This window comes from Acinetobacter sp. LoGeW2-3 (assembly GCF_002688565.1).
Lineage (GTDB): Bacteria > Pseudomonadota > Gammaproteobacteria > Pseudomonadales > Moraxellaceae > Acinetobacter.
Window position 1 is genome coordinate 1,845,487 of record NZ_CP024011.1, and the last position, 57,671, is coordinate 1,903,157.

Genomic DNA, 57,671 nt, shown 5'->3' on the forward strand with positions numbered 1-57,671 from the left:
TTCACACAGCTCAGCAATGGCTTTAGAGGCTGTATGAATTGGATTCACTGCCAGATGTGGATAAGCAACATGACCTTGTTTACCCTTAACCGTTAGGTTGGCATTCAATGAACCACGACGACCATTTTTGACAATATCACCAAGTGTATTGGTACTTGAAGGTTCGCCCACCAGACACCAGGTGATTTTCTCATCACGTGCTTCCAAGGTCTCGATAACTTTCACTGTGCCATTAATTGATGGGCCTTCTTCGTCAGAAGTAATCAGGTAAGCAATTGAACCTTTGTGATCTGGATATTTCTCAATAAAACGCTCAGTCGCCACTACCATCGCTGCCAAAGCAGTTTTCATATCTGCACTGCCACGACCATACAGCTTGCCATCACGAATTTCTGGCAGGAAAGGATCAGAATTCCACGCATCCAGATTGCCTGTAGGCACGACATCAGTATGCCCCGCAAAACAGAACACTGGACCTTCTGTACCTTTACGTGCCCAGATATTGTCCACATCTTCAAAGCGCATAGATTCGATGTTAAAACCTACCTTTTTCAAGCGTTCTGCCATAATGTTCTGGCAATCATGATCGACTGGAGTAACGGAAGGCTGACGTAATAACTGCAGGCTTAAATCGAGAGTCGCGGAAGATGTCATAAGATTCATTCGTAAATCGAGAATATTGTGTGCCCTATGATAGGCGAAGACACGGTAACTTGTGAATCACAGACATAAAAAAACCCTGACAATGACAGGGTTCTTTTACTAAAGCAATAAGATTAGTTGCGGCGGATTTCATCAGAAGTTTTTTCTGCTGTACCAGTCACGGCTTCACCAGCTTTAGACACATCTTTACCAACGCCTTTCATGGTATTACAACCTGTAAGTACAAATGCCAAGATTAAAGAAGTAGCTAGAATTTTTTTCATCATCATCTCCGTATTATCAATAATAAAATTATTATGATGTGGGAGTTAGATTAGAAAATATACGACCGAAAAAATATGTGGTTTTCATAGTTCTTCGGTAAATTAATGTAATAGTTATCAAATTTTTCCGTAAATGGCTTAGATCAGGGTTGGTATTCGGAACATATAGAAATCTCCCTTCAGCGCCGATTTATATAAGCCATTGGTCCACCACTGTGGATAGTCACTGCTCATATGCAGGTTCGGATAGATCCATTCATGCCGTTGCAGGCGATAGAAACCTTTTTCTCGTGGTGGAATCTGATAGCCCCAGCTACCCATACGCCGTCTTGTGTTAACCCAGCTTGGTATTGATGCAGTATGATGAATGGGTAAATACAGCTGTCCCTTCAAAACACAGAAACGCTGATCAATTGGATAATCCAGCGCATCCTGAAACTGAAACTGCTTTTGAGTGAAATGTTTTAACTTACGGTTTAAGGTATCGCTGCGATTTAGTCCATACCAATGTGGCAGGCTAAAATCTGCTTCAGCCAGATAGTATTTTAAGGCAATTTCCCAGTGTTCGATTTGCCCAGTCGTTTTATTCAACAATAGAAAATCAAGCTCACCTAAAGTGCGAGGTCCATCAATTTTCTGAATGCTATGTCCAAGCAGAGTGTAGGGATGATAGGCATCATCCAGCAGCCAGAACCAGATTAACATTTCAAAACGTAGACCTAAACGGGTGCTTTTTAATTGTGCAACAAAATCTTCCAAAGCTTGTGGATTTTGATCCAGTTCCAATAGTCGAGGGTGATAATTTTCCAGATGCTGTTGCCAGATTTGATCAGGATGCAAATCAAACGTGTGCTCCAATTCGAGTTTAGTAGGCACTTGAGATAGGATATTGGGGCTGCCAACAGCAAATGCCAGCTGACGTACCAGCGGATGCTGATACTGTTGCCATGGTTCAATAAAATCCTGAGTCAGGCAGGGTACAGGCATGAAGAGTCCTAGCTAAATGTGCAGAAATACAACGGATAATAATCAAAAACACTTTATACTACCCCAATTCCGAGCTTAGGGTTGCTGTATGAAAGTGTTGTTGTGGCGAAGTCTGGTGGTCATTTTTGTGACATTGGGCTTTATAGGTGCAGTTTTGCCTGGCATGCCAACAACAGTTTTTCTGATTCTGGCTGCCTGGGCTGCCTCTAAAGGCTGGCCGCAGATGGATGAATGGTTGCTGAATCATCCCAAATATGGACCCACCTTACGCGACTGGCGTGCCAATGGTACCGTGCCACGTAAAGCCAAATGGTTTGCCAGTATCATGATGCTGATCAGTGGCATTATCATGCTATTTACCACTGCGCCGTTGGCTGTCAAAATCTTTACTGATCTGACCATGCTGATTGTGGCGATCTGGTTATGGTGTCGCCCGGAACCCAAGCCAATATCTGAACAGCCTATACAGTCTGAAAGGGAATAAATATATGCAGCAATGGAATGTAGAACAAGCCGATATTCTTGTAGATCTGGCTGCACAGAAGCTGTATTTACCTCGCTTTGCCAAAAGCTATTCAATTTCAACCGGTAAAAATGGCAGTGGGGAAGAGGAAAATAGTGGCAAAACGCCCCGAGGCTGGCACAAGGTTGCGGAAAAGATCGGTGCTGATACACCATTAAATAGTGTTTTCATTGCCCGTCATGCAACAGGAGAAGTTTATTCTGAAGCGCTGGCAGCAGAATTCCCCAATCGTGACTGGATTCTAACCCGAATTTTATGGCTCAGCGGTCTGGAAGAGGGCTTTAACTGTGGCGAAGGCTGCGATACTTACCGCCGTTATATCTATATTCATGGCACACCAGATACGGAACCGATGGGAATCCCGATGTCGCATGGCTGTATCCGTATGCGCAATACAGATCTGATCGAGCTGTTTGATTTAGTAAATGAAGAAGCCCTGGTTTATATCTCGGAACAGCCTTTAGAAAAATAAATTCCTGTTAGGGTATCTTTGATTCTTATTTTAAAACTTTCACAAGAGTCGGAGTAGAAGGGAAGTAAAAAGAGATTTTTATTTCACCATTCACATTTAAATACGAGCTATTCGACCACTCTTAGCTATTATAGAAGCCATCATTTGCTTATTAGGGTAGCTATATTTCTTCATAAACATAAAAATATTGCGAAAATTAATCCTATTTTCGAATAAAAATAATTTAGAAATGCATTTTTACATGATCACAACGTGTCATGAGATAAAGCTTTGTATACTATTTCGGCGAAATGGCAGCTTTTGGACCATGTGGTGTAAAAAAGAAACGATCCAGTTCGCGATGAATACCGCTGTATGTAAGTTCGAGATTCACTAAATTTCGGTATAGACTTAAAAAATAAACAAAAAGTGTTGTTTTTTTTGACGATCAACCTATTTTTTAATCACTCGAACCTAAAAAGTGGAAAACATTCGGAAAAGCGTTTGACAGTCTGTGAAGATTCTCTATAATGCACCTCATCAAGCGATGAAGTCGATTTGAAAGGGCGCTTAGCTCAGTTGGTAGAGCGTCTGCCTTACAAGCAGAATGTCGGCGGTTCGATCCCGTCAGCGCCCACCAAGCTTCTTTCAAAGTTAAGATCTTTTAGTGCAGCGGTAGTTCAGTTGGTTAGAATACCGGCCTGTCACGCCGGGGGTCGCGGGTTCGAGTCCCGTCCGCTGCGCCACTTTAAGTTCTTGATGAATCGTTTGCCACAATAGCGACATTGTGTAAGTGCAGCGGTAGTTCAGTTGGTTAGAATACCGGCCTGTCACGCCGGGGGTCGCGGGTTCGAGTCCCGTCCGCTGCGCCATTTACATGATAGACCTTTTGAGGGCGCTTAGCTCAGTTGGTAGAGCGTCTGCCTTACAAGCAGAATGTCGGCGGTTCGATCCCGTCAGCGCCCACCAGATTTTTTGTGATGCAGCGGTAGTTCAGTTGGTTAGAATACCGGCCTGTCACGCCGGGGGTCGCGGGTTCGAGTCCCGTCCGCTGCGCCATCCTAAGAATCAAACAGTTTGACCCTTTAAGGGCGCTTAGCTCAGTTGGTAGAGCGTCTGCCTTACAAGCAGAATGTCGGCGGTTCGATCCCGTCAGCGCCCACCATATCTTCTAAAGATATACGACACGCAGCGGTAGTTCAGTTGGTTAGAATACCGGCCTGTCACGCCGGGGGTCGCGGGTTCGAGTCCCGTCCGCTGCGCCATTTTTCATTCCCTGATGTGAAAAATGTGCTATCAAAGTCCAAGACTACGCGCTTCGCTTGTCTTGCATCATAAAAAATAACGATGTTATTTTTTACTCTTCAGGGCGCTTAGCTCAGTTGGTAGAGCGTCTGCCTTACAAGCAGAATGTCGGCGGTTCGATCCCGTCAGCGCCCACCATATTCTCTCTTGCTTAAAATCTCAATTTTCCATAAAATCTTAAGTCTATAATAATTTATAAGATTTCATGGCTATGAGAAATCCATATCAGCGCAAGGCCGCGTCTAAAACTCAAACTACTTCTTACGAACCTCAACAAATTTACAAACAGTTCATTGAAACCATTGTGGCCCAAGGCTGCATTTACGCACTTTATCAAGATGGCTGGGCACTTTGTGCAACGCCAACAGGTCAAAAAGCTTTTGCAACCTGGCAAAGTAAAGGTCTAGCAAAACTGCTGATCAAAGATAATTGGGAAAAGTATGAGATTCAGGAAATTACTTTCAAAGACTTTATTGAAAAAGTGATTCCTTTCCTGCGTGAAGAAAATACGGCCGTATCTCTCGATCTGACTCCCGAAGGGCAAAATATTCTGGTCGCGCCAGAAAAAATGCTGCTGGATATCAAGAATTATCTGTATCAAATCTATGTGCAGAAACCGGAAATCTTTAAAAGCGGCAATATTCCATTGCCACGCCAAATCCGACTGCATTAATTTTATCTTTAAACTAACTATTTTTAGTATTCATTTAGCAGCCAACCGCTAAGAAAAGCAAAATACTCGCGTAGCCATGAGTTATAGCGGATATATAGCGGGGTTTCTGCGCTAATACTAATCACTTGCGTATAGCCTTGATGCTTGGCAATAGCACGTGCACGAATGCTATGAAAGTCACTGGTCACAATGGTGATCGGGTCATTTAGGTTAATCTGATGCTGATTTAAAATCTTTTTAGAGTTCAGCAGATTCAGTTCAGTACTGGTGCTTTGGGCTTCCAGTTCAATCGGATTGCGAACAGCAGGATATGTTTGTTTAAAATAAGCCTGCATGATTTCAGCTTCAGTAGTTTTCTCTTTAAAACTTAAACCACCCGTCATAATGATCAAAGCTTTAGGATGGAATTGTGCGTATTCAGCTGCAGCATCCAGGCGCTTTTGTAGAGTTGGTGAGGGCTTGTTATTTTCACTGCCACTGCCTAAAACCAGAATTGCTTTGGTGGGCTGTTGGGTATTATCACTATTGATATTACATTGAATATAGCCAAAAAAGATCAAGACACTGGCGATCCATGCAAAAAATCCAGCCCACAACCATTTCCATAAGTTGGAACATAGCCTGGACTGCTGTTGCCATTGCTGGAAATAGGGAAAGAATAGAGCATAAATGATCAGAAAAATGCCTATTACCAATGGCAACAGGATTCCAAGATGAATCTTGTCTTGCGAGAGTAGCCAGAGACTATCCGCGCTCAGTACAAGCCCGACAATGCCACTACTTAGGCGTTTATAAAAACCTGACATGAATGATCCTATTATTTTTAAATTTTATTGTAGATATTTCAGTTGAATAGACAAGAAAAAACCGGGCACAGATGCCCGGTTTTTCTCAATCAGTTCAATTCATTAATACACGTCGCGGCGGTAACGACCGTCCTGACGTAACTGATCAACAGTTGATTCACCCAAAATATCAATTAGTGCCTGATCGACATCACTGGCCATGCCATTAATACTACCGCAAACATAAATCACGGCACCATTGTTTATCCAAGCTTTCAGCTCGTCTGCAGCTTCACGAAGTTTATGATGTACATAAACCTTTTCAGCCTGATCACGCGAGAAAGCCAGATCCAGACGTTTCAACGTACCTACAGTTTGCCAAGCTTCCAGAGTTTCCTGATAGAAGAAGTCATGCTCACGCTGACGTTCACCAAAGATCAGCCAGTTTTCACTATAGTCCTGACGGTTACGGGCATGCAATAAACTCATCAGACCAGCGACCCCGGTACCATTACCAATACAGATAATTGGACGGTTATCATCCACCAGATGGAACGAATCATTGCTGCGGATACGTAATGCAATTGGGGCATTAAGCGCCGCATACTGTGTTAACCAGCCTGAACCTAGCCCCAGTTCACCTGATGCATTCTTTTGCTGACGCACCACCAGACGCAAGACTTGCTGGCTTGGAATACTGGCAATTGAATATTCACGGGTTGGTAGGGTAGGCAATTGTTTGATCAAATCATCCAAAGAGTCGTAAGGTTTGACTGAAACGGTTAGATCACGATCACAAAGCAGCTGTTCAATCGGCTGATTTGCACTCGATACCATACTTCCAGCAGTGACCTTCTGTTGCAATAAGAAGGCTTGAATACGTTCAGCACTGTTACTCGGCTGGATTTCAGCAATATCACCCGCTTGCCATTGCGCTTCATGTTCTGGTTTAAATTCTAGATTAAAGGCAGGAGCACCCAGGCTACCCGGATTCAGTACTTCACGTTTAACGAGTGTCCAGTGGTCAAAGGTTTTATCAATTCCCATGCCTTGTAGTTTGAGCTGAGTCGACTGAGCAAGTGCAACATTCCACTGCTGGATGTGTTCATTGTTCCCATTGTCAACGTCAATAGTGGCAAATAATTGCTTCGCACCATTGTTTTTCAGCCACTGATCAATGCGGTGACCAAAGCTACAGAAGGTATCTGGATATTCTTTAGAACCTAATGCCAAGACCGCATAACGAAGATGACTGAGGTCAGCTTTGCTAGAAAGAATTCTCTTCTCAAATGAAGAAGCGAGGTCAGGTGCTTCACCAGTCCCATAAGTACTTGCAACAAACAGTACCTGTTCAGCCTGTTGCAGATCAGCCAGTGTTAATTGCTGCACTGCTTTTACTGTTGCCGGTTGACGTGCTTGCTGCAGGGCAGTTGCAGTACGCCAAGCCAGTTGTTCAGAAACACCGGTTTGTGTGGCATAGGCGATCAGCCAAGGTTTGGCATTTGGATCAAGATCGACTGCTGCTGCACCTTGACGAGCGGCTAGGGTGAGTTTCTTTTGTTTACGACGTTTCAGATACAGCAACCAGCCGGTCACAAAGAACAGCGGCATGGTTAAGGAAGCGAGCATAACCAAGAACTGGTAGACTGGACCAAAGAAGCTGCCACGGTGAACCGGTAGCATGCTGCTCATGATCTTTTCATTCAGTTTTTTGTCTTCATACATTTCTACAGATGTGAATGCTGCATCCTGATAGTTATAAGTCGCATTATTACGTGCACGTTCGTGCTGAACTTCAACATCAGTAAAGCTTAGTTTCAGTTCGCCATCTGCTTTTTTGGGAAGCGTAAAAGTCACTGATGAGTATTTGTCATTAAATTCATTCTGGAAACCAGCCCAGCTCTTGTCTAATGCAGTAAGTACAACGGCTTCATCTACACTTGGCCCACGACCTTCACCGCGGTTTTCGCGTTGACCTTCACCTCGTGGACCACGTTCGCCTTCGCCACGTCCTTCACGGCGTTCACCACGCATTTCACCTTGAGCACGACCTTGTTCACCTTCTGCGCGAGGGCCACGCTGACCTTCAGCTCGCTGTTCACCACGTGCTTCGCCACGACCTTGTCCTTCACCACCACGGCCACCTGGACCTTGCATTTCTGGTTGCGGACGTTCTACACCCATGACCTTGTACATGCCGCTACGCCACCAGTCATATGACCAGGTGAGGCCAGTACAGGCGAGAATCAGGTAAAAGATTGCGACCCAGGTTCCTGCAACTGCATGTAGATCCCAAATAAAGTTACGACCTTTTAATTGTGGCTTGAACGAGAACCACTGTTTGATAGAGTGGCGTTTTGGCCAGCGTAAGTAAATACCCGACAAAACAAAGAAGATCAGCATCAGGACACAGGCACCGGTGATCTGTTTACCCACAGGGCCCACAGTCAGGTTACGGTGTAATTGCTCCACAAACTTGAAGAACTCACGGCCTTTGATTTCAGGCAGTACTTCAGCTGTATACGGGTTGACCAGCATGTTATAGCCACGACGCGCACCTTCTTTAGCAATATTCACCGTACTGGAGCCAGTTGGACTGGCATCCAGGCTGACGCTGTTGATCTGCATCTCAGGATCTTGCTGCTTAAAGTGTTGATACAGCTCAGCCGGACTAAGTTTCGGTCCAGGTTGTGCCTGTACGGTATAGCTGTCCGTATTGATCCATTTCAGGATCTGTTGTTCATAGGAATAAATCGCACCGGTGACGCCCATAATGGACAGAATCAAACCGGCAGTAATTCCAAGAAACCAGTGGATCTGGAAAAAGGTTTTTTTAAACATGGTCGATGGATAAAAATAGCAATGTTAGAAAATGCTCTGATTATAGAGGAATATTATTCAGAAATGATGGATTTTGCGGATAATATTTATTCTCATTATCGTTTACAGTTATAGATACAAAAAAACCTCCATACCGGGGCAGGAGGTTTTTGATGAAAGTTCGTTTTAGATTTCTTTCGGTTCGCCGACTTCTTCACGTAAATGCTTGCGAATCGTTTCAAACGAAAAATTCTTGCTATCCAGTCGTTTAGGCAGGATATAAGCACCTTGTTGACCTTTCACTTTGAAATTAAGCAACATGAAATCTGGTGTGTTATACCATTCGTAGATGTCTTTCCAGCCAATCGCGCCTACACCTTCCTGTAGCCCCATTTTCTGACGCATCACGATCCCATGAGGTTGTACACCTAGACGAATACCTTTGATTTCCTGAACTGGAAATTCATTCATTTTGCGTTTTACATACCATTCCAGACCAAAGGTACGGATCAGGTAGTACAGCACCACACCTACCAGTGCCACCCAGCAAAAAATCGTAGAATAGTTCTTGAGCAGGATAATGCCCAGAATAGAAAGTGCCACAACAGCACCCATAATCAGCCAGGCTTTCATGCCAATTTTATTGGTACTGCGCCAGATCATCAGCTGAGCATGGCGTTGTTCCTGTTCTGTTACTTCATAGTTCACAGGCTGTAGGGTATAGGCGTATAAATTTTTCGCGGTCATAGTGAAATTTACAAATTTAAAACTGCAAAAAGTTTAGCATTATTTGTACCAATTCAGTGAGTATATTGTTCCAAAATCAGTCAAATTATAATGAGGCTAATTCGGTCGCATGTTCATCACGTTCATGGCTTAAACTTTGCTTTAACTGACTGAGTTGATTCAAGATACTGAACATTAAGGACAGTTGCTGCAAAATGATCAATGATTTCTGGTCTTCATCCTGCTGATGGGTCAGGCGTTGACGGATATTCTGGATCATGTTTTGTGCACTGAGATCGGGCACTTCGTCCGCTAACAATGCACCACGAATGTCCTCAAGCGCTTGATCAAGCAGGCTTAAAATTTCCTGATCTTCAATTTTTTCACGATGTGCACCCAATGCAGCAATATAGCTGATCAGGGTGTGGTTCAGACACAGGAATTCAAAAGCCTGGCTTTTTTGCAGAGGATCAAAATCAGGTTCAGTCGCCAGGGTCGAAATCAGAGAAGCCACTTCAGCATCGGTATTATGCGCAGCACGGCGCACGATCCGGTAACGCAGACCATTGTTACGTCCCGATTTATACTGTTCAATCACTTCGCTCAGGTAATCGACTTCAGCACTTAAAGAACGTTTGATCGAGCGTGGCAGACGACGGAATTTCCAGTCCGGGAAGATAAAACTTACCCCAAACCAAGCCACCGCACAGCCAATCAGGGTATCAATCATACGCGGCATCGCAGCGGCAAAGCCCATGCCATCCAGGTTAAAGTTAATAAGGGCCAGAATGGTGATAAATGCAGTGGCCTGTGCATATTGTTTACTGCGCAGTTCGAAGAACAGCACACCACTGAGAATCAGCAGCAATAACTGACCTTCCACAGACGGCACAAAGTACAAAATGGCATAACCGAGTAAAATTCCGACCAAGGTGCCGACAATCCGCAGACGTAAACGACGTTTGGTGGCGTTAAAGTTGGGTTGGCTGACGAACAGGGCAGTGAGCAGAATCCAGTAACCATACTGGATCTGGGTCAGTTGCACAAAGATGTAGGAAATCAGCAGTACGATCGACAGGCGCACCGCATGACGGAACAGTACCGATTCCGGCGTTAAATGCTGCTTAAAGCGGATTTTAATATCTTCCCAGCCTTTTAAGTCATCATCTTTGAGCTGGTTTTCAATCTGTTTAGCACGATCGAACTTCATATGTCGTTCAGTTTCCAGGTTACGCAACTGTGCATCAATTGATTTCAGGTTCTGATATAAAGAAAACAGCGCATTGATCCAGACTTCATCATATTGTTGTTCCTGACGTAACTTATCGAGCGAATAACGCAGGTTTTTAAAGGCATGTTTAAAGCGCGAATTATGCTTATAAGTTTTGCGTTGCAGAATACTTTCACTTAGATCCTTACAGGCTTTGCCCTGAATCGACAGAATGCGTTGGAAGCGGAACAGAATGTCACTGTGCTCAAAAATCTTGGCCAGTTTCTGATAATCAATATGTGCTGAATCCGCACGTTCATGGATGTCCTGAGCAATAAAATAATATTGCAAACTGCGACGGGTATCTTTCTGACCACGGTCACCTTTGAGTCGGGTCAGCAAGGCAGTTTTCATATCATTAAAAATCGCAATCAATTTGCCATTTTCAAGTGAAAGTTCAATCATGCTGTGCTGATAACTGCTGGAGGTCATATCGACATCAAACAGGTTTGACTTGGCATACAGAAAGTCACCGAGTGAGGAATAGCACTTGGCCAGATTATCCTGCGCCAGACGGCTAGGGAACAGCAGGAAACTAATTGTTGAAAGCAGGCCATACCACACAGCACCTATCACCAGCAGACCGGCCTGCGTATACCAATTATCAAACAGTTCTACGCCAAGCATGGAATAGACTGAGATCACCAGACAGCCATAGGAAATGGTGGCGTAACGCCGTCCCAGTGAACCGAGCAGTATCAGACCAATACAGGATACAATTAGCGCCAAGGCAAACAGGACTGGATAAGGGAAAAGTAAATAAACAGCGGCAGCAGTGATGAAGAAGCCGAGATAGGTGTAGAGAAGATTTAGAATCCGGACCGAGAAACGGTCATCAATATCGCTTAAACCCGCAGCCACCACGCCCAAAGTTAATGGAATGGTCATCAACTGCTGTCCCATCAGATAAGGCACAAAGGCAGTTCCTGCAAAGGCAATGATCATCCGCAGGTTATACATAAAGGTCGTATTGCCGGTGGTTCGCTTGAAACGAGAGAGCCAGGATTTCAAGATTCGTCCTTCTATACCACTGTCTTTAGATAAAGACTTAATAAGTTTGTGAAAATTTAGCAATAAAAATAAATGAATTTGCTTCACAAATCATACTATGCCCTGTGTAAACTTGTCTGCACAGCGCTCATTTAAATTCTAAATATCATTATGTCGACAACCACGACCAATAAAAACTATGCCATGTCCTGGATTATTTTATTGGCATCCCTCACTGCACTTGGCCCGCTTTCTATTGATATGTATTTGTCGGCATTGCCGCAAATGGCGGAAGACTTCGGTGTCAGTACCCAGCAGGTAGCGAACAGTCTGCCGGCCTATTTTCTAGGGCTGGCGATCGGGCAGCTGGTCTATGGCCCGGTTAGTGACCGGATTGGACGTAAACCCCCACTGTACTTTGGCCTGATCTTATATGTGCTGGCGAGTCTACTCTGCGTATTTGCGCAAAATGAATGGAGTCTAATTGCCGCACGGGTGCTGCAAGCTTTAGGTGGATGTGTCGGTGTGGTGATAGCACGTGCTGCAATCCGTGACCGCCTGGATATGCAGTCATCAGCACAGGCTTTTGCCAGTATGATGATTGTCAGCACCATTGCCCCAATTCTAGCGCCGAGTATGGGTGCCTGGGTATTGCTAGTATTCGAATGGAATATGATTTTTGTATTGCTGATGCTGTTCGGTCTGGTAATTCTGGCATGTGTGCATTTCTTCTTTAAAGAAACCCTGGAGCCAGAGCGCCGTTTGCAGCTGAACTTTACCCAGGTCATGAGCCTGTATCAGGCAATTTTTCAGGATGAAAGTTTTAGAAAGCCGATGTTTGCTGGCTGTTTTTCTAGTGCAGTGTTGTTCTGTTATATCACATCATCTTCAGCGATTCTGATGGATCATTTTCATCTGAGTGAACAGCAGTTTGCCTATGTCTTTGGTGGCAATGCTGTCGGGATTATGCTGTTTTCAACCCTGAATAAAAAGCTGGCGCATCGGTTTGGAATCTTAAGCCGTTTAAGAATTGGTACTACGTTGCAGCTCAGTGGCGTCATTGCTTTACTGGTTCTGGGATTAATTGAAACCGAATCGCTGATCCTGGTTATTATGGCTATGTTTATGGTGGTGGCATCAATTGGTTTTACCGGACCCAATGCTATGGCGATTGCGATGTCTGAACAAGGGGCGCGTGCCGGAACCGCCAGTGCCATTATGGGCAGCATGCAGTTTGCCTGCGGTCTGCTTGGCGGGATTCTACTGAACTTTATGTTGTGGAATGCTTTATTCAATATGGCGTTGGTCATGGCGATCTTTGTCGGGATTGCGGCATCGACCATTTATCGCCTGAAGTTACCGTCACCTAAAGCCGATTAAGCTCAGTGACGGCAATAATTTAAAGTTTGAAGTTATTCGTCATTTAAAAAGACAGCAAAGTCTTCGACTGGCACACGTGGTGTAATAAAGGTATTCACAATATCGTCTGGGTCGGCATAGCCAAGTGCCATGCCGCACACTAGTTCTTCATCTTCTGGTGCACCAACCACGTCGAGCACAATACGATGGAAATGATTCCAGGCGGCTTGAGGGCAGGTATCCAGTCCACGGGCTTTGGCTGCTAGCATCACGTTCTGGATCATCATGGAAATATCCATTTTTGAACCGATGCCGAGTGATTTGTGTACGGTAAAGAATAGACCCACCGGGGCATCAAACAATTGAAAATTGCGTAGCTGCTGGCGCGCCATTTTCTCTTTTTCGCCTTTCTGAATATTCAACAAGCCATACAGCCCCCAGCCATTTTCACGGCGACGGTCGATAAAAGGTGACAGCCATTGTTCCGGATAATAAGAGAAGGTTTCTTTATACTGTTCCGCTAGCGCTGGATTTTGATAAATCTCCATCTGCGCCTGACACACTTGCTTGACCAGTTCATTACGCTTTTGACCTGTGACCACATACACTTTCCAGGGCTGGGTATTGGTGCCAGAAGGTGCACGGCTGGCAACCGTTAAAATATCTTTCAAGGTTTCTTGATCTATAGGAGTAGTCAAAAAGGCACGAACTGAATGACGAGACGTAATGGTTTGATCCACAGCATTGACGATTGTTTGATCCATATGAGTTGTTGCTTCCTTGATAGTAATTTCTGGTTATAAACTAGACAAATGATAGTAGCTGATACCATGACAGAAGTGCATCTATTCGCAGTGATTTAAAATAAAAACATGAACTTCTATGTACAGACGAATATCTGAGTCATTAAATAATGCATCTGTATCTTTTTATTGCTGTATAGCTATAGAGTTACTCATCTATAGTTTAATTTTTACTTAAATATCTTGTGTTTAAGTTAAGTAAAACTTTCATAAAACAGCTTTATAAGCAATAAAGACTACAATAATCCTAAGAAAAGAGATCGAAGCTTCAATGAATCTCCATTAAATATGCGGTATTTATAATGAATTGTTAAAACTTTAAACCGAGGAATGCCTGATCAGAAAAATATCAATTTATGAATTATTTTTATGAAAAGTCAAACTATTGTTAATAAAAAACAATAATACAGTGCATTAAGACACCGCATAATGTCCGACTTTTCATCTGAAGGTTCATTCTAAATATCTTGAACAGATTGTAAATGCAGAAACAGTGTTCATCGCCGTATCTCTGTAGCGTGTCTGTCAGGTTAGAAAGAATTCAGAAATATTGTGCTTCGAGATCCTGCAGGATGATGAAGCTTTTATCTCGTCATTTGATGCAGAACAGATTGTTCAACAGTTTCTAGATTTTGGACATTGTATTTTTAAGATGGCTTTAGGGTTATATGCAATCGGCAAGATTGCATTGACGAATTTGAATCAGGTGCTGAATTGTTTTGTTCTTCTAAAAGCTATTGCTGTCCATGTTGACTGATATAGGGTAGGGAGGTGGATGTGATCCACTGAACTGAAGTCACAAGATTACTTTTAGAACAATAAAAATTCAGAATCATCTTGGGCAAATAATTATGGATTTTACTTTTAACGCATTTTATACCTTGATTGCCGCAGTGATTGTCTTGTTGCTTGGTCGTTTCCTGGTGAATAAAATCGATTTCTTAAAGCGCTATAACATTCCGGAACCTGTTGCAGGTGGTCTGGTTGCAGCGATTATCTCCCTGATCATCCATAGCTTGTGGGGTTACAGTATTACCACAAGTGCAGAATTACAGACCAGCTTTATGCTGGTGTTCTTTGCGTCGATTGGTCTGAGTGCCAACTTCGCCAAGTTGCGTGAGGGTGGAATTGGTCTGGTAATCTTTTTGGTGGCGATTTCACTATTTATTATTGTGCAAAACATCGTCGGCATTTCGCTTGCAACATTGCTTGGTATTGATCCGCTGATTGGTCTGATTGCCGGTTCAATTACCTTGACCGGTGGTCACGGTACTGCTGGGGCATGGGGCGAGATTCTAGAAGCTGAACATGGTATTCAGGGTGCCCTGGTGATTGGTATGGCCAGCGCGACTTTCGGTCTGATCATTGGTGGTCTGATCGGTGGTCCTTTAGCGAGAATGTTAATTAACCGTTATGCATTGGCGAACCCACGTACGAATGCACAGGTAGAAAAACGTGATAACACGCCAATGGATATTAATTCTACTGAATATATCCCATTTGAATATCCACATCGTGTTCGTCTGATCACCGCGGATAATGCCATTACCACACTAGGTCTGTTTGCAGGCTGTCTGGCATTTGCTGAGTTTATGACCGGATTTAGTAAAGGTACTGCATTTGAACTGCCAACTTTTGTTTGGGCGCTGGCGGGTGGTGTGATCCTGCGTAATGTTCTTGAAGGTGTATTCAAGGTTCAAGTCTTTGACCGTGCAATTGATGTCTTTGGTAATGCTTCATTGTCGCTTTACCTAGCAATGGCATTGCTATCTCTGAAACTATGGCAATTGGCAGATCTTGCAGGTCCATTGATGGTCATCCTCGGTGCACAGACCATTACTATGGCGCTGTATGCAGCATTTGTGACTTTCCGTGTCATGGGTAAAAACTATGATGCAGCAGTCCTGGCCGCGGGCCATTGTGGTTTTGGTATGGGCGCAACACCGACGGCAGTCGCTAACATGCAGGCTGTTACCAATATGTACGGTGCATCGCACAAGGCCTTCCTGATTGTACCGCTCTGTGGTGCGTTCTTCGTAGACTTGATCAATGCCACTGTGATTCAGGTGATCCTGAAATTCTTTGTATAAGATAAGGATGTCTATGCGAAGTCAAAACAATAAATCTAAGGCACATAGAAAGGATTGGATATGAATGAACAGCTGAATGAAACCCTGCTGGGTTGGGTGAATGCCTTAAATGGTCCACTTTGGGATTTTCTGGTCGTCTTTCTGGTTGCAGTCGGTATTCTGTATACCATCATGACGGGTGCGGTGCAGATTCGTCTGTTCTGGCACAGTATGAAAGTGATGAAAGGCAGCCGTACCGAGGGTGATGATAAACACGGGCATGGGATTACCCCATTCCAAGCTTTCGTGACAGGACTTGCCAGCCGTGTAGGTGTTGGTAATGTCGCTGGTGTAGCAATCGCGATCGCGATTGGTGGACCGGGTGCAGTGTTCTGGATGTGGTTTACCGCTTTCCTCGGCATGAGTTCAGCCTTTGTTGAATCTTCATTGGCACAGCTGTTCAAGGTGCGTGATACCCAGAACAAACAGTTCCGTGGTGGACCCGCGTATTACATTACCCAAGGTCTGAAACAGAAATGGCTGGGGATCGTCTTTGCTATTGCGCTGATTTTGACGTACGGCTTCGTGTTTAATGCTGTACAGGCGAATGCGATTATTGGTGCAACTTCACATGCCTGGGGCTGGGATCAGGCAAATTTGAAACTGCCATTGGGCGGTTTTGACTTTGAGGTTTCCTGGTTAGGGCTGTTGCTGGTCTTGATTACGGCCTGCATCATCTTCGGTGGGATCAAACGGATTGCCAAAGTGGCAGAAGGTGTTGTACCGATTATGGCCCTTCTGTATCTGATCGTGGCACTGTATATCGCCGTAATTAACTACGATGTGTTGCCATCAATTTTCCAACTGATTTTCAGCAAGGCTTTTGAATTTGAAGCCGCTGCCGGTGGTTTCTTCGGTGCCATGGTGTCTATGGCAATGATGATGGGTATCAAACGTGGTCTGTTTTCTAACGAAGCCGGTATGGGTTCTGCACCGAATGCCGCAGCTGCATCTGATGTGAAGCATCCGGTAAATCAGGGACTGGTACAAATGCTTGGTGTATTTGTGGATACCTTTGTGGTGTGCTCATGTACCGCGATCATTATTCTGGTCTCGGGCCTGTATCAAAATGCCGGATTCGAAGGGGTGACCCTGACCCAGATGGCGCTAGAAAGCCAGATCGGTTCTTGGGGGGATGACTTCCTGGCACTGATCCTGTTCCTGTTTGCATACTCGTCCATTATCGGGAACTACGCCTATGCAGAAGGGAATGTCCAGTTTATCAATAACAATCCACGTGTGATGATGATCTTCCGTATTCTGGTGCTGTTCATGGTGTACTTTGGCTCAATTGCCAGCGTACCTCTGATCTGGAACATGGCGGATCTGTTTATGGGGGTGATGGCAAGTATCAACTTGATTGCCATTCTGTTGTTGATGCCATTTATCCTGATGCTTTTGAAAGACTATACCGGTCAGTTGAAGCGTGGGGTGAAGGAACCGGTGTTTAAACTGGATCAACATCCGAAGTTTAAAGACAAGGTCAAATCAGATATCTGGTAAAACCTGGTTGAACAAAAAGCCCCGAACATTCGGGGCTTTTTTATGAATACGGTTCACCAGAAACTAAGATAGCTGTAATAGGCTGCAAAGCCTGCAATTAAGCTAAACCAGAGGGGAAGTTTGGAATGCATCAGATAAATCATCACCACCACAAATAAAATATCTTCCCAACGTTTCAGATAACTTTGTCCAAGTTGCAGCACCAGATAAAGCAACAGACCGACAACTGCCGCATTAATTCCTGCCACAGCATGACGGATCACTGCTTGCTGCATCAGCCAGGACCAGTAAGGTAGAGTGGCAAAAATCAATAAAAATGACGGCAGGAAAATAGCCACAGTCGCCAGTAGGGCATTTAGCCAAAGCTGATCCGTCCAGTCTAATAAAGCGCCAAGATAGGAAGCGAAACTGAACAATGGGCCGGGCATCAACTGGGCAAAGGCATAACCCAGGTCAAAAGCTTGTGCACTGACCAGCTGGGTGCTGACAAAGTCCTGATGAAGTAATGGTAAAATTACATGTCCACCACCAAATACCAATGAACCTGTCCGATAAAAATCGCTAAAGAAGCCCAGTTCAAACCAATGCAAATACTGGATCAGCAGCGGAATAGCTATAAAGGGCAGTAAAAAGGCAATCAACCAGTAAACAGCATGCTTTTTCTGAACATAGGTGGTTTCTAGGCTGACATTTTTCACTTGAGCCGACTGTAACAGTACTTGACTTTGAAATTTGCTAATCGCAATACTGATCAATCCGGCGAGCAGAATCACCAAAACCTGGTTAAAGCTGAGTGGAACGACTGCCAGAAAAATCGTGGCAGCGATCATCAGGCTATATTGCCACCACGACTTACAGAAGCTCCGCAACATTTGCCAGAATGCCCAACTGACCACTGCAAATACAATGAGCTGGATTACATGAAAGCTATATGAGTTTAAAATATAAAAGTAGCGTTGTCCGAGTAAGGCAACCAAAGCCATTAAAAAGGCAGATGGTAAGGTAAAACCTAACCAGGCCATCAAAGCGCCGCTATAACCCCGTTGCATATAACCGATGCCGATACCCACTTGGCTGCTACTCGGTCCTGGCAGTAATTGCGCCAGTGCCACCAGTTGCTGATATTGTGCGTCATTCAACCACTTTAACTGGCCGACCATCTTACGATGAAAAAACACCAGATGTGCAGCAGGTCCGCCAAATGAAGTGCATCCAAGTTGCAGGAAAGTCAGAAAAATCTGATAAAGGGTAGGTGACTGCATGACGACATAAGGTTAAATAGGGATAAGTGGTTCAAACTGTATGACAAATTTACGAAATTCAACAGTTAAATTAACATGGTGTTTATACACTATGCAGCTAATGAAATGAGGAAAAGTGCTGTATGCGGAAATATGGGTTGAGCTTCATCATGCTGGGACTGTTCGGTTTGGCTGGCTGTCAGAGCATGCCTGATCAGCGCGTGATGGCAGTGAATGCAGGTGTTCAATCCAAGCAAATACTGCAAAGCACAGCACAGGCACGTCCGAACAAAATCGATTTTCTAAAAATTAAAGCAACCGAGCAGCGTCCCGTGGTCGCTCTGGTTTTAGGCAGCGGTGGTGCCCGAGGTTATGCGCATATTGGCGCAATTGAGGTACTGGAACAGGCAGGTATTCAGCCTGACATGATTGTTGGAACCAGTGCTGGCAGTATCGTGGGTTCTATCTATGCCAGCGGTAAACCTGCGATTGAATTGCGCAATATTGCACTGAGCATGAAAGCCAATGATGTCCGTGATTTCCGAATTGATCTAAAAGGCTTTTTTGATGGTAAAAAAGTCGAAGATTATGTCAATCTTCAGGTCGACAATGTTCCTTTACAAGACTTAAAAATTCCGATGTTTGTGGTGGCGACAGACTTAAAAGAAGGCAAGAAAGTCGTCTTTAATTATGGTAATACTGGTCAGGCAGTTCGTGCATCAGTTGCGATTCCGAGCATGTTCATTCCGACCATGATTGAAGAAAAAGAATATGTTGATGGTGGTCTGGTCAGCCCGGTACCTGTTGATGTCGCACGCGAATTAGGCGCAGATATTGTCATCGCCGTTGATATTCTGGCACAGCCGATTCATACTGAAACCACCAACGTCTGGGGCTTGTTTAACCAGAACATCAATATCATGCAGAAGCGGCTTGCCACTGAGGAGTTAAAGCATGCTGATGTGGTGATCCAGCCGGACTTGCGTGAGAAAGGTCATATTTTTGATGTGCGCGGCAGAACCATGACCATGGAAGCGGGCATTGAAGCGGCACGTGCAAAATTGCTTGAAATTGAACAGGTCTATCAGAAGCATGATTATGCGCAAGGACATCAAATTCCACAGTTACTGGCTCATGAAAAATAATCTCTAAAATATCCATTCAATTAAAAAACCCTCTTTGATAATCAATGAGGGTTTTTTAATCAAAATACTTAAAGAATAATAAAAATCACTTATAAGAAAATGTCGATCTATAGAAAATATTAACTCAGCGTTATTAAGTATATATTAACAAAAAATGATCGGTGCTAAAAATATAAGCTACTGAAATTTAAATAAATTACTAAAATTGATACATTGGAAAAGTGTATTTTTTTATAATTTTATACGGTTATTTATATACTTAAGTTTATCAATTGTTTAAAAATCTAATGAGTCATGTCAGAATGCAATTGATGAAACAAACCAGATCAAATCTAGGGTGGCTTATGAATAACCTTGAAGTTGGGCAGCAGGTCAAACTGGCTCAGTTTGAGCAATACATCTTTAAAGTAACCGCTGCACATCAGGATGGAACCTATACCGTGGAAACTCAACTCGACGGTCAGCAGGTATTAAGTTATCAAAATGTCGCTCAGGAAATGTTAAGAGTAAGTGCTGATTAAAAGATCAGTATCAGAATTTATCCATGTGGTCTGATCAAAACAGCATGGATAAATTCTTGCTTCAATCTATCTGCTGATTATTCATCATGAAAATAATAAATGAACAGTGATCTTCAGAAATACATAGTTTGCGGAATATAAATTAATCACCCTGTATTATATTTATTTCTGTATGAAATCATTTTACATATAAATAATAATGATGCATTTTTTGCCGAATAGAACATTTAATTAACAGTAAAAACGATATAATAATGTGCTTATATCATTGTCATTCAAAGAGTTCAGAGAAAGCGATGGCCCCATTAGATCAAATTGCACCAGCTTCAGACGATCAGTCAGAATTAACAATGACCGTTCTTATGACGCCAGACATGGCGAATTTTTCAGGAAATGTCCACGGTGGTACCATTCTGAAATTGCTGGATCAGGTTGCTTATGCCTGTGCGAGCCGCTATTCAGGCAGTTATGTGGTTACGCTGTCCGTGGATAAGGTAAATTTTAAAGAACCTATTCACGTGGGTGAACTGGTAACTTTCCTGGCAAGTGTGAACCATGTGGGTCGTACTTCGATGGAAATCGGGATTCGTGTAGAAGCACAGAATATCCAGAAACGTACTGTGCGTCATACCAATAGCTGCTATTTCACTATGGTTGCTGTCGATGAAAATGGTAAGCCACAGCATATTCCACCATTGAATCTGGACAATGACTGGAAACGTTGCCGTTTTGAAGCAGCTGAACAGCGTAAGATTGCCCGTTTGCAAGAAAATCATCATCCTTCTTGCAGCATTTATAAGAAATCAGCACACAGCTAATTTTTATAAAGTGAAGAAGACCTCTCTAAATGGAGGTCTTTTTTTTACCTATGCTTTTAATACAGGCTGGTCATAACTATATAAATCCCTTAGAATGAAACGATACGTATCGTTTCGATTTGATAAATTAAGATGACACTGGAAGAAAAAAGCTCACGTCGGCAGGAATGTATTCTGCAAGCCGTGGCAGAAGCCCTGACTGAACATGAATATCATCAACTCACCATTGAAGATGTCGCTGCACGGGCTGGGGTAGGGAAGTCCACGATTTACCGTTGGTGGAAGCATAAGTCTGAATTGGTTTTAGATACCTTTAGAGCACATACTGCTGCTATTTTTGATCTGGATTTCTCCAAGTCACTGGAAGATAACCTGATACAGCAATTAATCCGGCTCTCTCAGGCGCTGAACCATCCAGTCGGGCGGGCGTTGTTGGTAGTAATGGCGAATCATCGTGAACTGGCAGGGGAATTTTTTACCCAATATCTGCTACCGCGTCGAGAACAAATGCGCAGCTTGATCCAGCAATCCGTTCAGCATGGAGAAATCCGTGCGGACTATAACTTTGAACTGATGCTGGACAGTCTGTATGGACCGATCCATTACCAGATCATCTTTTTTAATAAGATGCCGGATGAAAATTATATTCGCGCACTTGTTGCCTTGATCTTACAGCCTACAAGACCTTAGGCCTGATTTTAGACTTTTCTGCACATAGTTGGTTTTTATGTCTAGCACCACAGCTCCTTTATGGAATCGCTCATTTATTCTGTGCGTACTGAATAATTTATTTCTGTTTACCTATTATTTTGCCCTGATTGCAATTCTGCCAATTTATATCACCACCGAATTGGGTGGGACGGTTAAAGAAGCAGGTTTGGCTTTGACCTTGTTTCTGGTATCTTCGATTGCCATTCGTCCTTTCTCTGGTCTGATTACTGAAAAACTAGGCAAGAAATTTGCGATGCGTGGTGCAGGACTACTATTTGCGCTGTTTGCCTTTAGTTATCTGCTAATTGACAGTATGAGCTCGCTCTTGGTCGTGCGTTTTCTGCATGGTATCTGGTTCAGTATTCTGACCACAGTGACCGTTCCGGTGGCGAATGACTTTATTCCAGATCAGCGTAAAGGCGAAGGCATGGGCTATTTTGTCATGTCGACTAATCTGGGCGTAGTGTTCGGTCCGCTGATTGCACTGACTACTGTTCAATTCACCAGCTTTCAGATGCTCTTTGGTATCCTCGCCGTCCTGATCAGTTTAGGGTTGATCTTCAGTTTAATACTGAATATTCGGGAGCTACCTCAGGCTAAAGTAATAAAAGCAGAAAAATCAAAGTTAAGCTTACACGATATCCTTGAAACCAAAGTCTTGGCAGTGAGCTTTGTAGCCTTACTTACCGCATTTGCATATTCCAGTATTACCAGCTTTATTACTGTCTTTGCAGAAACCAAGCAGTTGTTAGCCTATGTCAGTCTGTTCTTTATTGTCTTTGCCGTCTCCATGTTGCTGGTGCGTCCTTGGGTCGGCAAGTTCTATGATCGCAAAGGTCCAGATGCTGTCATTTATCCATCTTTTATCTTTTTTGCCTTAGGTCTGGTACTGGTCACTTTAGTCAATAATCAATGGATGTTATGGCTTTCCGCTGTATTCATCGGTATAGGTTATGGTTCCCTGTTCCCATGTCTGCAAACTCTGGCAATTCAGGCGGTCGAGAAACAGCGTATGGGACATGCCATCTCGACTTTCTTTACCTTGTTTGATTTGGGTTTGGCAGTTGGCTCTGTGATGATGGGCATCTTTATCGCACATTGGGGTTATGAAACTACCTATATGCTGTGTGCGATTATAGTGATGTTAACCTTGCTGGTCTATCGACAAACCGTCTCCAAGCAACGAAAAAAAGCAGCGAACTAAGAGGGAAAGAAAGATGGAGCTTCGACATTTACGCTATTTTTGTATGGTCGCACGTGAATTGAACTTTACCCGTGCTGCAGAAAAGTTAAATACTGTACAACCTTCCCTGAGCCAGCAGATTAAAGATCTGGAATGTGAAGTCGGGGTCAAATTGCTGGAACGTTCTAACCGCAAAGTCGAGCTGACTGAAGCAGGACAGGTATTTCTTAAAGAAGCGTTGCTGAGTCTGGAACATGCCGAACGGGCAATTCAGTTGGCACGCCAGGTCGCAGAAGTGGAAAAAGAGCATCTGAATATTGGCTTTGTACCAGTGGCAGAAATGAAGATCTTCCCTTATATCATGCCGAATATCCGCGCACATTTTCCGGATTTAAAAGCGCAGTTTCATAGCCTGACTGATGCAGAACAATTTTCCTGGCTGCGTCAGGGCATGATTGATATTGCCTTCACCCGTTATCCAGACCCTGCCGCAGAATTTGAATCCATCAAGATTTTTGATGAACCTTTAACCCTGATCGTGCCGCGTAATTCTGATGTAATAGATATCCCAGCCTTAAGCATCAAGAATTTTGCAGGGCGTGACTTCGTGATTAGTGATGAACAGGCTTCACCCCAGCTGTTTACCATCATCCATGAATTTTTGAATAAAGCCGGTATCAAGGTGAATGTGGTACAGCATTCCACCAACATCTTATTAAATGTGAACCTGGTCGGGATGGGGGTGGGCTGGAGCTTGGTGCCATCTTATGTTATTCCTCTATTGGGTGAGAATATCGTGGTGAAAAAGACCATCGAACCACTACCGATGATTGGTCTGTACGCGTCTTATCGCAAGGATCAGAAACATGAGGTGATTCGCCTGATCCTGAAAGTGTTAAAAGAAAAGTTCTGTCTGAATCTATTTTAATTTAGTGGGACAAAGACTAGGAAAACTGACACATTGGATGAAATGATTGGTAGCACATCCTTACTGGTCTTGATCTGAAATAGCGCTATAGTCAGGGAATAAAATAAACAATAGGTTCACAATCATGATGACCTTATATAATAATCCGCAGTCTCGCGGCCTGACTTTGCTGCCTTTAATCAAAGAACTGGAGATTGAAGACCAGCTTGAGCAGATCGAAATTCCTTATCCTGAGATGCATCAGCCGGCTTATGAGCAGATTAATCCCATGGGCAAGGTGCCATGTCTTGTAGATGATGGCATTGTTATCTCGGAAATGGCGGCAATCTATGTTTATCTGACCGATAAATATCGAGAGAAAGGTCTGGCACCTGCTCTGGATGATCCTAAACGTGGGGCTTATTTGAAATGGATTTTCTTCTGCCATGGTCCTTTGACCGAATATATTGATATCAAGAATCTTAAGGTACCGCAGGCAGATATCGAACAAAACCGTAGAAGTCTGAGTTTTGGTCATGAAGCCTCTGTCTTTAGTTTTCTTAAGCAGGGGATACAGAAAGCAAATCCGTATTTACTCGGTGAGCAATGTTCGGCAGCAGATTTATATGTGGCTTATTGTTTGATCTTTGCCATTTCTTCCAAAATATTACCGCCTTTTGAAGAGTTCCCGCCTTTTTTGCAACAGATGGCGCGCCGTGATTCACTGAAAGATATTCCATGGTTTCAGCAATATCGGACTTAGTTTAAAATTTTGTTTATTTTCAACTATCAATAACAAAACCACGCCGTAGCGCGGTTTTTTAGACTTGGGTCAATTATTTGACATGAAGCTTTTTGAACAGCGCCTTACTTGTGCTTTCCATAGATTGAGGAATCGCAAGAGCTGCCATGAAGCGGTCTGGACGAAGAATTACGATTGAATCCTTGGTCTTGCCAAACCAGGTACGGATCTCTGTGCCGATATCACCAATGGTGATGACATCTTCATATTGCTTGCGCTGTGGATTAGACAGCTGAACTGCAGGAATCACTTGAATGAACTTCACTCCAAGTTTTTTCCACTGCTGCATGGATTCCTGGCTTAAGCCCCATTTCGGATCCACGCCCCAGGCAATGACCGCGAAATCGTTACCAATGACTTCATCAAGAAGTACAGTTTCACCAGATTCCAGCTGCACCTGTGGCTGAATGAACATTTTGCCAACCGGAGAGTCTTTCTGAGCGTTGGCCAGTAGGGCACCATCATGATACTTCGGCATTGGCTTAAAGCGCATTTCCAGCAGGTACTGTTTGATTGGCTTGATATAGTTCAATGCATAAGCAATCCCGTCACGAACAAAACCTTGCCATTTTTTCGGTGGTGCAAGAACATGGCCTGCCATCACAGAAAGATCAATCATCGCTTTAGCATGGTCCTTACGTTCTACTTGGTAAGAATCTAACAATTCATGGCTCGCTTTACCTTGGATCACTAATGCAACTTTCCAGGCCAAGTTAAAGGCATCACGCATACCGCTGTTATAACCTTGACCTTGCCATACTGGCATGATGTGCGCAGCATCACCTGCAAGCAGGATACGGTCAGCACGGAATTTATCAGCAATACGCGCATTATGGGTATAGACACGCTGACGGATCACTTCAATGCCATCAGTATTCGGCAAAACTTTAGACAGTAGTTTGGCAATATTTTCTGGTTTGCTGAGTTCTTCCTGTGTTTCACCTGGCATGACCATGAATTCGAAACGACGGATCCCGTGAGGTAGGGCAGCAGATACATACGGACGTACCGGGTCACAGCATAGGTAAATATGCGGTGTTGCCAATGGATCATTGTCGATATCAATCACGATCCATTGGTTCGGTGCAGTTTCACCTTCAAATGGAATATTAAGCGTACGACGGACATAAGAGTTACCGCCATCACATGCAATCAGATATTGTGCACGAACAACTTCTTCACCACCATCTTTGGTTTGCACATTCAAGGTTACACCTTCAGCATCCTGGCTGAAATGAGTCAGGTGACGGGAGAAAAGCACTTCAGTTTTCTTGTATTTTTTTAGGCCTTGTAGCAGGACATTGTCTACCTGTGGCTGAATAAAAGCATTACGACGAGAGAAGCCGAATTCACGTGTCAGCGGCTGGATATCCGCAAAACAACGACCTTTTGGCGTCAGGAAACGCATCGCATGATTTGGAGTAGTGTGCGGCAGAACTTGGTCCACCAGACCCAAGGATTGAATGGTACGCAATGATTCATCATCAATACCAACTGCGCGAGGGTAGTCAATCAGGCTGTCAAGTTGTTCAATAACAGTGACCTGTACGCCCTGTTTGCTCAGGTAGTTAGCAATGGTCAGACCTACCGGGCCTGAACCCAAGATAGCTACTTCAGTTGTGTAATTTGCATTGCTCATTGCAAGCTTCCCTTGAATCCGTCCAGAATTAAACTGATTAAGGGCTAAACCGAGGGTCTAAACAAGCTATGCCATAGTCGGTGTAATATAGCTAAAATGCATGATAGAAAAACGATAATATTTTTTATAATTTTGATAATTAATAATTTTTATAAATATCAACCATAGTCAGGAGTGATTTAATGATCACTATTCATTATGGTGAAAAGCAAAATGAATATAGAAAAATGGCTGAATGCACGAATATGCAATCAGCCATTTGTGACCTCTGTAGCGCATGGATTAGAAATCCACTGGAGAGTTACCCTACAGCAGCCATGCGTACCCACATAAATGGGTACACATGATTGATCAAAGCAAAACTGCCTTATTGAGCAGATGATGCTTTTGGTGTTTGAGTTGTAGGTTCAGCAGCCGCTTCAGAACTTGGTTGCTCTGTAGTAGCCGGAGCAGTTGCAGCTTGAGTTTCAGGAAGTTCCTGAGTACTCACCACAACTTTTTCTTCTTCAACGGTTGCTTTGCTGTCTGTAGTTTTTGTTGCTGCGAAGCTGGTTGCTGCTGCTGCGCTTAGCGTTGTTGCAAGTAGAATTTGAGCATAGTTCATGTTAGGCATCCTTATATGTTTTATTCAAAAGTAATGTATTGCGTTAACCATCACATCAACGCAACAGGGACTCATGCTAGGCGCTGAGAATTTATGCCGCAATTGTTTTAACAGAAGCTATAGAACAACGTATACGTTCGATATACAAAACTCATATTTATGTTTTAGTTAGGTAAAAATAGGCACTAAAAAGTGCATTAAAATGTTTAAAAATATTTCATTAATGCTTAAATTTTAAGCGGTTGTCAGCGATCAACTGGGGGTGAAAGTGGCAATAACTTACAAAATTGGCATTTTAAAGAGATCTTTTACCTAGTTTTTGATTTAACTCCCTGCAAGCCAAATGGCATTGTTATAATGTATCAATCCTTTGATTTTCATTCCTCTGTGAGCCAGCCTTGAAACTCCTTTCTCCTTCATCTGCAGTACCCGTGCATATTATTTCTGGTTTTTTAGGTGCAGGAAAAACCACACTGCTCAAGCATTTGCTCAGTCAAAAACCGGAAGGGGAAACTTGGGCAGTACTAATGAATGAGTTTGGTCAGATTGGCGTAGACCAAGCACTATTACCCCAAGATGAAGGCTATGCAGTCAAGGAACTACTCGGTGGTTGTTTATGCTGTAGCAGTCAGTTGCCGATGCAGATGGCATTGTCCCGATTATTATCCGAATCCAAGCCGGATCGATTATTTATTGAGCCGACTGGGTTAGGGCATCCGGCGCAGTTACTAGAACAACTCACAGAACCGCACTGGCAGACTCATCTGAAGATGCAAGCATTGGTCACAGTTGTGGATGGCTCACGTTTGCATGATCAGGCTTGGACCACACAGAACCTGTATGCAGATCAGCTCAAAGCTGCACATATTGTCATCGTCTCACATACTGATCTGATGACTGCAGAAGATCAGGCTAGTCTGAAGCAGCTGCAACAGGAATATCAGGCCTATGGGCAGAACTGGCTACTCAGCGCACATGGTCAGATTAATCTTGAACAGCTCAAGCAGGATTATGTTGGTTCTGCTCGTCAGATTCAGCCGTTGTTAAAACAGCAGCGTTCGCTTCGTGCAGATGAGGTTCCCGCGAAAGTTCAGCAGCTGCCTTATCATTATGTGGAAACTGCTCAAGGCTATGCCGTAGCTGGCTGGAAGCTGCCAAAGCGCTGGCAGTTTGATTTTTATAATCTACTCGATCTGCTTTGTGAACAACAGGATTGGCTACGCATCAAAGGGATTTTTAACACCAATCAGGGATGGAAAAGCTTTAACTTTAATCCGCAGCAGTTCAACTATCAGACTACAGAAGAAGGCATTGATAATCGGGTCGAGATTATCTACCAGACTGAACGTGATTGGCTGAATTTCGAAACTGCGCTGATGCAATGCCGGATTGATGCAGAAGCAGGACATTCTTTTCATTAAATTTTCTGGTATTGCTATAAATCTGTTCAGCAAGATCAATGCAAATCTTATATGCTAGGCGCCAAATTTGAGGATTGTGTTATGGCGCTTAAAGCAACGATTTACAAGGCTGACCTGAATATTGCCGATATGGATACCCATCGTTATGAAGATTTTCAGTTGACGATGGCACTGCATCCTTCGGAAACCGTTGAACGTCTGATGGTGCGTATTTTGGCTTATGCACGTTTTGCTGGCGAAGCGCTTGAATTTACCAAAGACCTGTTTGAAACTGATGAACCTGCGCTGTGGGAAAAAGACTTGACCGGCCAGCTAATGCAGTGGATTGAAGTCGGCTTACCTGATGAAGACAAGGTGAAAAAGGCGAGTGCACGTTGCAAGAAAGTTGCAGTGGTGGCTTATGGCACTTCTGTCGATGAATGGTACAAACGCAGTTCAAAACTGAAAACTTTATCGAATGTAGAAGTCTGGAAATTGTCTTCAGCCAGTACTGAAGCGGTACAACAGCTATGTGAACGTACTATGCAGCTGCAGCTGAACATCATGGATGGTGAATGGACCCTGATCGGGGACCAAGCGCAGGCTGTGATTGAGTGGGAACAGTTACAATAAAAACCAATAAGGATGCAAGTCTTAACTTGTATCCTCACCCCCAAATTTCGTATACCTGAACAGACTAATCAGGTCCAGGGATGAAGCATGTATCATGAACTTTATGATTTGCTGTTGGCAGTCGCGATTGGTGCAATTATTGGGGCAGAACGAGAATATCACAGTAAATCTGCCGGACTGCGCACCATGATCATGGTCAGTCTGAGTTCCTGTCTATTTACCATTATTTCCTTAAAAATTGGCGTAGCTAATCCCGATCGATTGGCTGCCAATGTCTTAACCGGCTTAGGTTTTTTGGGAGCCGGAGTGATTTTAAAAGATGATAATCGGATTTCCGGGATTACTACTGCAACGACCATCTGGATGACGGCTGCACTGGGCATGGCAGTCGGTGCAGGTTATGAGCTGTTAAGTGTCTGTGCAACGGTGATTGTTCTAGTTGTACTAGTGCTATTGGTCTATGTGCAACGCGGGATCGAAACTCTGAATCAGGAGCGGAACTACGAAATCGTCTGTCCGTTTGAGCAGCATGAACCGGATCATTATGAAAAGTTATTTAAAGAATACAAATTAAAAGTGATTCATTCCAGCCAGCAGAAAATGGACAACCAGATCACGGGTCGCTGGATCTTGATGGGATCTGCTAAAAATCATCAGAAACTCACCCAGTATTTATTACAGGATAAGAATATTCAGGAACTCAGCTTTTAATCCATTGAAAACTAAAGCCTGAGGAATTTGGCTTAATCCTGTTTATACTAGTGCTATTTGTAAAACGAAGGATATTGGCGATGACCAAAGAATTAGAAATCATTGACCTGGTGGTTGGTGAAGGTAAAGAAGCAGTAAAAGGTGCATTGATCACTACGCATTACACTGGCTGGTTGGAAGATGGTACCAAGTTTGATTCGTCGCTAGATCGTGGCAAGTACTTTGAAACTGTCATCGGCACTGGTCGCGTAATTAAAGGTTGGGATCAAGGCATTATCGGCATGAAAGTGGGTGGTAAACGTAAGCTGATTGTTCCTTCTCACCTGGCATATGGTGAACGTAAAATGGGAAATATTATTCCAGCAAATTCAAACCTGATTTTTGAAATCGAACTGTATGACGTTAAAACACGTGATTGATATCGCATGAGTTTCTGAATGGTTCATTCTTTCAGGAATTTAGAAGCAGGATAGCTCGTCGGTTATCCTGCTTTTTTATATGAAAAATTATTGGCAATATCCCATATTCCACGTACATTAGAACCGATAATAATAGGTACAGGATGTCATCCTTGTTCAGGTTTAAGGGGATTATGCTGTTGTTGGCATCGTGGTTGATGCTGATAGTTTTGAGTGGGATTGCACCTATGGTGTGGGCCCAATATGATGCTGCTCCGGAATCCTATTTCCTTACCCATCAGGGCGAAGTCACTGAACTCAGATTTGATCAAGATAGTACTACCTCTCTGCAAGGCAAATGGCAATTCTATCCACGTCAGTTTATTGAGCGCCCAGATCCTGAGCTTGAATCACAATCGGTAAAACTCCCTGCTTCATTTAAGACCCTGACCGGAACCAATGCCACCTATGGCACGTTTATTAGCCATTTTAAAATTCCCAAAGAATTTATTGGACATCGCTTAGCGTTACATATTCCGAGCCAGTATGGTGCATATAGCATTTATCTGAATGGTGATATTCTGCTGCATCTCGGTGAGATCAGTAAAACACCTGAGGGTCAGGTCACGGAAAGGTTGCCGAAGATTACTTCCTTTGTACCGCAAAATGAATATTTCACATTAAGCATTCAGGTGTCCAACTATACCCATTTGCATGGTGGACTGGAAAAGCCTTTGAAAATTGGACCATCCAGTACTATTAGCCGGCAGTTTATGCTGCAAATGATGAGTATCGCTGCGGTCTGTGGCACAGTGCTGGGTGTGGGGTTGTTTACCATTTTATTTTCTATGTTTCGTGGATCTGTGGAACGAAATAGCCGTAGTGTATTTATCTTTGGCTTATTTATTATTTTTTTAGCGCTACATAATCTGTTTTCCGCACCGCATCCTTATGCTATCGTAACTAAAATCAGCTGGCTATGGGGTGCACGCTTGGAATATCTGTTTACTTTCCTGGCGATCCTATTTTTCCTGAGCTACATGCACCTGTTTAAGCCACGTTATATCCATCGTTCAATATATTTCGTGGGTGCGGGCTTACTGATTTTTAATATGGCGGTGACATTGTTCAGCACGCCTGAAGTGTTTGAACCACTAGCGCTGTACTGTACTGCCTACGGTCTGGTGATCATTGGCAATTTCATCTACGGTTTTTATGTGACCCTTTCTCAAGGAGAGGAGTATTCGCGTACCAACCTGTTTGCCGTGATTTTTCTGTGCCTGACCTTTCTGAATGATTATCTGGTATTGCTGAATGTGATTGAGAGTGTACATCTGTCATTTATCTCGACCAGCTTGTATGCCTTGATCATCATGTTCCAACAATCCAGTAATTATGCGCATCATACTTACTATACTGAACGACTCAATTATAAGTTGATGGCGCTAAACAGTTCGCTGGATCAGAAAGTTCGCGAAAGAACAGAACAGCTGCATGAGCTGAATGCCAAACTGGAATATCAGAGCAAGGTCGATGCATTGACCGGGGCTTATAATCGACGTGCTTTAAACGAAGAAATTCAGCGTCTGTTTAATCAAACCATTCAACATCCTGAGCAAACTTTAACCTTTGCCATGATTGATGTGGATTATTTTAAAAAATATAACGATTACTATGGTCACTTGAAAGGCGATGAAGTGCTGCAACGTCTGGTTCAAGTGATTCAGTATGTTCTACCTGAACAAGGTTATCTGGCACGTTATGGCGGTGAAGAGTTTGCCATTTTGCTGCATGACATGCCTATTGCAGAAGCACGGGAAATTTTTGAATTGGTCCTTGTGGCAGTGCGTGCGGAACAGCTGGAACATGATAATCGCGATGACGAAAAAGATTATGTTACGGTGAGTATCGGGGTTGCCTATATGGATGTTCATCATCCTTATCCAGATATTCATATACTGATGAAAACTGCAGACCAGCATTTATATGAAGCCAAACTTGCAGGTAGAGATCAGATGAAAAGCAGGGCAGTTGCTGCCTGATCAGAACTGGGAATAGGTACTAGAGGGTAAAGCTTTGAACAGGCGAAGCGCAGGTTCATCCTGCATCTGTAGAGAAGTGTTCTGAAAACCAAGTTTAGTATAGTAGGGCAAGGCAGTTCGTGTAGTTTCAATTTCCAGGCGGTCAATTTTCTTAGGCGTAAGAGCATCCAGCATGTGATAGAACAACTGGGTGCCATAGCCCATGCGCTGCATACCACTACTCACATAGTGCATGCGGATTTCTCCCTGATCACTGACCATTAGAAAGCCCACCACTCTGTCATGTACGGTATACACCCAGCAGTCGTTATACAGCATTTCCACAATTAAGGTGGAATGAGTAAATGCTTCTAGCCAGGTTTGTATACGGGGTTCCTCACGTTGATGATCCAGCACACAAGTGCGAATACTGTCATGAACCACATGTACAATTTGCGGAATATCCTGAACCTTTCCTTCACGAATCATAAGGCAAATTTAACTAAACTAAATAATAACGAGTATTCATTTAGCAATATCTACAGTGTGAATGAAAGCCTGAGATTGTTATATTTTTAGGGAAATTTCCGACAAATAATTGCTTTATGCAGCGTTTCTGTGGCGCATTTGTGTGGCTTGTTTAAATTGTTAGACAGGCCGTATTGATTTTTATTCTCATTATTTCTAGGGCTGATTGTTTTGATTTACTGCACAAAGGTCTGCTTAAGAAATTATAAAAGCCATACCCTAAGTAAAAAATAAATTTTTTGAAATATCTTGAAATGACTAAAGTTGGGTATTTTTCAATCAATATGTTATGGTTTGTAAATGAACTGTAATTGAGTAGATCTGTAGATACAGATCGAACATAAGAAAAATGAAGAAGAGGCTCAGGCTATGGTCAAAGTAATGTTTTTCATCTGTAGTATGTTAGTGCTTTATGCCGGTTGGATGATCGCCTTTAAAATCTATAAAGCCCGCTATCATGGGCAGCGCTTAAAGCCTGAAACTTTACTGTCTTCTCAAAATCAAGCGCCTATTTCTGCAGCACCAAAGTTACATGAACTTGCTGTAACAGTAGATGCTTATGAATTAGAACTCTTTGATGATATCGCTAAAATGTTATTCAAGCAGCAGGCGATTATTACTGAACGAGCTCAAGCAGAAATCTTACAGCAGAAATGGTTAAACCGCATGCCACTACAAACCAACAGCGTGATCCGAAAAATGGATCTGGGAGAGTGGTCAATTTACTGGAATTTCTACGGTCAATCCATTGAGTATTATGTGGGACGTTACGGAGTCTTCTATACGCATGTGGATCGTAATGGAGAAGAACATCGACATGAACACCGTTTTGAGTCGGACCATGCACATTGTGCCTAATTGAAGATTTATGAATGATAACAAATCAGCTTTTTTGCTTGGTCTTCAACCTTTCCTAAATTTTATTATCCTTTCATTCTCTGCTCTTTAGCTTCTGCTGAAACTAACTTAGATGTTTGAGAAGTTTCAGTTATTTGTATTCCTCAGATCTATTATTCGCAGGCAGTGAGCGTGTTAAAATCTGCTTTTTGTCAGGAGCACGATAATGTTGATTGACTTTCGACAGGCTCAGTTGAATCGTTTCATACAACTCGGACAGAAAATTCAGGCACAGCCGCAGCAGTATCTTCAATTCGATTCAGTATCCGATTTTTATAAAGCCACCTGGCTGGATGATTTCCCTAAAGGTACGACCTGGTATACCTCAGGACTGGATGATGGTGCCGATGAGTTTGAAGCTGTCATTTGCTTTGCTGAAGCCAAGTTAATCATCAGTAGCGGTGCCGAAATTCGAGTATGGTTAAAGCTGAATGATTGACTTAAGTGCCTTCATATTCCTGAACATTGAATAATGACATCAGATCAGAAGTTCAGTTTAATACTGTCGATATACACCAAATATATTTGATCCTAAATTTGGCTTTATAATAAGCCTTCTCAATACATAGCCGCCTCCACAATTTAAAAAATAAAAAGGAAAACCACATGGCACATCAATTTACTGTAAAGGCAAATATCAATGGTATTTCTATTGATGAATTCAAGCGTCTGGTCAGTGATATCAGTATGCACGAAGCGGTCTGCCGCCGTATTCCAGCACAGAACATGGAGATTCTGGTCTCTGAGAAACAGGGTGAAATCTATACCCTGAAACGTGCATATAACTTGGACGTGAATATTCCAGATATTGCAAAAAAACTGTTACGTGATGCTTTCCGCCTGCAACGTACTGACATCAGTAATCTGGAACATTTGACGTCGACAGTTGAGCTGGGCGCAAACCTGCCAATCGAAGCGACTTGCCAACGTGCAGTAAAGGGCGATGAACGCCAGATTGAATTCCAGCTGGACTGGACGGTGAAAGTCAAAGTGCCATTAGTGGGTGGCATGCTGGAAAAGCATGCAGAAGGCGAAATCCGCAAATTTAGCCAGATTGAAATCGGTATTATTGAAGATGAAATTCGTAAAAGTCTGACAGCTTAAAACTAGATGACCAAATAAAAAGAGCCCATATTCGGGCTCTTTTTATAAGTATATTTTTTATTGATCAGCTTGCTGCTTTTTCAAATTTACTTCTGTAAATCAGGGCAGTGAACAGAGTCACCAGACATACGGTCCAGACATAGTACATTGCACCAATATTGCTATACAGGCTGAGCCATTGTACTAGTGGTAGGGTAATCCCGCCGGCAATCGCATACGCCAGGTTATAAGAGAACGAAATACCGGTAAAGCGGATCTGCGCCGGGAACATTTTCACCATGCTATAAGACACCATGCCAACTGTACCCGAGCTTAAGCCCAACAGCATGTACAGCATAAACACGGTTGATGGAGCGACATGCCCCAGGCTGTTATAGAAAATGCCAGCCATTGCTGCAACCAAAAGAGAACCAAACAGAATTACGCGGCCAGCACCAAAACGATCGGCCAGCACGCCCGCCAATATACAGCCGACCATTTGCATTACGATCGCGGCACTTTGCATTCTAAAGGCATCAGCACGTTCAAAACCAAAGGCACCAACGAGCAGGTTTGGCATGGCTAGAATCAGTACCACTACGCAACCTGTTAAGAACCAAGTAAATAGCATCCCGATTACCACACCGGTTTTATGCTTTGCCAGAACCTGTTTTACCGGTAATTCTTTTGCCAGTTCCTTTTTCGCCTGCATGGCTTTAAATACGGGCGTTTCTTTTAGGTAACTCCGTAAGTACAGCGCCACGAAACCAAAAATACCCCCGAGGATAAAGGGAATACGCCATGCCCAATCTTTAATTTCGGCTTCAGAAAACTGTAGGGAAATGAAGAGTGACATCAGCGCACCTAGCAGAATCCCGAGGGATAGACCTGCGGTGAGTACACCATTGGCAATCCCGATACGACGTTCAGGCACATGCTCAGAAACAAAGGTCCAGGCCGCTGGAATTTCACCACCAATGGCAATGCCTTGTAACACACGCATTAACAGTAAAAGAATTGGCGCAGCATAGCCAATGCTTTCAAAGGTCGGCATTACACCAATCATTAGGGTTGGAAGCGCCATTAACAGGATCGACAAACTAAACAGGCGTTTTCGTCCAATCAGATCACCAAAGTGAGCCATCACCACACCACCCAATGGACGGAAGAAATAACCGGCTGCAAAGATGCCATAGGTATTCAGCATAGCCCAGAAAGGACTGAGAGTGCTTGGGAAGAAAAGCTCAGAAATGAGCTTGGCATAAAACACATAGATGACGAAATCATAAAACTCGAGCGCGCCGCCCAGTGATGAAAGTCCAAGGGTACGTTTATCTGCTCGTGTCAGGCGCGGATGTGCATCCATGCTGAAATCCTTAATCCATAGAGTGGTATTTGATTGATTTTAAAAGAAGCATTTTTTGTTGAATAATCAATCTTTCTTTCATAAAGATAAACTAAAAGTTATAAAAAAAGCTATTTATAAAATGCTTTGGAATAATAAAAACTTAAATTGCATAGAGAGTTAAACTAAAAATCAGAGAGGATTTAGTATTTTTTTAATCACTGTTCATGTTCTCTATCATCATAAAACAATGGGTTTGAAGATTATCTCAGTGATATGGATTATAAAAATTCTGCTTTAGAACACGTTAAAACTGGATTATAAAGAATAGATGTACTGCCTTAAATAAAGAGGGATTCAACATGACTGTATTAACAGTTGCCAAGCAAGGTGAGGCGATTTTAGGGCTTGTCGCGACTACTGTAGCAGACTCTGAATTTGGCAGTGAGTGGTTATATCAGCTGAATAAAGCCATGATGGACACTATGCTGGATCGTCAAGGTGTCGGTATTGCAGCACCGCAAGTGTATATCTCTAAGCGGGTGATTATCGTCGCTTCACGTCCGAACTTACGTTATCCCGATGCGCCATTTATGGAACCAGTAAGCATGGTCAATCCCGAAATTTTGCATGCTTCTGAAACACAGGTTCAGGAGGAAGAAGGTTGCTTAAGTGTGCCGGATCAACGTGGTAAAGTTGCTCGTGCACAGGACATCTGGGTACGTTATTACACTATGGAAGGCGCACAAGTCGATGCTGAATTTAGTGGCTTTGCTGCACGGATCGTACAGCATGAAATTGACCACCTGAATGGGATTTTATTTACCGAAAGACTATAAAGTTTTTCTAGGACCTAAGCTTTTTAATCGCTGTGCCATAGGCAAATACTTCAACCATGCCACCTTGCATGCCAAGTTCCGTGGTACTTAAGCGCAATCCCATAATCTGAGTGGCACCGATTTTCTGAGCTTCACGCTTTAAGCGAACTATAGCTTCCCGACGTGCCCGCTCTACAATACTTTCATAGCTGATCAGACGTCCACCCAAGAGGTTCTGAATATTGGCGATCACATATTTAAAATAATCATGGGAAATTACCACATTCGAGCTAATCAGCTGTCCTTCAAATTCTGACGTGGCAAAACGATGCGTATCCAAAACAATATGGGCAAGTCGTGTTTCCTGTTCAGCCAGCTCTTTTAGGTGCTTCTGTTCATAATAACGGCCAAAGCCAAAACCGACCGAGAACAGAATGGCAAATACGACAAACTGAAAAATCAGGTTATCCATCGCTTAACCTGCTGAAGGGAAGGGATCAGGAAGTTTGGGAACATTCGGTTCCACCACAACTGCTGTGCCATAGACAAACAATTCGGATGCACCTTGTGCAATATTGGAAGTGGAAAAACGGATACCGACAATCGCATTAGCACCCATCTGGCGTGCTTTCTCAATCATACGGTTCATGGCTTCTTGACGGGATTCTTCTAACAATTCGGTATAGGCGGTCAGTTCACCTCCGACAATATTTTTCAAACCTGCCAGTAAGTCGCGACCAACATGTTTACTACGCACGGTACTGCCATAGACCACATCAATTTGACGGCTAATGACATGTCCCGGGACGGATTCCAAATTACTGAGTAGCATAAGGAAAAGAGTATCTGATTCTGATTAACTTTGAAGATAAGAAACTCCAGAATGAAAAGCAATAAAAAAAGCCCACCGAAGTGAGCTTTTTCAATAAGATCAAAAACCGAGACTTACTGCTGATTTGCCTGTTTGCGTTCAGCGGTAGATGGTGGGTATTGAATCGTATCTGTAGTATTGGTTTTTAAACCGCCACCTAAAGATTTGTACAATTCCACTTGGTTGTTCAGGTTTGCCTGTTCAAGCAATAACAGACCTTGTTCTGCCGCATACGAGGTACGCTGTGCATCCAATACGGTTAAGTAGCTGTCGATCCCTGCGCGGAAGCGGGCATTCGACAGGCGATAGGTAGTATTAGTTGCATCAACCAGACGACGTTGAGCCGCTAAACGGTCACCGATGTTCTGACGCACTGCAAGGGCATCGTTCACTTCACGGAAAGCAGACTGAATCGATTTTTCATAATCAGACAATGCAATTTGCTGGTCTGTTTCTGAAATTTTGATATTGGCTTTACGTGTACCCCAATCAAAGATTGGAATATCTAAGCTAGGACCAAGCGACCAAACGAAACTACCTGATTTAAACAGGTTGCTTAGGTCAGTTGATGCATAACCAGCAGAACCAGTCAGGCTGATGGTTGGGAACAAACGAGCACGTGCAGCACCAATGTTGGCACCTGCAGCAGACAGTTGATATTCCGCAGTACGGATGTCTGGACGGTTAACGAGCAGGTCACTTGGAAGACCTGAACCTAAAGCGGATGCCGTAGTAATCCGGGTCACACGATCAGCTGGCAATAAATTTGTCGGTACAGCTTGCCCGACAAGCAGATTTAACAGGTTTTGTGCCTGTGCCACCTGAGTCTTGTAGTTCGCAACATCATTACGTGCAGTTTCTACAGAGATTTGTGCCTGACGAACAGGAACTTCACTGTCGATACCCACATCGAAACGTTTTTTGTTGAGGTTAAAAGACTCAAGCTGCGTTTGCAGGGTTTGATTGGCAAGCTTCAAGTTGGCATTGGCGAATGAATAATTCAACCATGCCTGAGCCACTTGGCTGATCAGCGAGATTTGCGTTGCATCACGCGCACTCGCAGTTGCCAGATAAGTGTCTAGAGCATTATCTTTCAAACTGCGTACGCGACCCCAGAAGTCCAGTTCGTAGGCAGTCACACCTAGACCGACATTATAGGTCGTCGTTGCACCACGGCTCTGTGTGCTCATGGTGTCCTGACGCAATACGCTGCCACTGGCACCAATGGTTGGAAGCTGATTGTTTTCAGTGATCTGGTACGCTTGCTGCGCGCGCTGAATATTCAGCGCTGCAGTACGTAAATCGCGGTTATTGTTTAAAGCTAAATCAATAACTTGAACCAAGCGTTGATCAGCAAAAAAATCTTTATAACCTTGCTCAGCAACGGAAGTGCCTGAGGCAGAACCGATATAGCTTTGCGGAATGTCGGCTTGTGCCACGGGCTCTGGGCCACGCATGCTTTGACAAGCTGTCAAAGCAAGCGCAAGTGCAGAAACCGCAATGCCACGACCTGAAACAGACCATACTTTATGCATCACGAGGTTTGCTCCTGTTTATTTTGTTGTTTTGGTTTGTACTTGAAGACCGTCCGGATCCAGACATAGAAGACTGGAATAAAGAAGATACCCAACAGTGTTGAACTGATCACACCACCCAGTACACCATAACCTACCGAGTGCTGGCTACCTGCACCGGCGCCTGAAGACAGGGCAAGTGGAAGTACACCAAAACCGAAGGCCAAAGTGGTCATGATGATTGGACGCAAACGCATTTTTGCAGCATGCATTGTTGCTTCAAACAGTTCTTCACCTTGTTCCTGAAGTTCTTTCGCGAACTCTACGATTAAGATCGCATTCTTCGCAGCCAAACCAATCACGGCAATAATTGCCACCTGGAAGTAAATGTTGTTGGACAGGTTCGGATCACCTTTGATGATCATACCCAGGAAAGTCAACGTCAATGCACCAACAATACCCAATGGAACTACCAGCAGTACTGAGAACGGAATTGACCAGCTTTCATACAATGCAGCAAGACACAGGAATACGATCAACAGTGAAAGGGCATATAGGAACGGTGCTTGAGCACCAGATTCACGCTCTTCCAGAGACAGACCAGTCCATTCGAAGTCGAAACCTTGCAAGCCCATAGAAGGCAGTTTTGCAATGATTTCTTCCATCGCCTGCATAGCAGCACCTGAGCTGACACCTGGCGCTGGAGTACCCTGAATGTTCATTGATGATACGCCGTTATAACGCTCAAGACGAGGTGAACCATATACCCATTCGCCAGTTGCGAAGGTGGAGAATGGAACCATTTGACCCTGGTTATTACGTACATACCACTTGTTCAGGTCTTCCGGCATCATACGAGAATCAGATTGGCCCTGAACATACACTTTTTTCACCCGACCACGATCCAGGAAGTCGTTCACATATGAACCACCCCAGGCAATGCTCATGGTGCTGTTGATTTCAGAGATACTTACACCTGCAGCACCAGCTTGAGCTTGGTCCACAATAATTTTGTACTGTGGTGTATCTTCCTGACCATTTGGACGCACACCCATCAGGCGTTTGTCTTGTGCAGCCATACCGAGTACAGCATTACGTGCAGCCAGTAATTTTTCATGACCACCGCCGCTTGCATCTTTTAACTGCATGTTGAATCCGGCAGAAACACCCAGTTCAGGCATTGCAGGAAGTTGCAGTGGCATGATGTAAGTAGCATCTTTCACGATCATGTTGAGTGCCATACCACGACCGATAATGGCACCGATTTGTGATTCAGGCGTTGTACGCTCTTCCCAGTCTTTCAATTTGATGAAAGCCAGACCAGCGTTTTGACCAACACCCGTGAACGAGAAGCCAGCAACACTGAACACGGATTCGACACTGTCCTTTTCCTGATTCAGGAAGAAGTTGTTCATCGCATCAATAGTTTTGCCAGTACGTTCCAAGGTTGCATTTGGTGGTAACTGCACCAGTGTCATCACGACACCTTGGTCTTCATCCGGTAAGAATGAAGAAGGTAAGCGGACAAACAGGGCCACAATAATACCGATCACAACTGCATAGATCACACCAGAAATAATCTTATGGTGCGTCATGAAGTTCACGCCACCCTGGTATTTCACAGCAACCTTGTCAAAGCTTGTGTTAAACCAGCGGAAGAAGCGTGCTGCAGGGCTGTTGCTTGGTGCCTTGTTAGGATCATGCTGTTTCAGAATGGTGGCACACAGGGCAGGGGTGAAGGTTAATGCCACAACCAGTGACAATACCATTGCAGTCACAAGCGTAATCGAGAATTGACGGTAAATAACACCGGTTGTACCGCCGAAGAATGCCATTGGTACGAATACCGCAGACAGGACGGAGGTAATACCGATTAGTGCACCAGAAATCTGTTTCATCGACTTTTCGGTCGCTGCGACAGGGTCTAGATGCTCTTCCGTCATCACACGCTCGACGTTTTCCACGACAACGATCGCGTCATCCACTAACAGACCAATCGCCAATACCATTGCGAACATGGTCAAGGTGTTAATCGAGAAGCCGAAGATGTTAATGATGGCAAAAGTACCCAATACCACGACAGGAACCGCCATGGTTGGAATCAGGGTTGCGCGCCAGTTCTGCAAGAACAAGAACATTACCAGGAATACTAGCACTACTGCTTCAACCAGGGTATGTACTACCGATTCAATCGATAACTTAATGAATGGCGTTGTATCAAATGCCAGTTCATCTTTCATCCCTTGAGGATAGTTTTGACGCAGTTCTTTTAAACGTGCTTCTACTGCTTCTGCAGTATCCAGTGCATTGGCACCAGTCGCCAAACGGATCGCCACACCACCAGCAGGTTTACCCTGGAACTTGGATACGAACTGATAGTTGTCCGCACCCAGTTCAATACGTGCTACATCGCCCAAACGGACTTGTGCACCACTATTGGTGTTTCTTAGGAAGATATTTTTGAACTGTTCTGGTGTCTGCAACAGGCTTTGTGCAGTCACAGTTGCATTTAGCACTTGACCTTCAATCTGTGGCGCACCACCTAATTGACCCACTGCAACCTGCGCGTTCTGGGTACGAATCGCCTGAGCAACATCACTCGGTGTTACTTGCAGGTTTGCCATTTTGGCAGGATCCAGCCAGATACGCATGGCATAAGAACCACCAAAGACCTGAACTTCACCTACACCCGGAACACGGCTGAGCGGTTCTGAAATATTTGAGTTGACATAGTCTTTAATGTCGTCTGCAGTCAGGCTTTCATCTGGTGAATAGAATGCAACAACTTGCAGGAAGCTGGCACCTGATTTGGTGACACGCACACCTTGACGCTGTACATCTTCAGGCAGAAGGGCAGTTGCAGACTGTAATTTGTTTTGTACCTGAACCTGGGCGATGTTTGGATCGATCCCTTGTTCGAAGTTCAAGGCAATAGAAGCCTGACCGTTACCCGCACTGTTAGATGAGATATAACGCAGACCATCCAGACCATTCATTTGCTGCTCGATGATCTGAGTCACGGTATTTTCAACCGTTTCAGCAGATGCACCTGGATAAGTCGCAGAAACTGTTACCGTAGGCGGTGCAATGGTTGGATACTGGGCAATTGGCATTTTGCTAATCGTCAAAATACCTGCCAGCATGATCACCAGTGCAATCACCCATGCAAAGATGGGACGATGAATAAAGAATTGAGCCATAAACCTTACTCCTTATGCTTTAGCAGCAGGTTTTTGTTCAGATTGTTCTTTTGCATCATCCGCTTTTTTCGCTGCGCCAGGTTGTTGGGCAGCAGGTTGTGCAGCACCCTGCGGTGCAGCAGCTTGAGGCTGGTATGGTTTAGCCACGACTTGTTGTTCAGGTTTTACTTTCGCAATACCATCTACAATCACTTTGTCGCCCGGATTCAGACCTTCAGTCACGATCCAGTTTTGACCTTGAGAGCCAACCGTAGTTACATTACGGCTTTCCACTTGGCCTTTAGCATTCACAAGCATTGCAACTGCCTGGCCAGTAGGGGTACGTGTTAATGCCGCCTGAGGAATCAGGTAAGCATTTGGTACTTCACCCTGAACGATTTGCGCAGTGGCAAACATCCCTGGTAGCAACAAATGATTTTTGTTCGGGAATACTGCACGCAGTGTCACAGTACCGGTTTCAGGATTCACACTGGCATCAGAGAATGCTAGACGACCTTCAACAGGGTAGACGCTGCCATCTTCCAGTTTTAACTTCACACGGGTGTTGTTAGAGCTGTTCAGATCGCCTTTGCTCAACTGCTGACGAAGACGCAGCAATTCAGCACTTGACTGGTTAATGTCTACATAGATCGGATCTAGACGTTGAATTGTCACTAACGGATCTGGTTGGTTTGCAGTCACTAAAGCACCGGCTGTGATCGAAGAACGGTTGGTCTGACCAGAAATCGGTGCACGTACAGTTGAATAGCCTAAGTTGATTTCAGCATTACGCAGGGTTGCACGGTTCGCATTCAGGTCGGCTTCCGCCAGTTTTACCTGCGCTACGATGTCGTCATATTCCTGTTTAGAAATCGCATTTGTGCCCACCAATTGACGGTAGCGACCTTCTTTAACACGCAACACGCCCAGGTTTGCTTCAGCACGTGCAATTGCTGCACGAGCATTATCAACTGTAGCACGGTTAGTACTCGAATCGATTTCATACAGTGCCTGACCTTCACGGACATAGCTGCCTTCGCTGAATAAGCGTTTTAGCACTACGCCAGTCGCCTGTGGGCGTACTTCTGAAATCTCAAATGCTGTTGTGCGACCTGAGAGTTCAACAGACTGCTCAACGCTTTGTGGCTGTGCAACCAGCACACCAACTTCAGTCGGTGGCATTTGCTGTTGAGCACCAGCTGGCTGGCCCTCTTTCGGATCTTTGCTACAACCAACAAGCGCGATACTTGTTGCTAATGCGCAAGCAGTCAGGGCAGGTGCCCAAAGCTTTGCAGACATCATTGTTCCACCTCGATTAGATTTTTATCTAAATTTTTTATTCGTTAACGCACTGTATTTAATCAAAATTAAACACAATCACGAGATCCAAATAAAACTTATACTCCAGTCGGCTACTGCCTCTGGAGGAAACTGTACCCATCTCAGGGTTTTTAAATTCTTATGCCCATCACACCATCAGTTTATGAGGGAGATATTGCTGGCTGATGTAAATCACCGAGCGGCATAGCTGGAATGGGCCATCTGTATTATTCATTTAGTGAAAAAATCCAGAAAGCCGAACTCGGGCAAAGAGAACTTTAAATCGCCATTTGAGGACAATTCCTCCGAGAATTCCGACACATATAAAATTAAGTTTGCATACTTTTTATACCAAACTGGATTAATACACCAGCGTATGGCTAAAAGTTATACAAATGGCATGCCATCCATGCGCTTTATGGTACGGTTATTTCATCCAGACTGATCGTGGTATAACGCTTTATTTATTCAGCAACAAGTAAATCGAACTTACCAAAGGCTGAAATAGAGTGAGCGAACACATTGAAAAATCAAATAAAAATACCGGCAAAAAGCAACAGAAAGGACACGCCGAATATCCTTGTTCTTTCTAACCGATATGATATCGGTTAACCGTCTGCCCTGAAGTGTACTTGTCAGTACACTTTTTTTCAAGTGTGCGTAATTTAAACAAAATCCATATTTTTATTAGGTAATTCTGTTGATAAATCACCCAGAATTGTCTCAGCTTCAACCTTTGCTGGTTGTATGATTTTCGTCAATATCAACATCTTGCTTCGGTGGCCAGAAGAAATCGCTTGGTCGCGTCAGGAAATGGGTCATGACTAATTTAGCCAATGGCTTCCATTGTTCGAAACGCACCCGACGCGCACGTAATGCCACAATAATGGTCAGGCTAAAGCTGACGAACAAGTTGGTCAGGCCAATCAGTAACACACCCAGGAATGACACCACAATCAAGCCAATATCTGGGCCATTAATATTCATCAGACCTTGAATAAAGTTGGCTGAAGCAAAGGCAATATGGCGGATATCCAACGGTAGACCGAGGATATAACCAATGGTACCCATACTGCCGAGCATAATCCCGAAAATAAAGTTACCGCCTAAGGCTCCGAGATTACGTTCCATATATTCGGCAAAACGATTTAAGCGCTCTTGTCCCATCAGGGTCGCCAGACGGGCATGAGCTCTAAGACGTGGCCCGACCTTACGGTACACTGCCATATTGTCAAAATAACCAGCCAGTAAGCCAGACAGGAATAGACAAACTCCAGCAATCGCAGCATGTGGAATCGCCAATGATGTAAACGGATTCAGGTCATGTAAGGTCTTGGCAGCCTTGGCATGATTCATTAACGGTTCATGCAGTGCCGCATCCCACATAAAGGTCAGCAAAGCCGCAACTGGAATGGCAATGGAAATATTCCCGAGGATTGCTACAAACTGGGTCCGGATAATATTTACGATCAGCGCAGCCAGTTCAGCAATCTGGGCGGTTTTAGAGCCTTTGCGCTGCTGTACGGTAGAGGCCAGTGCAGCTGCGGTCATGGCAGGCTGTTTGGTCGCAACAGTAAAATGCAGCACATGAATCAGCATAAAGCCCAGCGAGTAATTCATGCTGTAGCTAAAGGCCTGCATCAACGGTGCCATCGTCAAGCGAGTCATTAATACCTTCAGGGAAGCCATGATGGCAATAATGACCCCAGCACCGGCGGCTGCCTTATACATGTCCAGGAAGCCCTGCTTATCGGTACTTACATAATGCTCACCAGTTTTGGAAGCATTTTCAGTCACCTGTAAAGCCAGAAGTTCACTGTTGGTTGCCAGCAGGGAACGGACACTACGTTCACTATAAAGCGCTTCAGTAATATCAACCAGAAAATGTCCCATAGACTGATAACGCAACTGGTCATCATCCATGATCATATTCAGCAGAATTTCAATTCGTTCTAAACACTGTTCCAAGAGTGCCAGCATGTAAGTCAGGCTGACACTAACACCAATGCGTTTGGTCGAGCGGCGAATCTTTGCTACCACATCATGACATTGTTCCAGCATTACCATGGCCTGAGAGGCATCGGGTGGCAGGATGGAATCAACCAGCTCTACATTATTAAAGCGCTTTTTATATTCCTGAATAAACTCATTGATTTCACGGTTCTGAATCAGAAAAGGCGATTCATATTCCATCAGTTCAGGTTGGGCATTAATAAATTCAGGATGCAGACCGATACCACTGATCCGATAAGACAGAATAGTCAGTGCCTTGATCAGCTCATCTTTAATCCGGGTTTTTTCAGGCTGATTAGAATGGCCCTGATTCATGACGCTAAATAGACGCAACCAGTCTTCATCAGCCAGATAATCCAGCCAGTAACGGTCACTGCGTTCATGAAAAATGCGGCGCATGAGTTCCTGCAGGCTTTTCTCATCCGGAATCATCGGCAGAATATGGGCGCCAATACGCTGATTCAGCTGATTCCAGAAACCATCTAAGGACAAAATACCTGTATCAGAAAATAGGCTGGTCTGTTTGTAGCGGTTAATCACCCGCAGCACAAAAGTCTGCAAGGTAGAAACCGCATTCGGTGTGATCAATAATGACTGTAAAAATGCCTGAAATTTTTCTTCGATTTCTTCGGTATTCTTGCTGTCTTTTGGTCGTATACGATCAACGAGTTCAATTAACAGGTTTTCATCCAACTTAGCTTGAGGCTGCTCAAGCTGTTGCTGCATGCTTTGGAAAATATCGAGAAACTTAATATGCATAGGCGAGTTGGAGATCTATTGAATGCGATGAAGCGCAAGTTTGGCCAAGTTAATCAGCGCCTGACGGTATTCAGAATCCGGAAGCTGATCCAGTGCAGTAATCGCAGCTTCGGTTTCTTCAGTCGCACGCTGACGGCAATAATCCAGAGCACCGGAGGCATTAACAATACGAATCACCTGTTCAAGATGTTCAGTACCGCCCGTCGCGATGCTCTTACGCACAATCTCGAAGTCATCCCCAGAGGTATTTTTCAGTGCAGCAATCAATGGCAGGGTCGGTTTACCTTCCATCAGGTCATCGCCAATGTTCTTGCCCAGTGTTTCTGCATCTGAAGTGTAATCCAGAATATCGTCAATGATCTGGAAAGCATTACCAAAATGACCGGCAAAGATTCGTAGCGGTGCACGGTATTCTTCTTTACCCGATAGAATCGCAGCACCTTCAGTCGCCAGTTCAAACAGGCGCGAAGTTTTGCCATGAATAATATTTAAATACGTTTCTTCAGTGGTTTCAGGCTGATGTTGCGACTGTAACTGCAACACTTCACCTTCGGCAATTTCACAAGTACCGGTTGAGAAGTCTTTCAGCAATACCATGTTGTTCAGATCGACCAGCAGGTCAAAGGCACGAGAGATCAGGAAGTCACCAACGAGTACCGCGGTCTGGTTGTTCCAGGTCGCATTTGCCGTTGGACGGCCACGACGTAAACCAGATTCATCCACGACATCGTCATGTACCAGCGTTGCGGTATGCAGCATTTCAATAATGGCTGCCAGTTTACGATGCTGATCCAGATCATCTGCACCACAGGCTTTGGCTGCAAGTAAGCACATAATCGGGCGCATACGTTTGCCGCCGGCTTCAACCACATGCTTGCTGACCGCCATGACTAAGGCAACTTTTGAAGTAATCCCCTCATTAATGAATGTGTCCATCGCAGCAAAGTCGTGTGCCACAGGAGCGAGAATATCTTGCTTAAAGTCGATGGTCATGTGAAAGGAAACCTCTAGTTTGGTAAATCTCAAGTGGGTAGTTTAACAATTTATAACATCCAAGAAACATAAGAAACGTACAAACTCCACTAAAAATCAGCTTTTTATGAAGAATATATTCCATCCAGCCCGATTCAGGTGGCTGACTGTACTTGATCGATTTACCTCTACGGATCATGTACTCCGAAATTTGTGGCTCAGTATACTACTCAAAAATAGCCGTCTTGCTCTGTTGATTTTTGTAGCAAAAATTTGCATGAGTATCTGATTTTACTAAAATTAGTATAATCTCAAAGAGATGGATAAATGCGTTCATCAATATTTCTATAAAATGGCTTGTCGTTTCTCCGAATATCCCTTAAAATCTTTGCCCTTGTATAACCCCCAGTGGCGTACGTTTTAAGACCGGTATATCCCTTTATCGGCACGACGACACGGGCATATTTGGAGTACATTATGTACGCAGTAATCCAAAGCGGTGGTAAACAGCACCGTGTAGTTGAGGGTGAAACCCTTAAAGTTGAATTATTGAAAGCTGAAACTGGCGCAACTGTTACTTTTGATGACGTGTTGATGCTTGTAAACGGTGAAAGCATTCAAATCGGTGCTCCAGTGGTAGCTGGCGCTAAAGTAACTGCAGAAGTAGTTAGCCATGGTCGTCACGACAAAATCCGCATCATCAAAATGCGTCGTCGTAAGCACTACCGTAAACAACAAGGTCACCGTCAATGGTTCACCGAGTTGAAAATTACTAGCATTTCAGGCTAATTACTAGGAGTAATGAGACATGGCAACTAAAAAAGCCGGTGGTTCGACTAAGAACGGTCGTGATTCGAATCCTAAGATGTTAGGTGTTAAAGTTTACGGTGGTCAAACTGTAACTGCAGGTAACATCATCGTTCGTCAACGTGGTACTGAATTCCACGCTGGCCAAAACGTAGGTATGGGCCGTGACCATACACTATTTGCTACTGCTGATGGCGTAGTAAAATTCGAAGTGAAAGGCCAATTCGGTCGTCGCTACGTATCTGTTGAAGCATAATCTGCTGAGATAGAAAAAAGCCCACAGATTCTGTGGGTTTTTTTATGCTTGAAGATTGATATTTCGGTCTAAAAATATGGTTGAAGAATGAACATTTATCTTCATCATGATGAACATAAACTAGAATTCTGCATTAATAACAATACAAAACTTCTTATTTTCTATCATCTTAGTTTTAGAAATTGGTTTAAGATGAGTCCTTAGATAAATAGCGATATGCAAATACAAAAAGGTGAGATTATGAATATGCTTCGTAAAACTGTATGTGCCATAACAATCGGTGCGGCGACACTGGCACCTGTCATGAGTACGACTGTATTTGCCGCAACTGCAGCGACGGAGCAGCAAGCCACTACGAATCTGGTGAAACAGCTCAGCAATATTCGTAGCTTAACTGCAAACTTTGAGCAAACTACCAAGATTACCAATCCTAAAGCAACTCAGAAAAAAGGTTTAAGTGCCCAGCACATGAACCAGACTTTCCGTGGTGTGATGAAAGTGCAGCGTCCGGGTAAATTCTATTGGGAAACGACTGCACCTTCGAAACAAACTATTGCTACAACAGGTAAAACTGTCTGGATCTATGACCCAGACTTGCAGCAAGCAGTCCGTCAGAGCTTGGATGAGCAGGTAGCCAATACACCAGCATTATTATTGTCTGGTAATACCAATCAGATCATGCAGTCTTATCGTGTGACTCAGCCGAATAAAGGCAAGACCTATTACAAGCTGTTCCCGAAAGCGAGCGATGGTGTCTTTGAAAGTCTGACTATTAGTTTTGGCGCGAATAAAGCACCGAGTCTAATGATTCTAGAAGATTCATTGGGTCAAACCACCTATATCAACTTTAGTAATGTGAAAGTGAATGCCAGCATTCCGGCATCTACTTTTAATTTCACACCGCCTAAAGGCACAGACATTATTGATCAGTAAGGTTAAAACCTGACTGAATAAAAGGCAGCTAACGAAGCTGCCTTTTTTATTGTTCTTATAGGAGGAAATACTGATTTAGAAGGATCTTCAGCTATCTACACGTATCAATCTATCTAGGGACTTTGTATAGTAAGGCTATCTACTTATTAAAAACTGTAAAAGTGTAGGATTTCAGGATGAAGATGCAGCAATTTAAACCTTTACTTCTCGCAACGCTGGTTGGGATGGGTATAGGCGGATTGTTTGGTTGTCAGCAGCAAGAAGAACCGCAAGCGAGTACAGCGGTCGAGCAGAAACAGGACGCGATTCCGCTGATTCAGGCGAAAACTGTGCCGATCAAGAATGCTAAAAATTTATCTTGTGAAAAAGAAGGCTGCACCCGTTTTGATCTGCAAACTGTAGAAACGAATGTTTCCTGGATCGATCATTATTTTCAGGAGCGTCTGCAACGTGCTGAACCAGTTGCTTTTTCTCAGCCACAAGGTGGAGAAAAAACAGCTGAAGAGCAGGAGCTGAGTAGCGTAGAGCAACGCTCTATGACGATTAATTTTATTGGTCAGCGTCATAATCTGGCGACTTTTGTGATCAAGAGCTATAGCTTTAAAACCGGTGCAGAGCATAGCCTGTACCATACCGAATATGTCAATCTGGATCTTGATCAGAAAAAGCGCATTGCTTTACAAGATATTTTGCAAAAAGGTACAGAACAGCAGCTGCTAGATGCCTTGTATGAATCAAACATGGTGTGGCTCAATACCCAGGGTGTGAGCAAAGATCAGTTAAAACTCAGTGATAATTTCTACTTTGGTGCTAATGGTTTGGTACTTGTGTATCCACTCTATGAGCTAGCCGATTATGCTGTGGGCATGCCTGAACTGAAAATTCCCTATGCAGACTTGAGCAAGCTGATCAAGCCGGAATATTTATCGGGATTGGCAGCGACAACCCCTTAAATATTGTGCTAATAAGGCTCAGCCATCTACCAGGTCACTGTATTTTTTGCCGTTAAGAGCTTACACTATAGCCAGTTTTTTTCTTATCTAAAGATTGGCTATGATCGACCCGAAATTACTCAGAAATAATATTGAGGCTGTAAATTTAGCCTTGGCAAAACGTGGTGTTCAACTGAATGTCGAAGAGTGGGCATCACTTGAAGCTCGCCGTAAAGAAATTCAGTCCAAAACTGAATCGCTACAGGCTGAGCGTAATGCGGGTGCGAAACAAGTTGGCCAAATCAAAAAAGCCGGTGGTGATGCGTCTGAAATCATGGCACGCATGTCTGCGATTGGCGATGAGATCAAGGCTGCTGAAGCTGCACTGGCTGAACTGCAAGCGGAACTTGAAGAAAAATCATTGTCTATTCCTAACCTTCCAGATGAATCTGTTCCTGAAGGCAAAGATGAAAATGACAACGTAGAAATCCTGAAATGGGGCACACCACGTACATTTGATTTCGAAATCAAAGACCATACTGACCTGGGCGAAATGATGGGTGGTCTGGAATTTGAAACAGCGACTAAATTAACCGGTTCCCGTTTCAGCGTCCTAAAAGGTCCATTAGCACGTCTGCAACGTGCGATTACCCAGTTCATGCTGGATACGCATACCACTAAAAATGGTTATACCGAAGCGTATGTGCCTTACTTGGTAAATGCTGATTCTCTACGTGGTACAGGTCAGTTACCAAAATTTGAAGAAGACCTGTTCAAACTGCAAGGCGAAAAAGAATTTTATCTGATTCCAACAGCCGAAGTACCAGTAACCAACTTCGTACGTGATGAAATCATCGATGCGGATCGTTTGCCACTGAAATATGCAGCGCATACGCCATGTTTCCGTAGTGAAGCAGGATCTTATGGTCGTGACACCCGTGGTCTGATTCGTCAGCACCAGTTTGACAAAGTTGAGATGGTTCAGATCGTTAAGCCTGAAGATTCTATGCAGGCACTTGAAGACTTAACCGGTCACGCTGAAGGCATCTTGCAAGCACTAGGTCTGCCATACCGTAAGATCATTTTGTGTGGTGGTGACATGGGCTTTGGTTCAACCAAGACTTATGACTTAGAAGTGTGGGTGCCAAGCCAAAATACGTATCGTGAAATTTCTTCATGTTCAAACATGGGTGATTTCCAGGCACGCCGTATGAAAGCGCGTTACCGTGCTGACCAGAAGAAAACTGAATTCGTACATACATTGAATGGTTCAGGCCTGGCAGTGGGTCGTACTTTATTGGCTGTGATGGAAAACTACCAACGTGCTGATGGTTCAATTGAGATTCCTGAAGTATTACGTCCATACATGGGTGGTGCAACTTACATCGACTAAAAATCGATGTGTGCACCAAAATGTGCATGAAAATTGCTTAGACAGTCAGATCTTAATATTTGAGGCTTTTCGTGGATATTTTCCCAATCTCGTTAAAGTTGCAGCAGCAACCTTGTCTGATTGTCGGTGGTGGACATATTGCTTACCGCAAGGCGGTACTTTTGCAGAAAGCAGGCGCAGTCATTTCGGTGATTGCACCTGAAATTGAAGCAGGTCTGCTTGAGATTGTTCAAGCGACCGCCGGTCAATATGTTCAGGCACCTTTCAATCCTGAAATTCCATTACGTTCTTACCGTCTGGTGATTGCAGCAACCAATGATGCTGCGGTCAATCGTCAGGTCTTTGAAGACTGTGAAGCTGAAAATGTGCTGGTCAACAGTGTTGATGATCCGCCACATTGCCGTTTCATGGTACCCGCGATTATCGATCGTTCACCGCTGATTATTTCAGTCGCCAGCAACGGCACTTCACCAGTATTATCCCGTCAGATTCGTACCCAGCTGGAAGCCACTATTCCACATGGTATGGGTAAACTGGCTGAGTTCTCAGGTAAATGGCGTAGTGCAGTTAAAGCCAAGATTAGTAATCCCGATGAACGCCGTATCTTCTGGGAAGACTTGTATGCCAGTCCACTGAAAGAACAGGTATTCAATGACAACCTGGCTGAAGCCGACCGTCTGATTGAGCAAGCCCTGAATGAATGGCAAAAACCGAAAGGTGAAGTCTATCTGGTTGGTGCTGGTCCCGGTGATCCAGAATTGCTGACGCTGAAAGCCTTACGCTTAATGCAACAGGCTGATGTGGTGATTTACGATCGTCTGGTCTCTGCACCAATCATGGAATTATGTCGCCGGGATGCAGAGAAGATCTATGTTGGTAAGGCTCGCTCGAATCATGCTGTGCCCCAAGAAGGGATTAATGCTTTATTGGTAAAATATGCCAGCGAAGGTAAACGTGTCTGTCGTCTAAAAGGCGGTGATCCGTTTATCTTTGGTCGTGGTGGTGAAGAGATTGAAGAGCTGTTCGCTGCTGGCGTGGCTTTTCAGGTCGTGCCTGGCATTACTGCAGCTTCAGGCTGTTCAGCTTATGCTGGTATTCCATTGACTCACCGTGATTATGCACAAAGTGTACGTTTCCTGACTGGGCATTTAAAGGAAGGTTCACCTGAGTTGCCTTGGAATGAACTGGTCTATGAAAACCAGACGCTAGTGCTGTATATGGGTCTAGTTGGACTAGAAAAAATCTGTGCTCAACTGATTGCTCACGGTCAACGTCCAGATATGCCAGTCGCTTTGGTATCAAAAGGCACCACACCAGAGCAAAAAGTCGTGGTCGGAACGCTCCAAGATATTGCATCTAAAGTATCCGAGCACCATATTCAGGCACCAACCTTGACCATTATTGGTGAAGTGGTGCGTTTACGTGAAAAACTTCAGTGGTCGTAAACGACTACTGAACTCCCAAAAGTAGAGAAAAGCTGTGATCCATGTTGTTTTATATGAGCCTGAAATTCCTGCCAATACAGGTAATATTATTCGCCTATGCGCAAATACGGGAGCACAGTTGCATTTGGTCAAGCCGCTTGGCTTTGAGCTGGATGACAAAAAGCTAAAACGTGCAGGTCTGGATTACCATGAATATGCCCATATGCAAATCTGGGAAAATATCGAGGAATGTCTGGCGGATTTGGCTTCTAAAGGTGTGGGTACAGATGCGGTTTATCCGCTAACCACCAAAGGTTTTGAAACCCCGCATACTTCGGATTTAAACCGCTCTGTAGCATTATTGATGGGGCCAGAAACACGTGGCCTGCCAGAAAATGTGCGGATGATGTTTCCAAAAGAACACTGGATTCGTCTGCCAATGGCTGAGAATTCACGTAGCTTAAATCTGTCTAATGCGACAGCGGTAATTGTTTATGAAGCATGGCGTCAGCAGGGTTTCAAACCACTTTAACTGACTCCTTTATTTATTTTTAAAGAAAGCTGCCATCAGGCGGCTTTTTTTAATTTATGTAACAGAAAAGGCTCTTCATTTTATCTTTCAGCTGATCTTCGCTATAACAAAGCTAAGTACTTTATAAAAAGGAAGATAAATTGCAAAAAAAATGGATCACAGCAAGTTGTGCAGCTTTATTAATGTTCAGTGTATCAAGTCAGGCACAGGAAGAACCGCAACAGCCGGCAGAAGAAGTCAAACCACTCATCCAAGAAGAAATTAAGCAAGGTATGGCAGAGATGCAGCAACGACTGAATGACCGCATTGAAGCTTGGGGTAAAACTTTAACCAAAGAGGATTTCGAATGGAGCTGGCGAGGACGAATCCTGAATCAACCGAAACGTCAGGAAGTCTGTAATATCTTTCAGGGTGTGGTCAATGAAACCTATCGCCTAGCTGTGCAGAACAAGGCGCGCTTGAGTCCAGAAAGTCAGGAAGTATTAAAGGACCGTAATGTCTTTATTGAACGGCTAGGCTATAAGGACAATATTGTCGATACCCGTATGGGATTTAACTGTCGTCTAAAATAATTTTGAACTGAGCTAAAATACTAATGGATGAGGAATAAAAAAGGCGCACAAGGCGCCTTTTTCAAGTCTGAACAATTCAAAGAATTATTCAAACTCGTTATGTTGTGGAGCAGGGTGCTTAAAGCCCTTAGTTTTGTAGCCTAAGTACAGGATACCGAACATTGCCCACCATAAACCGTATTTCAGTGCAGTTTCTTCAATTTCTAGCCACATTGCAAAGATACTGAAGAAGCCTAAAAGTGGAATCACCACGAAGCTGAAAATATCTTTCGCTGTTTTAGTACGGCCATCACGCAATGCATAACGTGAAATCACCGACAGGTTTACGAAAGTAAATGCAGTCAAGGCACCGAAACTGATCATTGAAATCACGATATCAAGATCCATAAAACCAGCAGTTAGGGCAACCGCACCCACAATCATAATATTGTATGAAGGCGTAAAGTTACGTGGGCTGATATGACCAAAGATTTTCTTGTTGATCACACCATCACGACCCATGACATACATCAGACGTGATACGCCTGCGTGTGCAGAGATACCAGACGCCATTACTGTCACGATTGCGAAAGCAAGTACATAAGACTGGAACAGTGAACCACCGACTAACAGCAGAATTTCTGGCTGAGTTTCGGCAATATTCTCGAAGTAAGAACCCGGTGCAGATGGGAAATACAACTGCATGAAGTAAGTACTGATAATGAAAATCACACCGGCGATTAAAGCAGTCAAGAAAATTGCTTTAGGCAGGGTTTTTTCAGTATCTTTTGTTTCTTCAGCCAGAGAACTTAAAGAGTCAAAACCGGTGAACGAGAAGCATAGTAAGGTTGCACCTGTGACCAGAGCACCGACTGAAGTCAGCTCATTCCAGAAAGGTTCCAGACTCCATAACTGATAACGCTGTTCAGCAGTAATTGGACCGTCGGCATTGAAACCAGCCTGTAGCTTGGTAAATACCATCCAGGTAAAGATACCAATCACCAGCAACTGGATGAACACGATCATACTGTTGAAGTTTGCAACAAAACGCGCGCCACGCAGGTTGATCCCTGTCATGAAAGCGGTCAATACAATCACCCAGACCCAGTGGTTTACAGCCGGGAACAGTGCTTCCAGGTAAATCACGGCCAGGATGATGTTCACCATAGGCGACAACAGGTAGTCTAACCAGGAAGACCAACCCACCATAAAGCCAAGATTCGGGTGAATAGATTTTTGGGCATAGGTATACGCCGAACCCGAAGAAGGGTAGCGACGGATCATGTGACCATAGCTGATCGATGTAAACAAAATTGCAACCAGGGCAATAATGTAAGACGTAGGAACATGCAAATGACTTTCTTCAGATACCAGGCCAAAAGTATCAAATAATGTCATTGGTTGAATATAAGCTAAACCAATAATAATGATGTGCCAGAGTCCCAGCGTTTTTTGCAGTTTAGCTGCCGATTGAGTCCCAGAGAAATTTGTCAACGGCGTTATCCTCTTAATCGTTGATCAAGGATCAGTCATATTTATAAGGATCGTTTGAGACGAACGATCCCCCCTACAAATTAAGCAAAAGCGCGCCAATCTACTCTAGAATGAACATTTTTGCTAGCAATTTTTTTGAGATTACTACAGCATGAAATATGCCAAAGTGATCATAATTTTTGGGCGTCTTTTCATGCAAGATAAAAGCCTGATGCTTAAAAAAACATCAGGCCCTAAATTTTCGCTATATTGGCTTATTTTTCAAGAATTACCAAGCTTTTTTTAAGATCGATTTCAAATCTTCCAGGGTAGCTTCTTTCGGGTTGTAAATGATGGAACCATCATTTAATGCCTTCTCGGCAACTTCATCCAGTTGCGCTTCAGAAACCTTACCTGTTTCACTTAATGTACGCGGTAATTTGGTCAGCGCATAAATACGGTCTCGCATTGCCAGAATTGTCGCAATTGCTTTATCAGCACGCAGATGACCCGGTGTTTGTGCATAGATATCTGGACCGGCCAATGGCAATAATAGGTCTGCGATCTTGCCACCATTTACTTCCTTGTTATATTCCAGTACATAAGGCAGGAACAGGTTCATACATAGTCCATGTGGCAAATGAGCCACTGCACCTAGCGCGTGTCCAAGAGAATGCACCAGACCAACCATAGAATTCGAGAAAGCAATACCTGCCATGGTAGACGCTTGAGCGAGTTCCAAACGACCCTGAGCATCAGATGGATTATCGAGAACCTTGAATAAGTTTTCGCTAACTTTCTTCACCGCTGCTATGGCATAGGCATCAGAAATCGGATTGGCTGCCATACAGGTATAAGCTTCTACCGCATGTGTCATCGCATCCATTGCAGTCATTGCAGTGAGGTGTGGCGGCAAAGTCTGGGTCATACGTGGATCCAGAATCGCAGCATGCGGCATCAGGTAATAAGATGCGAATGGCATTTTCAGGTTCTTTTCAGTATCTGATACGACTGCAACCATGGTCACTTCAGAACCAGTACCCGATGTAGTTGGAATCACAAAAAATGGCTTTAAAGGTTTTGGCAGGTTATGTGCACCTGAATATTTCAGCAGGTCATCGCCACCTTCGGAGACCAAAATATTAGTTGCTTTTGAAGTATCGATCACTGAACCACCACCGATGGCAATAATCGCGTCACAGTTATTGTCACGATACAGCTGTGCAGCACGACGTACCGTACCTAAACTTGAGTCTGGCGGTACATCATCAAAAATCGCTGCAATCTCTGCATCGGTGGATTCAAAAGCCGCTTCGATTGGAGCAAGCAGATTATTGGCACGTACGCCTTTATCAGTAATGATCAGCGGACGTTTAGCACCTAAAGTCGAAAGTTCAAATGGAATATGTTCGAGCGCAGCATGACCTGCAATCACCTTGACTGGGCAGAAAAACTCATAATAAGGCTTGGTCATGTTAGGCACTCCGTTTCAAATAAGATTGAGCAATTTTTAAATAGATGCTGCTTGCTTCAGTTAATTTTTCTTTCAGGCTGAGATTGCTTGGATATTCTTTCACTGCCAGTTGTGCGACCAATTTCGGCAAAATCAAGGATTCCATTTTATTCAGGCAACGTACCAGACGGATGGCATAAGAAATATCACCATCGGCAATCATACGGTCATGGGCAAAGGCCTGTGAGGTACTTTCCTGGAAAGAAAACACCAAGAAGGCATGATGCAGATGCTTAAAGGTAATCGTCAGGTCAGGCACAGTGTCCATCGACTTTACGAGTTCGAGTCGCTTATCTTCAGTGACCCGGGCAATGAATGCCGGGCCGTGGGGGAAAACTTTCATAGAAAGACTGAAATTCGCCGGAAACTGGGCAACTTCCTTTTTGATTTCCTCATCGACCTGGCTTGCCATGACCAAGCCTCTGCCAATCACATCCATCATGAGTTTGACATAGGCTTGTTGCAAAGCAGGTTTAACGGATTTAGTTGCAATCACGTGATGATCCCTACCTGGAATATTATTGGTTTAGAGTAATTACTCTAATTTATTTATTATTGAAATGCAAAGGCTTTA

Annotated in this window: 54 protein-coding genes and 8 tRNA genes (2 of these 62 only partly in view); 38 read left to right on the forward strand and 24 right to left on the reverse strand. The window is 43.8% G+C overall.

Annotated features, from left to right (window positions below):
* The 3 genes from dapE to BS636_RS08805 form a co-directional block, all read right to left on the reverse strand.
* Positions 1–654 carry the 5' portion of a succinyl-diaminopimelate desuccinylase gene (gene dapE / locus BS636_RS08795; RefSeq protein WP_099338415.1) on the reverse strand. 483 nt of this gene lie to the left of the window's left edge, so 654 of the gene's 1,137 nt are visible here — the first part of the coding sequence; it begins with the start codon at positions 652–654; its stop codon lies off the left edge, out of view.
* Positions 655–776: 122 nt separating this feature from the next.
* Entirely contained in the window at positions 777–926 is a 150-nt protein-coding gene (locus tag BS636_RS08800) for an entericidin A/B family lipoprotein (RefSeq protein WP_099338416.1), read from the reverse strand.
* A gap of 138 nt (positions 927–1,064) precedes the next feature.
* Positions 1,065–1,913: a DUF1853 family protein gene (locus tag BS636_RS08805; protein ID WP_099338417.1), complete on the reverse strand. Its 849-nt coding sequence runs from the start codon at positions 1,911–1,913 to the stop codon at positions 1,065–1,067.
* A gap of 88 nt (positions 1,914–2,001) precedes the next feature.
* Between BS636_RS08805 and BS636_RS08810 the strand changes: the two genes are divergently transcribed.
* The 11 genes from BS636_RS08810 to BS636_RS08860 all read left to right on the forward strand — a co-directional run bounded on the left by BS636_RS08810 (position 2,002) and on the right by BS636_RS08860 (position 4,865).
* Positions 2,002–2,397 (forward strand): YbaN family protein, encoded by a 396-nt coding sequence (locus BS636_RS08810; protein WP_099338418.1) that lies wholly within the window; start codon positions 2,002–2,004, stop codon positions 2,395–2,397.
* A gap of 4 nt (positions 2,398–2,401) precedes the next feature.
* On the forward strand, positions 2,402–2,908 hold the full coding sequence (gene elsL / locus BS636_RS08815; protein WP_099338419.1) for a cell wall-recycling L,D-carboxypeptidase ElsL: 507 nt from the start codon (positions 2,402–2,404) through the stop codon (positions 2,906–2,908).
* A gap of 543 nt (positions 2,909–3,451) precedes the next feature.
* Positions 3,452–3,527: transfer RNA gene (locus tag BS636_RS08820), tRNA-Val, on the forward strand.
* A 29-nt stretch (positions 3,528–3,556) separates the two neighbouring features.
* A tRNA-Asp gene (locus tag BS636_RS08825) sits at positions 3,557–3,633 on the forward strand.
* A gap of 49 nt (positions 3,634–3,682) precedes the next feature.
* Positions 3,683–3,759, forward strand: a tRNA-Asp gene (locus BS636_RS08830).
* A 21-nt stretch (positions 3,760–3,780) separates the two neighbouring features.
* A tRNA-Val gene (locus BS636_RS08835) sits at positions 3,781–3,856 on the forward strand.
* Between the two features lie 13 nt (positions 3,857–3,869).
* A tRNA-Asp gene (locus tag BS636_RS08840) sits at positions 3,870–3,946 on the forward strand.
* Between the two features lie 30 nt (positions 3,947–3,976).
* A tRNA-Val gene (locus BS636_RS08845) sits at positions 3,977–4,052 on the forward strand.
* A gap of 23 nt (positions 4,053–4,075) precedes the next feature.
* Positions 4,076–4,152 (forward strand) — tRNA-Asp (locus tag BS636_RS08850).
* 102 nt (positions 4,153–4,254) lie between these two features.
* A tRNA-Val gene (locus tag BS636_RS08855) sits at positions 4,255–4,330 on the forward strand.
* Between the two features lie 73 nt (positions 4,331–4,403).
* Positions 4,404–4,865, forward strand: coding sequence for a DUF2750 domain-containing protein (locus BS636_RS08860; RefSeq protein WP_099338420.1), 462 nt, complete (start codon positions 4,404–4,406; stop codon positions 4,863–4,865).
* A 23-nt stretch (positions 4,866–4,888) separates the two neighbouring features.
* On the opposite strand, the gene BS636_RS08865 is transcribed toward BS636_RS08860, so the two are convergent.
* The 4 genes from BS636_RS08865 to yccS all read right to left on the reverse strand — a co-directional run bounded on the left by BS636_RS08865 (position 4,889) and on the right by yccS (position 11,477).
* Positions 4,889–5,671, reverse strand: a complete 783-nt coding sequence (locus BS636_RS08865) for a YdcF family protein (protein WP_099338421.1) — start codon at positions 5,669–5,671, stop codon at positions 4,889–4,891.
* 102 nt (positions 5,672–5,773) lie between these two features.
* Positions 5,774–8,491: a PepSY domain-containing protein gene (locus tag BS636_RS08870; protein WP_099338422.1), complete on the reverse strand. Its 2,718-nt coding sequence runs from the start codon at positions 8,489–8,491 to the stop codon at positions 5,774–5,776.
* Positions 8,492–8,656: 165 nt separating this feature from the next.
* Positions 8,657–9,217, reverse strand: a complete 561-nt coding sequence (locus BS636_RS08875) for a YcxB family protein (protein WP_099338423.1) — start codon at positions 9,215–9,217, stop codon at positions 8,657–8,659.
* Positions 9,218–9,302: 85 nt separating this feature from the next.
* Complete coding sequence (gene yccS, locus BS636_RS08880; RefSeq protein WP_099338424.1) at positions 9,303–11,477, reverse strand: YccS family putative transporter; 2,175 nt, start codon at positions 11,475–11,477, stop codon at positions 9,303–9,305.
* Between the two features lie 150 nt (positions 11,478–11,627).
* On the opposite strand from yccS, the gene BS636_RS08885 reads away from it, so the two are divergent.
* Positions 11,628–12,836 (forward strand): multidrug effflux MFS transporter, encoded by a 1,209-nt coding sequence (locus tag BS636_RS08885; RefSeq protein WP_099338425.1) that lies wholly within the window; start codon positions 11,628–11,630, stop codon positions 12,834–12,836.
* 32 nt (positions 12,837–12,868) lie between these two features.
* Here the strand turns inward: BS636_RS08885 and BS636_RS08890 are convergent, their stop codons facing one another.
* Positions 12,869–13,579: a nitroreductase gene (locus BS636_RS08890; RefSeq protein WP_099338426.1), complete on the reverse strand. Its 711-nt coding sequence runs from the start codon at positions 13,577–13,579 to the stop codon at positions 12,869–12,871.
* An 890-nt stretch (positions 13,580–14,469) separates the two neighbouring features.
* On the opposite strand from BS636_RS08890, the gene gltS reads away from it, so the two are divergent.
* Together gltS and BS636_RS08905 are read left to right on the forward strand one after the other, a co-directional pair.
* Complete coding sequence (gene gltS / locus BS636_RS08900) at positions 14,470–15,708, forward strand: sodium/glutamate symporter (RefSeq protein ID WP_099338428.1); 1,239 nt, start codon at positions 14,470–14,472, stop codon at positions 15,706–15,708.
* Between the two features lie 60 nt (positions 15,709–15,768).
* The gene (locus BS636_RS08905; protein ID WP_099338429.1) at positions 15,769–17,250 is read left to right on the forward strand and encodes an alanine/glycine:cation symporter family protein; all 1,482 of its coding nucleotides are present in this window, start codon (positions 15,769–15,771) and stop codon (positions 17,248–17,250) included.
* A gap of 53 nt (positions 17,251–17,303) precedes the next feature.
* Here BS636_RS08905 and chrA read toward each other — a convergent pair whose 3' ends face one another.
* Positions 17,304–18,512, reverse strand: a complete 1,209-nt coding sequence (gene chrA / locus BS636_RS08910; RefSeq protein ID WP_099338430.1) for a chromate efflux transporter — start codon at positions 18,510–18,512, stop codon at positions 17,304–17,306.
* A 122-nt stretch (positions 18,513–18,634) separates the two neighbouring features.
* On the opposite strand from chrA, the gene BS636_RS08915 reads away from it, so the two are divergent.
* The 7 genes from BS636_RS08915 to BS636_RS08945 all read left to right on the forward strand — a co-directional run bounded on the left by BS636_RS08915 (position 18,635) and on the right by BS636_RS08945 (position 24,539).
* A complete protein-coding gene (locus tag BS636_RS08915; RefSeq protein ID WP_099338431.1) occupies positions 18,635–19,636 on the forward strand; it encodes a patatin-like phospholipase family protein in 1,002 nt (333 codons plus the stop codon).
* Positions 19,637–19,980: 344 nt separating this feature from the next.
* On the forward strand, positions 19,981–20,157 hold the full coding sequence (locus BS636_RS16290; RefSeq protein ID WP_171266002.1) for a hypothetical protein: 177 nt from the start codon (positions 19,981–19,983) through the stop codon (positions 20,155–20,157).
* Positions 20,158–20,453: 296 nt separating this feature from the next.
* Positions 20,454–20,975: an acyl-CoA thioesterase gene (locus BS636_RS08925; RefSeq protein ID WP_099338433.1), complete on the forward strand. Its 522-nt coding sequence runs from the start codon at positions 20,454–20,456 to the stop codon at positions 20,973–20,975.
* Positions 20,976–21,107: 132 nt separating this feature from the next.
* A complete protein-coding gene (locus BS636_RS08930) occupies positions 21,108–21,665 on the forward strand; it encodes a TetR/AcrR family transcriptional regulator (RefSeq protein ID WP_099338434.1) in 558 nt (185 codons plus the stop codon).
* 37 nt (positions 21,666–21,702) lie between these two features.
* Entirely contained in the window at positions 21,703–22,890 is a 1,188-nt protein-coding gene (locus BS636_RS08935; RefSeq protein ID WP_099338435.1) for an MFS transporter, read from the forward strand.
* A 13-nt stretch (positions 22,891–22,903) separates the two neighbouring features.
* Positions 22,904–23,797: a LysR substrate-binding domain-containing protein gene (locus BS636_RS08940; protein WP_099338436.1), complete on the forward strand. Its 894-nt coding sequence runs from the start codon at positions 22,904–22,906 to the stop codon at positions 23,795–23,797.
* A 124-nt stretch (positions 23,798–23,921) separates the two neighbouring features.
* Complete coding sequence (locus BS636_RS08945; RefSeq protein WP_099338437.1) at positions 23,922–24,539, forward strand: glutathione S-transferase family protein; 618 nt, start codon at positions 23,922–23,924, stop codon at positions 24,537–24,539.
* A gap of 73 nt (positions 24,540–24,612) precedes the next feature.
* Here the strand turns inward: BS636_RS08945 and BS636_RS08950 are convergent, their stop codons facing one another.
* Together BS636_RS08950 and BS636_RS08955 are read right to left on the reverse strand one after the other, a co-directional pair.
* Positions 24,613–26,217, reverse strand: a complete 1,605-nt coding sequence (locus tag BS636_RS08950) for a bifunctional 3-(3-hydroxy-phenyl)propionate/3-hydroxycinnamic acid hydroxylase (RefSeq protein WP_099338438.1) — start codon at positions 26,215–26,217, stop codon at positions 24,613–24,615.
* A 367-nt stretch (positions 26,218–26,584) separates the two neighbouring features.
* Entirely contained in the window at positions 26,585–26,821 is a 237-nt protein-coding gene (locus BS636_RS08955; protein ID WP_099338439.1) for a hypothetical protein, read from the reverse strand.
* Positions 26,822–27,219: 398 nt separating this feature from the next.
* Here BS636_RS08955 and BS636_RS08960 point away from each other — a divergent pair, with 398 nt between their 5' ends.
* The 5 genes from BS636_RS08960 (at position 27,220) to BS636_RS08980 (ending at position 32,005) form a co-directional block, all read left to right on the forward strand.
* A complete protein-coding gene (locus BS636_RS08960; RefSeq protein WP_099338440.1) occupies positions 27,220–28,242 on the forward strand; it encodes a CobW family GTP-binding protein in 1,023 nt (340 codons plus the stop codon).
* Positions 28,243–28,323: 81 nt separating this feature from the next.
* Positions 28,324–28,854, forward strand: a complete 531-nt coding sequence (locus BS636_RS08965; protein WP_099338441.1) for a YaeQ family protein — start codon at positions 28,324–28,326, stop codon at positions 28,852–28,854.
* Between the two features lie 87 nt (positions 28,855–28,941).
* Positions 28,942–29,565: an MgtC/SapB family protein gene (locus BS636_RS08970; protein ID WP_099338442.1), complete on the forward strand. Its 624-nt coding sequence runs from the start codon at positions 28,942–28,944 to the stop codon at positions 29,563–29,565.
* Between the two features lie 80 nt (positions 29,566–29,645).
* A complete protein-coding gene (locus BS636_RS08975; RefSeq protein ID WP_099338443.1) occupies positions 29,646–29,984 on the forward strand; it encodes an FKBP-type peptidyl-prolyl cis-trans isomerase in 339 nt (112 codons plus the stop codon).
* 173 nt (positions 29,985–30,157) lie between these two features.
* A complete protein-coding gene (locus BS636_RS08980) occupies positions 30,158–32,005 on the forward strand; it encodes a diguanylate cyclase domain-containing protein (RefSeq protein ID WP_099338444.1) in 1,848 nt (615 codons plus the stop codon).
* Here BS636_RS08980 and BS636_RS08985 read toward each other — a convergent pair whose 3' ends face one another.
* The gene (locus BS636_RS08985; RefSeq protein WP_099338445.1) at positions 32,006–32,473 is read right to left on the reverse strand and encodes a GNAT family N-acetyltransferase; all 468 of its coding nucleotides are present in this window, start codon (positions 32,471–32,473) and stop codon (positions 32,006–32,008) included. It lies immediately after the preceding gene.
* A gap of 408 nt (positions 32,474–32,881) precedes the next feature.
* Between BS636_RS08985 and BS636_RS08990 the strand changes: the two genes are divergently transcribed.
* The 3 genes from BS636_RS08990 (at position 32,882) to BS636_RS09000 (ending at position 34,513) form a co-directional block, all read left to right on the forward strand.
* Positions 32,882–33,370, forward strand: coding sequence for a hypothetical protein (locus tag BS636_RS08990; protein ID WP_099338446.1), 489 nt, complete (start codon positions 32,882–32,884; stop codon positions 33,368–33,370).
* A 205-nt stretch (positions 33,371–33,575) separates the two neighbouring features.
* On the forward strand, positions 33,576–33,848 hold the full coding sequence (locus BS636_RS08995) for a hypothetical protein (RefSeq protein WP_099338447.1): 273 nt from the start codon (positions 33,576–33,578) through the stop codon (positions 33,846–33,848).
* A 167-nt stretch (positions 33,849–34,015) separates the two neighbouring features.
* On the forward strand, positions 34,016–34,513 hold the full coding sequence (locus BS636_RS09000) for a DUF2505 family protein (protein ID WP_099338448.1): 498 nt from the start codon (positions 34,016–34,018) through the stop codon (positions 34,511–34,513).
* 64 nt (positions 34,514–34,577) lie between these two features.
* Here BS636_RS09000 and BS636_RS09005 read toward each other — a convergent pair whose 3' ends face one another.
* Positions 34,578–35,858: an MFS transporter gene (locus tag BS636_RS09005; RefSeq protein WP_099338449.1), complete on the reverse strand. Its 1,281-nt coding sequence runs from the start codon at positions 35,856–35,858 to the stop codon at positions 34,578–34,580.
* Positions 35,859–36,199: 341 nt separating this feature from the next.
* Between BS636_RS09005 and def the strand changes: the two genes are divergently transcribed.
* Positions 36,200–36,676 (forward strand): peptide deformylase, encoded by a 477-nt coding sequence (gene def / locus BS636_RS09010; RefSeq protein ID WP_099338450.1) that lies wholly within the window; start codon positions 36,200–36,202, stop codon positions 36,674–36,676.
* A 7-nt stretch (positions 36,677–36,683) separates the two neighbouring features.
* Here def and BS636_RS09015 read toward each other — a convergent pair whose 3' ends face one another.
* The 7 genes from BS636_RS09015 to sdsA all read right to left on the reverse strand — a co-directional run bounded on the left by BS636_RS09015 (position 36,684) and on the right by sdsA (position 47,304).
* Positions 36,684–37,127 (reverse strand): YbjQ family protein, encoded by a 444-nt coding sequence (locus BS636_RS09015; protein ID WP_099338451.1) that lies wholly within the window; start codon positions 37,125–37,127, stop codon positions 36,684–36,686.
* Positions 37,128–37,130: 3 nt separating this feature from the next.
* Positions 37,131–37,487, reverse strand: a complete 357-nt coding sequence (locus BS636_RS09020; RefSeq protein ID WP_048882385.1) for a YbjQ family protein — start codon at positions 37,485–37,487, stop codon at positions 37,131–37,133.
* A gap of 113 nt (positions 37,488–37,600) precedes the next feature.
* Positions 37,601–39,061, reverse strand: coding sequence for a multidrug efflux RND transporter AdeIJK outer membrane channel subunit AdeK (adeK, locus tag BS636_RS09025; protein WP_099338452.1), 1,461 nt, complete (start codon positions 39,059–39,061; stop codon positions 37,601–37,603).
* Positions 39,061–42,240, reverse strand: coding sequence for an efflux RND transporter permease subunit (locus tag BS636_RS09030; RefSeq protein ID WP_099338453.1), 3,180 nt, complete (start codon positions 42,238–42,240; stop codon positions 39,061–39,063). The genes adeK and BS636_RS09030 overlap by 1 nt, the downstream gene beginning before the upstream one ends.
* Before the next feature lie 12 nt (positions 42,241–42,252).
* Entirely contained in the window at positions 42,253–43,521 is a 1,269-nt protein-coding gene (locus tag BS636_RS09035) for an efflux RND transporter periplasmic adaptor subunit (protein ID WP_099338454.1), read from the reverse strand.
* 747 nt (positions 43,522–44,268) lie between these two features.
* Positions 44,269–46,311: a site-specific recombinase gene (locus BS636_RS09040; RefSeq protein WP_099338455.1), complete on the reverse strand. Its 2,043-nt coding sequence runs from the start codon at positions 46,309–46,311 to the stop codon at positions 44,269–44,271.
* A gap of 15 nt (positions 46,312–46,326) precedes the next feature.
* Positions 46,327–47,304 (reverse strand): All-trans-nonaprenyl-diphosphate synthase, encoded by a 978-nt coding sequence (gene sdsA / locus BS636_RS09045; protein WP_099338456.1) that lies wholly within the window; start codon positions 47,302–47,304, stop codon positions 46,327–46,329.
* 456 nt (positions 47,305–47,760) lie between these two features.
* Between sdsA and rplU the strand changes: the two genes are divergently transcribed.
* The 8 genes from rplU to BS636_RS09085 all read left to right on the forward strand — a co-directional run bounded on the left by rplU (position 47,761) and on the right by BS636_RS09085 (position 54,132).
* Positions 47,761–48,072: a 50S ribosomal protein L21 gene (rplU, locus tag BS636_RS09050; RefSeq protein WP_004814860.1), complete on the forward strand. Its 312-nt coding sequence runs from the start codon at positions 47,761–47,763 to the stop codon at positions 48,070–48,072.
* Positions 48,073–48,091: 19 nt separating this feature from the next.
* Positions 48,092–48,346: a 50S ribosomal protein L27 gene (gene rpmA, locus BS636_RS09055; RefSeq protein ID WP_004784896.1), complete on the forward strand. Its 255-nt coding sequence runs from the start codon at positions 48,092–48,094 to the stop codon at positions 48,344–48,346.
* 240 nt (positions 48,347–48,586) lie between these two features.
* On the forward strand, positions 48,587–49,279 hold the full coding sequence (gene lolA / locus BS636_RS09060) for an outer membrane lipoprotein chaperone LolA (protein ID WP_099338457.1): 693 nt from the start codon (positions 48,587–48,589) through the stop codon (positions 49,277–49,279).
* A 176-nt stretch (positions 49,280–49,455) separates the two neighbouring features.
* Positions 49,456–50,232, forward strand: coding sequence for an RsiV family protein (locus BS636_RS09065; protein ID WP_099338458.1), 777 nt, complete (start codon positions 49,456–49,458; stop codon positions 50,230–50,232).
* 100 nt (positions 50,233–50,332) lie between these two features.
* Positions 50,333–51,604 (forward strand): serine--tRNA ligase, encoded by a 1,272-nt coding sequence (gene serS, locus BS636_RS09070; protein ID WP_099338459.1) that lies wholly within the window; start codon positions 50,333–50,335, stop codon positions 51,602–51,604.
* A 71-nt stretch (positions 51,605–51,675) separates the two neighbouring features.
* Positions 51,676–53,049: a siroheme synthase CysG gene (gene cysG, locus BS636_RS09075; protein ID WP_099338460.1), complete on the forward strand. Its 1,374-nt coding sequence runs from the start codon at positions 51,676–51,678 to the stop codon at positions 53,047–53,049.
* Positions 53,050–53,083: 34 nt separating this feature from the next.
* Positions 53,084–53,560: a tRNA (cytidine(34)-2'-O)-methyltransferase gene (locus BS636_RS09080; protein ID WP_099338461.1), complete on the forward strand. Its 477-nt coding sequence runs from the start codon at positions 53,084–53,086 to the stop codon at positions 53,558–53,560.
* Between the two features lie 182 nt (positions 53,561–53,742).
* Positions 53,743–54,132 carry a hypothetical protein gene (locus tag BS636_RS09085; protein WP_099339638.1) on the forward strand — a complete coding sequence of 130 codons (390 nt, stop codon included), beginning with the start codon at positions 53,743–53,745 and terminating at the stop codon, positions 54,130–54,132.
* An 84-nt stretch (positions 54,133–54,216) separates the two neighbouring features.
* Here BS636_RS09085 and BS636_RS09090 read toward each other — a convergent pair whose 3' ends face one another.
* From BS636_RS09090 to lipB, 4 genes are all read right to left on the reverse strand, one after another.
* Complete coding sequence (locus BS636_RS09090; RefSeq protein ID WP_099338462.1) at positions 54,217–55,605, reverse strand: APC family permease; 1,389 nt, start codon at positions 55,603–55,605, stop codon at positions 54,217–54,219.
* 268 nt (positions 55,606–55,873) lie between these two features.
* On the reverse strand, positions 55,874–57,058 hold the full coding sequence (locus BS636_RS09095) for an iron-containing alcohol dehydrogenase (protein WP_099338463.1): 1,185 nt from the start codon (positions 57,056–57,058) through the stop codon (positions 55,874–55,876).
* 1 nt (position 57,059) lies between these two features.
* A complete protein-coding gene (locus BS636_RS09100; protein WP_099338464.1) occupies positions 57,060–57,593 on the reverse strand; it encodes a hypothetical protein in 534 nt (177 codons plus the stop codon).
* Positions 57,594–57,668: 75 nt separating this feature from the next.
* A protein-coding gene (lipB, locus tag BS636_RS09105) for a lipoyl(octanoyl) transferase LipB (RefSeq protein WP_099338465.1) crosses the window boundary here: on the reverse strand, positions 57,669–57,671 show its final stretch. It continues 657 nt past the right edge of the window; the window shows 3 of its 660 coding nt (coding positions 658–660); its start codon lies off the right edge, out of view; the stop codon is at positions 57,669–57,671.

Coding starts and splice junctions, on each gene's coding strand:
- BS636_RS08930 (WP_099338434.1), top strand. CDS start 21,108: ATGACACTGGAAGAAAAAAGCTCACGTCGGCAGGAATGTATTCTGCAA.
- BS636_RS09040 (WP_099338455.1), bottom strand. CDS start 46,311: ATGCATATTAAGTTTCTCGATATTTTCCAAAGCATGCAGCAACAGCTT.
- lolA (WP_099338457.1), top strand. CDS start 48,587: ATGAATATGCTTCGTAAAACTGTATGTGCCATAACAATCGGTGCGGCG.
- BS636_RS09095 (WP_099338463.1), bottom strand. CDS start 57,058: ATGACCAAGCCTTATTATGAGTTTTTCTGCCCAGTCAAGGTGATTGCA.
- BS636_RS09065 (WP_099338458.1), top strand. CDS start 49,456: ATGAAGATGCAGCAATTTAAACCTTTACTTCTCGCAACGCTGGTTGGG.
- BS636_RS08915 (WP_099338431.1), top strand. CDS start 18,635: ATGCGGAAATATGGGTTGAGCTTCATCATGCTGGGACTGTTCGGTTTG.
- BS636_RS08975 (WP_099338443.1), top strand. CDS start 29,646: ATGACCAAAGAATTAGAAATCATTGACCTGGTGGTTGGTGAAGGTAAA.
- BS636_RS16290 (WP_171266002.1), top strand. CDS start 19,981: ATGAATAACCTTGAAGTTGGGCAGCAGGTCAAACTGGCTCAGTTTGAG.
- BS636_RS08995 (WP_099338447.1), top strand. CDS start 33,576: ATGTTGATTGACTTTCGACAGGCTCAGTTGAATCGTTTCATACAACTC.
- BS636_RS08935 (WP_099338435.1), top strand. CDS start 21,703: ATGTCTAGCACCACAGCTCCTTTATGGAATCGCTCATTTATTCTGTGC.
- BS636_RS08885 (WP_099338425.1), top strand. CDS start 11,628: ATGTCGACAACCACGACCAATAAAAACTATGCCATGTCCTGGATTATT.
- chrA (WP_099338430.1), bottom strand. CDS start 18,512: ATGCAGTCACCTACCCTTTATCAGATTTTTCTGACTTTCCTGCAACTT.
- BS636_RS09015 (WP_099338451.1), bottom strand. CDS start 37,127: ATGGATAACCTGATTTTTCAGTTTGTCGTATTTGCCATTCTGTTCTCG.
- BS636_RS08945 (WP_099338437.1), top strand. CDS start 23,922: ATGATGACCTTATATAATAATCCGCAGTCTCGCGGCCTGACTTTGCTG.
- rpmA (WP_004784896.1), top strand. CDS start 48,092: ATGGCAACTAAAAAAGCCGGTGGTTCGACTAAGAACGGTCGTGATTCG.
- gltS (WP_099338428.1), top strand. CDS start 14,470: ATGGATTTTACTTTTAACGCATTTTATACCTTGATTGCCGCAGTGATT.
- rplU (WP_004814860.1), top strand. CDS start 47,761: ATGTACGCAGTAATCCAAAGCGGTGGTAAACAGCACCGTGTAGTTGAG.
- BS636_RS08805 (WP_099338417.1), bottom strand. CDS start 1,913: ATGCCTGTACCCTGCCTGACTCAGGATTTTATTGAACCATGGCAACAG.
- BS636_RS08985 (WP_099338445.1), bottom strand. CDS start 32,473: ATGATTCGTGAAGGAAAGGTTCAGGATATTCCGCAAATTGTACATGTG.
- BS636_RS08875 (WP_099338423.1), bottom strand. CDS start 9,217: ATGACCGCGAAAAATTTATACGCCTATACCCTACAGCCTGTGAACTAT.
- BS636_RS08890 (WP_099338426.1), bottom strand. CDS start 13,579: ATGGATCAAACAATCGTCAATGCTGTGGATCAAACCATTACGTCTCGT.
- BS636_RS08955 (WP_099338439.1), bottom strand. CDS start 26,821: ATGAACTATGCTCAAATTCTACTTGCAACAACGCTAAGCGCAGCAGCA.
- def (WP_099338450.1), top strand. CDS start 36,200: ATGACTGTATTAACAGTTGCCAAGCAAGGTGAGGCGATTTTAGGGCTT.
- BS636_RS08940 (WP_099338436.1), top strand. CDS start 22,904: ATGGAGCTTCGACATTTACGCTATTTTTGTATGGTCGCACGTGAATTG.
- BS636_RS09085 (WP_099339638.1), top strand. CDS start 53,743: ATGTTCAGTGTATCAAGTCAGGCACAGGAAGAACCGCAACAGCCGGCA.
- BS636_RS08905 (WP_099338429.1), top strand. CDS start 15,769: ATGAATGAACAGCTGAATGAAACCCTGCTGGGTTGGGTGAATGCCTTA.
- serS (WP_099338459.1), top strand. CDS start 50,333: ATGATCGACCCGAAATTACTCAGAAATAATATTGAGGCTGTAAATTTA.
- BS636_RS08965 (WP_099338441.1), top strand. CDS start 28,324: ATGGCGCTTAAAGCAACGATTTACAAGGCTGACCTGAATATTGCCGAT.
- adeK (WP_099338452.1), bottom strand. CDS start 39,061: ATGCATAAAGTATGGTCTGTTTCAGGTCGTGGCATTGCGGTTTCTGCA.
- BS636_RS08870 (WP_099338422.1), bottom strand. CDS start 8,491: ATGTTTAAAAAAACCTTTTTCCAGATCCACTGGTTTCTTGGAATTACT.
- BS636_RS08950 (WP_099338438.1), bottom strand. CDS start 26,217: ATGAGCAATGCAAATTACACAACTGAAGTAGCTATCTTGGGTTCAGGC.
- BS636_RS08990 (WP_099338446.1), top strand. CDS start 32,882: ATGGTCAAAGTAATGTTTTTCATCTGTAGTATGTTAGTGCTTTATGCC.
- BS636_RS09000 (WP_099338448.1), top strand. CDS start 34,016: ATGGCACATCAATTTACTGTAAAGGCAAATATCAATGGTATTTCTATT.
- BS636_RS08865 (WP_099338421.1), bottom strand. CDS start 5,671: ATGTCAGGTTTTTATAAACGCCTAAGTAGTGGCATTGTCGGGCTTGTA.
- BS636_RS08810 (WP_099338418.1), top strand. CDS start 2,002: ATGAAAGTGTTGTTGTGGCGAAGTCTGGTGGTCATTTTTGTGACATTG.
- BS636_RS08980 (WP_099338444.1), top strand. CDS start 30,158: ATGCTGTTGTTGGCATCGTGGTTGATGCTGATAGTTTTGAGTGGGATT.
- BS636_RS08970 (WP_099338442.1), top strand. CDS start 28,942: ATGTATCATGAACTTTATGATTTGCTGTTGGCAGTCGCGATTGGTGCA.
- elsL (WP_099338419.1), top strand. CDS start 2,402: ATGCAGCAATGGAATGTAGAACAAGCCGATATTCTTGTAGATCTGGCT.
- BS636_RS09030 (WP_099338453.1), bottom strand. CDS start 42,240: ATGGCTCAATTCTTTATTCATCGTCCCATCTTTGCATGGGTGATTGCA.
- BS636_RS08925 (WP_099338433.1), top strand. CDS start 20,454: ATGGCCCCATTAGATCAAATTGCACCAGCTTCAGACGATCAGTCAGAA.
- BS636_RS08800 (WP_099338416.1), bottom strand. CDS start 926: ATGAAAAAAATTCTAGCTACTTCTTTAATCTTGGCATTTGTACTTACA.
- sdsA (WP_099338456.1), bottom strand. CDS start 47,304: ATGACCATCGACTTTAAGCAAGATATTCTCGCTCCTGTGGCACACGAC.
- BS636_RS08860 (WP_099338420.1), top strand. CDS start 4,404: ATGAGAAATCCATATCAGCGCAAGGCCGCGTCTAAAACTCAAACTACT.
- BS636_RS09005 (WP_099338449.1), bottom strand. CDS start 35,858: ATGGATGCACATCCGCGCCTGACACGAGCAGATAAACGTACCCTTGGA.
- BS636_RS09035 (WP_099338454.1), bottom strand. CDS start 43,521: ATGATGTCTGCAAAGCTTTGGGCACCTGCCCTGACTGCTTGCGCATTA.
- BS636_RS09020 (WP_048882385.1), bottom strand. CDS start 37,487: ATGCTACTCAGTAATTTGGAATCCGTCCCGGGACATGTCATTAGCCGT.